This is a genomic window from Stenotrophomonas sp. YJH_SMC_82, from assembly GCF_059368875.1.
In genome coordinates this window covers 281,232-336,991 of record NZ_JCAFSE010000003.1, presented here as the reverse complement: position 1 = coordinate 336,991, position 55,760 = coordinate 281,232, and the positions used below count along the sequence as shown (strand labels likewise).

The window sequence follows — 55,760 nt, the reverse complement described above, 5'->3', positions numbered from 1 at the left end:
ACCACCACCCGCTCCATTTCCAGCAGATTGCCGGGCCAGTCGTGCGCGCACAGGGCTTCCAGCACATCGTCGCCCAGCACGCGGGGATTGAATCCATGCAGCTCCAGCGAACGCGCCGCCAGCGCGCCGATGTCCTCCACCCGTTCGCGCAGCGGTGGAATATCCACGGTCAGGAACTCCAGCCCAGCCAGCAGGGCGCGCGAGAACTGCTTCTCTCTCACCCGTTGTTCCAGGTCCGCGCTGGTCGACGCGATCACCCGTATCGGGCCGGCCGCCAGCGCGTCAGCTTGAGCGGCAGGCAGCCCACGCATGCGATGTGACAGCTGCCCCTGCAGCGGCACCGGCAGTTCGTCGACTTCGTGGAAGTACAGCGTCCCGCCCTGCGCGCGCGCGAACCAGTCGCTGGCTTCGCCCAGCGGGTGAACACAGTTCACTTCCACAAACGGGCCCTGCCGGGAAGGGCCGCCACTGTGCAGGGCGGCGGCCAGCTCCATCTTCTCGGTACCAAACTCGCCGCGCAGCAGGACCGGCAACGGGCTGGCCGCCGCGCGTTCCACGAATTCATCCATCTGCTTCAGCGCCTCGCCGGCGCCGACCAGCAACAGCGGCCGGCTCAATGCCTGTTCGGCCCAGGCCTTGGCTTCGTAGCGCTTGATCAGATGCGCGCAACGCTGGGCAAACTGCTCCCCCAGCGCCAGGGCACTACCATCCAGCCGGCCCTTCTCGCCCTCCAGGTGCAGCTCACCCAACACCTCGCCGCCATAGCGGATGGGAACCCGCTGCAAGGAAACCTCTTGCCCGGACGCAGCTGGCAACCCCGCAGCTGCCCCTGCCACCGCACCACGCAACCGCACTTGGCCACCCCGCATCACCTTGTGCTGGGACAGCTCCTTCACGAACGCGCCCAGCAGCTCGGGCAATGACGGATAGGGCCGATAAGCGCGCTGCAGCATCTCACTGACTTGCCTGTGCATCGAAACTCCCCTTTGGAATGGCGACCCGATGCATCTGCAACGGGCGATCTCGCGATGCAGGCCCTCCGGCATCATCGCGGGATGCTGCGACGTCCACGCCGCATGCCGTGCCCGCTGGTCGCACCGCTGGTGCCGTGCACGCTGTCCGCTCCCGCAGTGCCGGGAACTGCCATCGCTGCTGGAGGTCGGCAAGGCGGACGTCGTCCAGGCCGGGGTCGTGCGCCACAGGGCGGCACTGCCTGTGACGCGGCGCTCCCTGTGTTCCGGCCATCGCGTCCCTGGATTATGGGAAACGAGTTTCCAGAAAATAAGCATGATAATGACGTGAATATCCGCGCCGGATATTTGTCGCCCGCGTTTCCGTGCACCGCGCACCGCAAAGCAGGTGAAGGCAAGGCGCCGGGATTCCATCCACGCTGATGATCAACGCGTCTGAGCGAACCAGGGACGGGCACGTATTGCGCCGCCGCGACGGCTGCACCGCCTGCTCGCCCAGGCCCGCAGGCCACCGCGCCTGCCTGCCGCGGCGCCGCCCCCGATCAATGACCCATCGACCAGCAGAAGATTGCGCACCACGCACGGGTGGCATGCCTTCCGCTGCACCTGGCCTGTCGGCATACTCGCGCTCCCGACCGCGGCACGATCAAGGAGATCGACCGCATGGACCGCACCCCGCCACCCGTGCCCCCCAGGAACTACCTGATGTGGGCCATCCTGAGCATCATCGCCGGCTTCTGGCCGTTCGGCATCGTCGCCACCGTCTACGCCAACCGCAGCACGTCATTGGTCGCCAGCGGCCAGATCGGCGCGGCCACCGAGGCTTCGCGCAAGGCGCTGCGCTGGATGATCGCCTCCTTCCTCACCCTGCCACTGTGCCTGGCACTGATGATCGGCTATGCCCTGATCGCGCGCGGCATGGCCTGAAAGCCTGCCGTCGCCGTCGCGCCATGATGAATGGCAGGCGCGCGCGGCGGTGGCGGCGGCCCATCCCGCTCCTCTATAGTCAGTCCAGCTCGGCAGGCATGGTGCCTGCCCTCGAATCACAGGGAGTTGGACATGGGTCTGGTACAGGCGGTGAAGGGTGCGGTGGGTGGTGTGCTGGCCGACCAGTGGAAGGACTTCTACACCGTGCCCACGGGCCTGCCCTCGACGGCGGCCCTGTTCGCGGCGGTACCGCGCGGCACCAATGCCGGCCGCGGCTCCAATACCAGCGGCTCGTCCAACATCATCACCAACGGCTCGAAGATCATCGTGCCGGAGGGCTACGGCCTGCTGCTGTTCCAGGACGGCGCGATCACCGCGTTCGTCGCCGAACCGGGTGGCTACGAGTGGCGTTCGGACGATCTGAACTCGCAGTCGATCTTCGCCGGCGACGGCCTGGTCAGCACGTTCATCAAGCAGAGCTGGGAGCGCTTCAAGTTCGGCGGCCAGCCGGGTTCGCAGCAGGCGGCGTATTTCGTGTCGCTGAAGGAACTGCCGGACAACCGCTTCGGTACCCAGTCGGAAATCTACTGGGACGACGGCTTCCTCAACACCCAGGTGGGTGCGGTCACGCGCGGCTCCTACACGCTCAAGATCGTCGACCCGATCCTGTTCGTGAAGAACTTCGTGCCGGCCAGCTACCTGCAGCCGGGTCAGGTGTTCGACTTCACCGACCTGGACAACGCCGCCGCCAGCCAGCTGTTCAATGAAGTGGTCGGTTCGCTGGCCCCGGCCTTCAGCCTGTACACGAACGACCCGGGCAAGGGCAACCGCATCACCAAACTGCAGCAGGATTCGCTGGGCTTTGCACAGAGCCTGTCTGCCGCCGTCGAGCAGGGCTACCAGTGGAAGTCCGACCGCGGTCTGGCCATCGTCAAGACCGCCATCGTCTCGATCGAGTACGACGCCAACACCCGCGAACTGCTGAAGACCGTGCAGCGCGCCGATGCCCTGTCGGGTTCGCGCGGCAATTCCAACCTGCAGGCCAGCGTCGCCCAGGGCATCCAGTCGGCCGGCGAGAACGGCGGAGCGGCTGGCCTGGTCGGTGTCGGCATGGCCTCGGGCATGTTCGGTGTCGGCGGCATGCAGCAGCCGGTCGCCCCGGCTGCCGACGACCCGGTGGCCAAGCTGAAGAAGGCCAAGGAAATGCTGGATCTGGGCCTGATCACCCAGGGCGACTATGACGCCCTGAAGGCCAAGGCACTGGGCCTGTAACAGCAGGACGCACAACGAACATGTCCGATCCCCGAAACGGCCCGCCGCCGCTGCCCGGATCCGCGCCCGCGACGCCGCCGCCCTTGCCGGCGGCGTCGTTGGATGGGCCCGGTTCGCCGCAGGACGTCCCTCCCCTGCCCGGCAGCTTCCCGCTGGACACCTCGAAACTGCCACAGGCCATTCGTGATGAAGTGGAAGCGCCCGACCCGGTGGCCATCGATACGTCGGCCAGCGAGCTGAAGGACGGCCTCAACCGCTGCCCGAAGTGCGGCGCCACCGACATCCGGCCCAAGGCCGGCACCGACATCCTGGTCTGCCTGTACTGCCGTCACGAATGGCATGGCGCACGCGTCGAGGAAGAGTTCGGCCTGGGCGAGGCCATCGACCAGCTGCGCGGTACGGTCATTGCCTCTGGCGCACGTGACATCGACGCCGACACCTCGGCACTGATGACGTTCAAATGCACCGGGTGCGGCGCTGAAGTCACGGTCAATACCGAGAGTACGATGACGGCGCGCTGCCACTGGTGCCGCCATGTGTTCGGCGTCAACGAGCAGATCGCCAACGGCGCGGTGCCCGATGCAGTGCTGCCCTTCCATATCAGGAAGGACGATGCGGTCGCGCGCATCCGCCAGTTCGTCGACAAGCGCCGCATGTTCGCGCTGAAGGCATTCAAGGACCAGTTCACCCCGGAAAACGTGGTGGGCGTGTTCCTGCCCTACATGATCGTCGACAGCAATGTCAGCGCGGCCGTGGTCGGCAAGGGTGAGATCCAGACCCGGCAGTACACCGTGGGCAGCGAGAAGAACAAGCGCACCCTGTACGACGCCGATGTCTACCAGGTCGAGCGCCAGGTCGACTTCACGGTCGATGACCTGCCACTGGAATCCTCGGCCGAGCGCGGGAATCTCGATACCCGCGCCAACACCAACAACATCATCAACACCATCCTGCCGTTCGATACCAAGAACGCGGTGAAATGGAACGCCTCGTACCTGGCCGGCTTCACCTCCGAAAAGCGCAACCTGGATGTGGAAAAGCTGCGGCCGCGGCTGGAAGACCAGCTGCTGTCGATCGCCCGCGCACAGGTGGAAGGTTCGGTGAAGCGCTACAACCGTGGCGTGCGCTGGGAACAGGAGCAGCTGGAGGTGCATGGCACCCGCTGGGTGTCGATGTACCTGCCGGTGTGGTTGTACTCCTACCACCAGCCCGGCAAGAACGGCGGCATGCTGCACTACATCGCGGTGAACGGCCGTACCGGCGAAACCATGGGCAGCGTGCCCGTGCAGCAATGGAAGATGCTGCTGGCGGCACTGGCCACCGGCACCGTCATTGAAGCCCTCGCAATTGCCTTCCTGGTGGCATCGACATGAGCGACGACAGTGGCCTCTGGCTGTTGGCGGCAGGTCCGGCCGGCGCAACCGCGCTGTACTGGGCGCTGTACCGCTATTACCGCAACACCGACAAATCGCACTCCTTCGAGCACGAGACCGCCATCGAGGCCAAGCCGGTCACCGGCTCGGACCAGCAGGTAGGCCGGGTTACCGGTACCGAGGAAAAGCGTATCCGCGGTGACAATGTGTATGAGTACCGGAAACGGGTGGTGCGGGTAAAGCCCGACCCGTAGCGCCAGGCTCCGCCTGGCTGCGGGTAGTGCCGGCCGCTGGCCGGCATTCCTTCGGTTCCTGGGCGCCAAGAGGGAGCCGGCCAGCGGCCGGCACTACCCTTCGCTGGGCTGCCCCAGCGCACACCCTCACACCGTCTCCCGCCCCACCGGTTCGATACTCGCGCGGTCCGCCCTTCCGAGGATGCTGCAATGGCTGCCGTGCTCGCCCGTACCTGCCTGTCCGCGTTGTGCTGCCTGGCCCTGCCCGCCCTGGCCCAGGACGCCTCGTTCGGCTTCGGCGAACAGACCACCCACACCGACCAGACCACGCAATCCAGCAGCACCCGGATCCAGAGCAGTGGCGCGGTGACCACCCAGACCACCACCAGCGGCAGCTCGCAGTCCGGGTCACGCAGCGAAAGCAAAGAGATCGACGTGGGCTTCGGTTTCCACGACGACAACGACGACTGGGGCCGCGACCGCCACCGTGGCGGCCGCGATGTGCGCGACAGCGATCTGTTCGGCAGCTGGACGCTGGGCCAGGAGAACGGCAACACCTGCTCCATCGAGCTGAAGAACATCGAGTGGTTCGGCGGCTACAGTGCCTACGTGCCCGCCGGCTGCCCGGATGGCTTCTTCTCGGCCAACCGTTGGGTACTGTCGGGCAACCAGCTGCTGCTCACCGACACCAGCAACACCGTGTTCGGGCGCTTCCGCGCGTCAGGCGGTGGGCGCTGGACGGGCTACCGTGAATCGGATGGGGCGCGTTTGTACCTCAATCCCAAGGGGCACTGATCGCGCCGTGCACGCAATGGGCACGCGCTGATCGGGAAGATCAGGCGTCCGCCCCGCCCCGCCGCCGAAATGTCCGCTCCCACCGGTTCCCGTCTGGTCATCTATGCCGCCCTCGCGGGCAACCTGGCCATTGCCATCGCAAAGTTCATCGCTGCCGGCATCTCCGGCAGCTCGGCCATGCTCAGCGAGGGCGTGCATTCGCTGGTCGACACATTGAATGAACTCCTGCTGCTGTATGGGCTGCGCCGTGCCGGCAAGGCGCCAGACCCGGTACATCCATTCGGCTATGGCCGCGAGCTGTACTTCTGGAGCTTCATCGTCGCCCTGCTGGTGTTCGCCGCTGGCGCCGGCGTCTCGGCGTACGAGGGCATCCAGCACATCCGCCGGCCGGAGCCGGCCACCAACCACGCGTTGAGCTACAGCGTGCTGGGCATATCCATCCTGTTCGAGGGGGCCTCCTGGTGGGTGGCGCTGCGCGAGTTCCGGCGTACCAAAGGCAAACTTGGCTACTTCGAAGCCTTCCGCCGCAGCAAGGATCCGTCCACCTTCACCGTACTGCTGGAAGACAGCGCTGCGTTGCTCGGGCTGGGCTTCGCGTTGATCGGCCTGGTGGCCGCGCAGGTGCTGGATATGCCGGTGCTTGATGGTGTGGCGTCGCTGTGCATCGCCGGCGTGCTGGCCGCAACCGCCTTCCTCCTGGCCCGTGAAACCAAGGGCCTGCTGGTTGGAGAGCCTGCCCACCCTGCGGTGGCCGAGCGGATCATGGCGGTGGCCGAAACCGATCCGGATCTGCGTCGCGCGAACGGCGTGACCACCATGCAGATGGGACCGGAACAGGTCGTGGCCATGCTCAGCGCCGAGTTCGAGGACGATCGGCAGACCCCACAGATTGAAGCCTGCATCACCCGCATCGAAACGGCGGTAAAGCGCGAGTATCCGGAGCTGGTGGCACTGTTCATCAAGCCGCAGACGCCCGAGGTCTACGCCGCCCGGCGCGCCACGCTGGCGGCACCGCCCGCGCCGGAATGACGCTGCGTCTGCGCCCGTTTCACCAGTCCAATGCCACAGTGCCACCAACATCTGCCCGAACCTGCCTCTACCGTGCCGGATTGGTTGCCCGCCTCTCTCCAGATCCTCCCGCGCAGCTTCTACCGGCGCCCGCCCGTCGAGGTTGCGCCCGAGCTGCTCAACAAACTTCTGGTCCGTGACGATGGCCGAACGGGTCGCATCGTTGAAGTCGAAGCGTACGCAGGCAGCGTCGATCCGGCGGCGCACTCCTATCGCGGGCAGACGCCGCGCACGGCCAGCATGTTCGGTGAGGCCGGCCACCTGTATGTCTATTTCACCTACGGCATGCACTGGGGCAGCAACGTGGTCTGCGGAGAGGTCGGTGAAGGCGTGGCGGTGCTGCTGCGGGCCATCGAGCCGCTGGCGGGCCTTGAGCGCATGCACGAGCTGCGCCCCGCCGCGCGCCGGGATCACGATCTGGCCAGCGGCCCCGGCAAGCTCTCGCAGGCATTCGGGCTGGACCGCAGTTTCGACGGCGCCGACCTGGTGACTGGCAGCCATGGCATCGTGATCGCAAGCGATGGGACCCCGCCTCCGTCCGACCCGGTAATTGGTCCACGCATCGGTATCACCCGCGCGGTCGATTTCCCTTGGCGCTGGCACATCCGTGACAATCGTCACGTATCGATTCAGCCACGGCGTACTCCCGCCCCTGCGAGGAAACGATGATGACCCCGCTCGACAAACCACTGCGACGCGAACTGGACATCGATGGCCGGCCCCATACCCTCACCGTGGACCCCGAAGGCCTCAAGCTGGTCGAAAAGGGGCGACGCAAGGGCATCACGCTACGCTGGCAGGACCTGGTATCCGGCGATGCCGCACTGGCCACCGCCCTGCAGGCATCGCTCCAGCAACACTGAGCGGGCGCGGCCACCTCACATCGGCATCACTCTGCCATGGCGATACATAACGCCGTGCGCACTAGCGTAGCGCCAGCCAGCTGCCGCAACCGCCCTCGCCACCCAGCCCTGAAAAGCGCCATGGACGAAGCCGAACGTCTGCTCGAAATCGAACGACTGCACCTGCTGGATACGCCCCCCGAGCCGGTGTTCGATGCCATCGTCGCCGCCGCCCGCGCCGCGACCGGCATGACCATGGGGCTGATCACCGTGGTGGCCGAAGACCGGCAGTGGTTCAAGGCCAATATCGGGCTGGAGGCCGTCACCGGAACGGCCCGCGAGATCTCCTTCTGCACGCATGCGATCCGCCACGACGAGCTGTTCGAGATACCCGACGCGCGCCAGGACCCTCGCTTCTCGACCAATCCCCTGGTGACCGCCGGGCCGCGCATCCGGCATTACGCCGGCATCCCGCTGGGCTCGGCCCATGGTGCACGCATTGGCACGCTGTGCCTGCTCGACCCGATGCCCGGCGTGCTGTCCCCCTCCCAGCGCGAACTGATGGTGCATCTGGCGCGGGTCACCACCCAGGTGCTGGAACAGCGCAGTACCCTGATGGCGCAGGTTGGCCAGGCGAAAGCGCTGCATCGCGAGCTGAAACGCAGCGAAGACTTCCTGGAGCGGACCAACCGCGCCGCCCGGGTGGGCGGCTGGGAGATGGACCTGGTCACCAACGAAGTGCGCTGGACCCGCGAGACCAAGCAGCTGCACGGCGTGCGCAGCAACTTTGAACCGACGCTCGACACCGCGCTGTCGTTCTATCGCGAAGACAGCCGCAACATCATCCGCGCGGCAGTGCAGCGTTGCATCGACGAAGGCACGTCCTGGGAGGTGCAGCTGCCAATGACCACCGCCGACGGGCGCGCGATCTGGACCCGGGTGGTCGGCAGCCGGCAACAGGTCGACGGCCATCCACGCCTGGTCGGGGCGATCCAGGACATCACGGACGAGCGAGCCGCGCTCGACGCGCTGGAAGCGAGCGAGACCCGCTACCGGCGACTGTTCCACTACAGCCTGGGCCTGATCTGCACCCACACGCTGGACGGGACATTGACCTCGGTGAATCCCGCGGCGGTGCAGTCGCTGGGCTTCGAGGAAAGCCAGATGGTCGGGCGCAGCCTGTGCGACCTGATGCCACCGGAAAAACGCGAGGGCTTCAAGGCCTACCTCGCTCGGATCCAGGCAAACCACACCGACGCTGGCGTGATCGAGCTGATTGCCGCCGACGGTACGCGCCACTACTGGGCGTACCACAACGTGCTCGACAGCGAGGCCAGCCCGCCCTACGTGCTGGGGCATGCACAGGACGTCACCGCGCTGAGGATGCAGGAGCAGCAGCTGCGCGAAATGTCCTTCAAGGATCCCCTCACGCAGTGCTACAACCGGCGTTATCTGCACCGGCTGGATGAACTGATTGATGAGCGCTGGGCCTGCGTGATGTTCGATCTGGACCACTTCAAGCACATCAACGACACCCAGGGCCACCGCCGCGGCGACGCCGTCCTGGTCGAGTTCGCCACCTTCCTGCGCTCGCCGCTGGGCAAGGAGGAGACGGTGGTGCGGCTGGGCGGCGACGAATTCATGGTGGTACTGGTCGCGCCCGCGGATGGCCGGTTGAGCGAACTGGAGCACTGGTACCAGGACCACGCTGCGCTGTCGCCCAGCGCTTTCTCGATGGGTGCAGCCATCAATACGGCCGGTGAGCCTGTGGCCGACACCATCCAGAAGGCGGACAGCCGCCTCTACCGGACCCGCGCGCGCGTGCGCCGCGAGCGGCGCGAAGGCCCCGCCGTGCGTTGATCACGCCGCCCGCACCGTCACCCACGTCGGCGCGTGGTCGCTGGCCTTCTCCTGCAGACGCACCCAACGGTCGACGCCAGCGTCCTTCACTCGCTCCGCCAGTACGGGATTCAACAGCAGATGATCGATGCGCAGCCCACGGTCGCGCTCGGCATGTCGGCGGAAATAGTCCCAGAAGGTGTAGATCGTGGCGTCGCCGTGCACCTTCCGCAGCGCATCGGTCCAGCCCTGCGCGAGCAGCCGCTCGAAGGCATCGCGAACCTCGGGCTGGAACAGCGCATCGCGGCGCCAGGCCTTGGGGTCGTAGACGTCGGCTTCGGTGGGAATCACGTTGAAATCACCCAGCAGCAACGCCGGGTGCGGCAGTTCGACCAGGCTGCGCGCGTGCCGGATCAGGCGCTCCATCCAGCGCAGCTTGTAGTCGAACCTGGGCCCGGGCTGCGGGTTTCCGTTGGGCAGGTAGAGGGCACCCACGATGACCCCGTGCACCGCCGCCTCCAGGTAGCGGCTCTGCGTGTCGCTGGGCTCGCCGGGCAATCGGCGGCGGCTCTCGACCGGCGTGGTCCCCCGAGCCAGCAACGCCACGCCGTTCCAGCGCGCCTCACCTTGCCAGAGCGCACCGTACCCAGCCTCCTCCAATGACGCAGCAGGAAACGCGGCGTCGGTCGCCTTCAGTTCCTGCAGGGCAACCACGTCGGGCGATTCCCTGTGCAGCCAGTCCAGCAGCTGTGGCAGGCGCGTGCCGATGCCGTTGACGTTGAACGTGGCAATACGAAGCGTCTTGCGTCGGGCCATGCAGGAAGCCTCCTCGGTGCCGGGAATGAGCATTCACTCTGAGCGCCCGGGCATGCACGGGCCGTGGATGCCACGTCATGATGCGGTGCCATTCGTTTCACGAACCGCTGCCACGCGCGACAGCAGGCTGGTCACCCGTGAACAGTGCCGGAGAAGCCCATGGCGGTGCGTCCGCTGCGCGCCATCTACCAGATCGACCCCTACCTGTTCCGCGACAGCGACGGCCGCGGCTGGGGCACGCTGGATGGCATCACGGAAAAGCTGGACTACCTGCAGTGGCTTGGCATCAGCCATGTCTGGCTGCTGCCGTTCTACTGCAACGCCGGCCGCGATGGTGGCTACGATGTCAACGATCACTACCGTATCGATCCGCGCCTGGGCGACCAGGCCGCGTTCCAGCGCCTGGTCGATGCCGCCGACGCACGTGGCATCGGCATCATCGTCGAACTGGTGATGCAGCACACCGCCAGCGCGCACCCGTGGTTCGTCGCCGCGCAGCAGGGTGACCCGGCCTGGCGCCGCTGGTACCTGTGGAGCGACCACATGCCTGACGACGGCCTGCAGCCGATGTTCCCGCCGATCGAGGCCTCTGTCTGGACATGGGATGCCGAGGCCGGCGCGTTCAACCGGCACATGTTCTACCGGCACGAGCCGGACCTCGACCTGGCCCATGCGCCGGTACGCGAGGAACTGCTGCAGGTAATGACGTTCTGGCTGCAGCGCGGCGTGGCCGGCTTCCGCGTCGACGCGGTCCCGTACATGGTCGAGCGCGCCCGCCACGCGGACCCGCGCGACGACGGGCTGTGGCTGCTGGAGGCGATGCGCGCCACGGCAGACGCGCAGCAACCAGGGCTGCCGTTGATCGGCGAAGCGGATGTCCGCGCGTCCCGCTACGGTGACTTCCTGTGCCACGGGCGGCGGCTTTCGCACCTGCTGGATTTCCACCTCAACAATCACTTCTTCCTGGCACTGGCACGCGGCGATGCCAGCGAAGTGGCCCGGGTCATGGCCGAGTACGGCCCGCACGCGCCGCCGGACACACGCATTGCCTGGCTGCGCAACAATGATGAACTGGACCTGGAGCAGCTGGAGCCGGATGAGCGCGAAGCGGTGATGGAACGTTTCGCTCCTGAGCGTGGCATGCGCATCTATGGCCGTGGCGTCCGCCGCCGGCTGGCACCGATGCTGGACGGCGACATCGCATGGCAGGCAATGGCCTGGGCGGCGCTGCTGTCGCTGGGCCAGGTGCCGGTGATCCGCTATGGCGAAGAGATCGGCCTCGGTGATTGCCTGGAGCTGCCCGAACGCAATGCTGTGCGCATGCCGATGCACTGGCATGACGGCCCAGGGGCTGGGTTCACCGACCAATCGCGGCATGCCTGGCGCGCGCCACCGGCGGACGGCCCCTACGGTTACCGCACGGTGAATGTCGAGGCGCAACGCGCGATGCCGGACTCACTGCTGCTGCGGGTGCGCGAGCTGCTGCAGCAACGCAATGCCCATCCCGTGCTGCAGCAGGGGCCACACACGCTCGACCCACCCTCACCCGCGCTGCTGATGCTCCGCTTCGGTGAGGCACCCCATCAGGCACTGGCACTGATCAACTTCGGCGACAACCCGGTTGAGGTGGACGTACCCCTGCACGGCCCGCTGCACACGCTGGTGGGCCACGGCGCCAAACTGCAGGGTCGTCGCTGCTACCTGCAGGGCCATGGCTATACGTGGCTGGCTGCCGAGGGTGCCTGAGTGCGCAGCGCAGGCAGTACGTGTTCGGCGAAGTCGTCGATGAAGCGTTCCTGCTCGCGGTTCACGTTGTGCAGGTAGATGCGATCGAACCCCAGGGACTGCAGCTCCTGCAGCCAGGCCCGATGCTGGCCCAGGTCTGCCGAGACATGCACGTGCTCGCGCACCACCTCGGCGCTGACCGATCGGGCCTGTGCTTCGAACTGTTCGGGCTGGTCCAGGCCTTCGGCCAGTTCCGGCGGCAGCACGTTGGCGCTCCACTGCTCCATCGCGCCTTCCAGCGCCGCCTGTTCGGCGCGCGCGTAGGAGAGCTTGGCCTGCAGGTACATCGGCTTGCCCCTGCCGCCGCCGTCCTCGAACGCCGCCACCACACGCCGCAACTGCGCCAGTGGCTGGCTGATGGTGATCAGGCCATCGTCCCAGCCCCCCATCCAGCGTGCGGTTTCCTCGGTGACGGCCGCCCCCAGCAGCGGCAGGGGAAGCGCCGGGCGACTGTAGAGCCGTGCCTGGCGCACCCGGAAGCCACCGTCGTGGTCGACCTGCTCGCCGCCCCACAGCCGCCGCATCACCTCGGCCGCATCGCGCAATGCCTTCTGCCGCTCGCGCTTGGCTGGCCACGGCTGGCCGGTGATGCGCTCGTTCAGGGCCTCGCCGGTACCCAGCGCCAGCCAGATCCGGCCCGGCGCCAACTGCTCCAGCGTCGCCGCTGCCTGTGCCACCAATGCCGGGTGCTGGCGCAGCATCGGGCAGGTCACCATGCCCAAGGTCAATGCGCTCTGCACCGCCAGCGCGCCGGCCCATACCCAGCTGTGGCCGGACTGCCCTTGCGCAGTCGTCCACGGGTGGAAATGGTCCGAGCACATCAAAGCCTCGAATCCCGCCTGTTCGGCGCGCAGCGCCAGGCCCAGCAAGGTGGCGGGCGGGAACTGCTCATGCGATGCGTGGTAGCCGATGGTCATCACGGATTCCGTGCGGGGACTGGACACGATGGCAACACCCCTCCAGCTAAAACGGCGTCATGGAAACGAACACCTCCTGCATCGGGCATCGACGCTGGGCTATCGCCGAAGGCTACATTCCAGCCTGGAGCAACGGCCCGTCGCCGGAGATGCAGAGTCACGAAACCTGCTGCGTCCTCAATGCGGGCAACGAGGACGCGCATGTCACGCTGACCCTCTACTTCGAGGACCGCGATCCTGTCGGTCCCTACCGGATCACCGTGCCAGCACGACGCACCTGCCACCTGCGCTTCAACGACCTGCAGGATCCGGCGCAGGTACCACGCGGCACCGGCTTCGCCACCCTCATCGAATCCGACCAGCCGATCATCGTGCAGCACACGCGGCTGGATTCACGGCAGCCGGCCAACAGCATCATGACCACGATCGCCCATCCGTTGTGAAGCACCGTGCGCAGTCGTCCACGCTGCCACGACACCGCGCCCTCCGGCCTTTTACCCGCGCCGAGCGAGACTGCCGCCAGGTTCCCTTTCGGAGAGTGACGATGGCCCTGCCCGACTACCCACGTCCGCCCTTCCCGGCGCAGCAGCAATCCTTCCCCGGCAAGACCGCGCAGATGCAGCCCCGGCCGGACCACGGCGAGGACAGCTACCGCGGCCATGGCCTGCTGCAGGGCAAGAAGGCACTGATCACCGGCGGTGACAGCGGCATCGGCGCAGCGGTGGCCATCGCTTTCGCGCGCGAGGGTGCCGACGTCGCCATCGCCTTTCTTGATGGCGAGCAGGACGACGCCCGCCATGTGCAGCAGCAGATCGAACAGGCCGGGCGCAAGGCCGTGCTGGTACCGTGTGACATCAGCGACCCGGCGCAGGCGCGCTCGCTGGTCGACCGCGTGGCCAGCGAGCTGGACGGTCTCGACATCCTGGTCAACAACGCGGCCTACCAGCGCTACTACGAGCACTTCGACGACATCACCCTGGATGACTGGAAGCGGACGTTCGATACCAATGTCCATGCCGTGTTCAATCTGACGCGGTTGTGCGTGCCACACCTGCGCGGTGGCGGCGCGATCATCAACACCGCATCGGTCAATTCCAAGCGACCGACCCCGAACATCCTTCCGTACTCTGCGACCAAGGGCGCCGTCGCCAACCTGACGCTGGGGCTGGCGGGCCTGCTGGCCGAGCACCAGATACGCGTCAACGCCGTGCTGCCCGGCCCGATCTGGACACCGTTCATTCCGGCAGGCATGGCCTCCGAAGAGGTCGAGCAATTCGGCTCGCAGACGCCGTTCGGCCGCCCCGGGCAGCCCGCGGAACTGGCCTCGGCCTACGTGATGCTGGCTTCGGACAGCGCCAGTTATACCTCCGGTGCCTTGCTGACCATCTCCGGCGGCGCGGCAACGCTGTGACCGCCCATGGCCGGACTGCCTGCCTGGATCGCGGATTGGCTGCTGGTGGTGGTACCGGTGGCCGAGGTGCTGGTCATTCTCGGGGTGGCCTGGCTGATGGTGCGTGCACTGGCGTGGCTGCTCGTGCAGGCCCGGCAGCGCGGCAGGCTGGCTCCAGAGCTTCATGTGGGCCTGCGCCGCGGCGGTGCATTGCTGCTGTATCTGGCGGCCACGCTGCTGATACTGGAGCGGCTGGGCGTTTCGCGCTCGGTGCTGTGGACCGCGCTGACCGGGTTCATGGCGGTCGGTGCGGTGGCGTTCTTTGCCGCGTGGAGCGTGTTGTCCAACCTGTTCTGTTCGTTCCTGATCGTGGCTACGCGCCCGTTCCGCATCAACGACACGATCGAAGTGCTGGAAAGCGTGGACAAGCCGGGCCTGTGCGGCCAGGTGGTGGACATCAACCTGATCTACACCACGCTGAGTGACCGTGGCGAAGGCGCGCGCGGTTGCCTGCTGCGCGTGCCGAACTCGTTGTTCTTCCAGCGCATCACCCGGCACTGGGGTGACAGCGGCTATTCGCAGCTGCCGGGCAGCCTGCCGATAAAGGGCAAGGTGCGCTGAGTCGCTGTAGAGCCGAGCCCATGCTCGGCTCGCTGCGCGCAGCGCAGGGTGCGTCGCGGCCGAACGGAGCGCAGCCGAGCGTGGGCTCGGCTCAAGGTGCCACAGCGGGCGACCCTACTCCGCTGCCAACGCCTGGATCGGGTCCAGCCGTGCGGCGTTGCGTGCCGGGAAGTAGCCGAAACCGAGCCCGATCGCAGACGAACATGCCAGCGCGGCGAGCACCGGCCCTGGCGTGAACAGGAAGGGCACCCCCAGCGACAGCAGGCTGGACAGCGCACCCACGGCGAAGGCCAGCAGTACGCCCAGCACGCCACCGGACAGGCAGATCAGCACCGCCTCGATCAGGAACTGGCGCAGGATGTCGCCCTGCCTCGCCCCCACCGCCAGCCGCACGCCGATCTCGCGCACGCGCTCCTTCACCGACACCAGCATGATGTTCATCACGCCCACGCCGCCAACCACCAGCGCCACCGCCGCGATCGCTGAAACCAGCGCCGCCATGGTCTGGCTGGATTTCATCACCGCCTTGCGGATCTGGTCCGAGTTGTAGATGAAGAAATCGCGACGACCATGCAGGCGCTCCAGCTCGGCGCCCAGCGAGGCCTCGGCGGCATTGGTGGGTACGTTGTCGCGTACGCGCACGGTGATGCTCTCCAGGCGCTGGCTGCCCAGCAGCCGGGAGGCAGCCGACGTATAGGGAACGTAGACGGTTGGCGTGGCCCCACCGGCGAATGCATTGGCACCCACCACGCCGATCACCTCGACCGGCATGCCGCCCAGCAGCACCGTGCTGCCGATAGGGTTGCCAGCGAACAGTGCCTTCGCTGCCTTCTGGTCGACCACGCCCACTGCCCGATGCGCCTCCACCTCGGCATCGGTGAAGAACCGGCCGGCCCTCAGGCGCAGCCCGCGCACGCGCGGCAGATCCGCACCGGCGCCCAGTACCTGCGTATTGGCTCGTCGGCCGCCCTGCAGTGCTGCTACCGAACCGCTGAGGTTGGGGCTGACACTGTCCACGTAACTCAGGGCGGCCAGGTGATCGGCATCGCCTACCACCAGCGTCTCGATCTCCGCCGAGCGCGGGTCACCGAAATCGGCGCCCGGGAAGATCTCCAGCGTGCTGGCGCCCAGCGCGTTTATCTGCGCCTCGACCTGCGCCTGCGCGCCTTTGCCCAGCGCAACCACGGTCACCACCGCGGCCACGCCGATGATGATGCCGAGCATGGTCAGCAGGGTGCGCAGGCGATGGGCCAGCATCGAACGCACCGCCATGCGCGTCGCCTCGCGCACGGCATCGATGCGGGCGCGCCGCTCGGTAGCCGCCGTGGATGTGCGCGCCGGTGCGTCCGAACGCTGCCGCACCGAAGGGCCTCGCTCCTGGCGATCCGCCACCACACGCCCATCGGCGATCTCGATCACCCGTGACGCGTGGGCAGCAATCGCCGCATCATGGGTGACCAGGATCACGGTATGGCCCTGCGCATGCAGGCGCTCGAGCTCGGCCATCACCTGCCTGCCACTGGCATGATCCAGCGCGCCGGTCGGCTCATCGGCCAGCACGATCGCGCCGCCGTTCATCAGCGAGCGTGCGATGGAGACGCGCTGCTGCTGGCCGCCGGACAACTGGCTGGGCCGGTTCGCGGTCCGCTCGCCCAGGCCGAGCGTTTCCAGCAGCAGGCGGGCACGCGTGGTGCGCGCATCGGCCTCCACCCCGGCATAGACGGCGGGCAAGGCCACGTTCTCGGTGGCACTGAGGTTCTCCATCAGGTTGTAGCGCTGGAAGATGAAGCCGAAGTGCTCGCGGCGCAGGCGCGCCAGCTGGTCAGGCGACATCTGCTCGGTCGCAGCCCCCTCCACGCGGTAGCTGCCTTCGGTCGGCCGATCCAGGCAGCCCAGGATGTTCATCAGCGTGGACTTGCCCGAACCCGAGGGGCCGATGATGGCGATGAACTCGCCGGCATCGATGCGCAACGAGACCTCCTTCAGCACCACCACCTCGCCGGCGGCCGAGCGATAGGCGCGCGATACGCCCTTCAATTCCAGCAGTGCGTCGGCCATGCTCACATCCCCAGCAGGCTGGTGGGTTCGGCATCGCCACCGCTGGGCGCCTGGCCGACCACCACGTTCTCGCCCGCTTCCAGGCCAGAGATGATCTGCACGGCGGTGGCGGTGCGCAGGCCGGTAGTCACAGCGCGCTCGTGGGCGCGGCCTTTCGCATCGACTACCCGCACGGTTGCGCCGTTGCCGTTCTTGTCGTCGGACTCGCTCAGGGCGGTCAGCGGCACCTGCAGTGCATTGGCCACGCGTGCCAGCTGGATCGTCACTTTCACCGTCATCGAAGGCTTCAGCATCAAGCCCGGATTGGCCACGTCGAACAGCCCCGCGTAGTACACCGCTTTCGGCGTCTGCGCCGATCCGCCGCTGTTGCCGCTGGACGCGTCGGCAATCGACGACGGCGCTGGCTCAAGCTGCTGCAGGTGCGATTCATAGCGGCGCCCGCTCGGTCCCAGCGTCGAGAACCACAACGGTTGGCCGGGTGCGATCAGTTCCACGTCAGCCTCGGCGATCTCGGCGCGCACCGTCATCGTGTCCATCTGTGCCAGCATCACGATGGTCGGCGTGGTCTGCATCGAGTTCAGCGTCTGCCCCGCCTTGGTGACGATGGCCACGATGTAGCCCTCGGACGGCGACACGATACGCGTGTAGCCCAGGTTGATGCGGGCGGTTTCCACCTGGGTCACCGCCTGGTCGATCTGCGCCTGCAACGCAGCGGCATCCGCGCGCGCCGCATCGCGCGCCACACGTGCCGCTTCGAAGCCTTCCTGCGAGACCAGCCGCGACGCCACCAGCTGCGATTGGCGATCGTACGTGCGAAGGGCCTGGCGGTAGCGCGCCTGGCTGGCCGCATGTTGCGCACGCAGCGCGTTGGCGGCGGCTTCGGCACTGCGCAGGGCAATGCGCTGCGGTTGTGAATCCACTTCGGCAATCAGGTCGCCGGCCTGCACGTGCTGGCCCAGCACCACATGCAGGCGCGTGACCTGCCCGGAGACCTGCGCGCCCACGGCCACCAGTTCTTTCGGATTGACCCGGCCGACCGCCTGCACGGTCTTTTCCAGACCGGCGACCCTTGCCGGTGCGGTGATCAACGCGGCATCCTCGCCATCGGCAAACGCCCACCAGCAACCGCCGCCGGCAAGAACGGCCAGCGTTGCGGCAATGATCCAGGTCCTGCGGTTGTTCATCGAAACTTCCGGGGGTGCGTGCAGTCGCCCGGTGCGACCGCCAGGGCCGCAGTCTGGAAGCCCCAGGTGGATGTTTCTTGGAGCCGCTGTGGAGATTGGATGGAGACGCGACCGCCGTTCAGGGACCGCGTCGGCCGCTGAATCCATGGCGCGGCTCCACGCAATCTCGACACAATCTCGACCAAGTCTCCATCAACGGTCGCTAGCCTCGGCGGCCTCGCCGACTGCCAGCCTGCCGTGCCCCTTTCCTACCCGGACCTGCCACCCATCGATGTGCGCCGTGCCTACCTGGCGTGGTGTGCGCCTTCGCCGTGGCTGATCGCACTGGTGCTGGCATCGACCAGCACATGGATGTGGGTCGCACCGTATCCGCTACTGCCGTTGCTGGCCGGCTTCGGGGCCGCCGCCCTGCTGGGGTTCCGCAGTGACGGGCCCGGACGCACCCGCCGCTCCGGGTCGCTCGCATCGCTGGCCTTGATCGGCCTGGCGTTCTGGTCGGCAACACCTCCGGCCGCCAACGTCAACCTGCATCTGCTGCTTGCGCCCGCCACCGCCGTGGTCGCCGCCCTGCTGGCAGTGCGCCTGCGCGCCATCGTGGGCATGGCCTCGCGGCTGCAGGCCCGGGTGAACGCCACCCCCATGGCCTCGCGCTGGAACGCGCTGCCTGCCGCGGTGTCTACCCTGACGCTGCAGCAGCTGCGCGGCGCGGGTTCGGTGGACCCCAGCCTGCAGCGCTCGCTGGTGCTGGCCACGCTGGCCTGGGCGGCCAACGAAGAGGCGCAGGCCAGGGAACGCCGACGATGACCCTGCCCCTGATCCGGCCCCTGCCCGCCCTGGCCTCGAACCCGCCGTACGCCATGAAATACGAACCCCGTAACCGACAGCCCCCCTTGGTGCTGATTGCCGAAGATGAGAGCGAGATCGCCGACATCCTCGGTGCCTACCTGGCCCGTTCGGGCCTGCGCAGCGCACGCGCCGCCGACGGCGAGGCGGCGCTTGCCAGCCACCGCCAGCTGCGCCCGGACCTGGTACTGCTGGATGTGCAGATGCCCAAGCTGGATGGCTGGCAGGTGCTGAGCGAACTGCGGCGTCGCGGCAACACGCCGGTGATCATGCTCACCGCGCTCGACCAGGACGTGGACAAGCTGACCGGCCTGCGTGTGGGCGCTGACGACTACGTGGCCAAACCATTCAATCCCGCTGAGATCGTTGCACGCATCCAGGCCGTGCTGCGCCGCAGTGCCCGCAGCGTGGCCGAAGAACCCACCGGGCTGATCCGCCAGGGCCCGTTCGAGATCGACCTGCGCAGCCACGAAGTGACGGTCCGCAACGGCGAGCAGGCGCACGCACTGAACTTCACCCTCACCGAATTCCGGCTGCTGGTGCACATGGCGCGCGCGCCGCGCCAGGTGCATGCGCGGGTGGACCTGCTGCACGCCTGCCTGCCCGAGGGCGATGCGCAGGAGCGCACCGTCGACAGCCATGTCAGCAAGCTGCGGCGCAAGCTCGAGGATGTCGGCGTGATCGGCATTCCCGCCACCATCCGTGGCGTCGGCTACCGCTTCCTGGACTGAATGATGACTGCGAAAGGCAAGAGCATCGGCCGCCAGATCAGCCTGTCGATCACCGTGGCCTCGCTGTGTTCGACGGTGCTGTCGATCAGCGGCTTCTACCTGTTCTACTACCTGCTGGAGGTGTTCTATCCGCGCTGGTATGACGAGCCGAAGTCCATGATGCCCTCCGGGCTGGAGTGGCTGTGGATCGGCCTGACCGCCACCGTGGTGGTGGCGTTGGCCACCCTGATCGCGTCTCGCCTGACCCGGCGCATCATCACCCCGTTGAATTCGGTGGCCGCAAGCCTGCGTCGCGTGGCCAGCGGTGACCTGGAGGCGCGCGCGCGCGGCGGCGACACCTCGATGGCCGAGGCCGCCACGCTGGTCAACGACTTCAATTCCATGGCCGAGCGGCTCAGCCGGATGTCCGAGAACCGCGTGTTCTGGAACGCGGCCATCGCACACGAACTGCGCACGCCGATGACCATCCTGCGTGGCCGCCTGCAAGGCATCGCCGAAGGTGTATTCGAGCCGGGCCCCGAGCAGTTCAACAGCATGCTCACCCAGCTGGAGGGACTGACCCGCATCATCGAGGACCTGCGCGTGGTCAGCCTGGCCGAGAGTGGCCACCTGGATCTGCGCCTCCAACGCAGCGACGTCAGCGTGCAGGTGGCGGCGGTGGTGGAGGCGATGTCCGAGGCGCTGACCGAAAGCGGCTTCTCGGTGAGCCTGGACGCGCGGCCGTCGCTGGCGGACTGCGATCCGGCCCGCATCCGCCAGGCGGTGCTGGCATTGCTGGAGAACGCCCGTCGCCATGCCATCCCCTGCCCGCTGCGGGTGCGCGTCACCCTCGCTGAGGGGCACTGCGCGGTGGCCGTGGAAGATGGTGGCCCCGGCGTGCCGGACGACCTGCGCGACAGCATTTTCGAAGCCTTCCAGCGCACCGATGTGTCGCGCTCGCGGCAGAGCGGGGGCTCAGGCCTCGGCCTGGCGGTCGTGCGTGCGATTGCCGTGGCCCATCACGGAACGGCGCAGTGCCGAGCTACCGAGCGTGGCGGCAGTTCGTTCGAGATCCGCTGGCCGGTGCACGTGCGCCGTTGAGGCCGTAGACGCTGCCCTGGTAGCAGCCCACCTTGGTGGGCACCACGCGCGTGGCTGAACGCCGCCGATTTCTCCACGCAATCTCCATCATCCCTCCATGCCCGCTCCAAAGGGCTGCAGATACTGGGCGCGACCCGGCAGATGGCAGGCATCCGTCCCCTGCCCTGTCCCCGAACCCCCCAGGCATCCCATGCAACACCCCCACGATCCAGCGGCCGCCGCCGGCAGCATCGGCCAGCAGAATGCGGCCGCCACGCTCAAGGCCATCCTGCGCACCTACCCCTGGCAGCTCACCGGCACGTTCTCGCTGGTGGCGCTGGAGAACACCCTGCTGCTGGCCTATCCGTTGTTCGCCGGCTTCGCGGTAGACGCGATCATCAGCGGCAACATCGGCCATGCCATCTCCTATGCCGGCGTGGTACTGCTGTTCTGGCTGGTGGGTGCCGCCCGTCGGGCGGTGGATACGCGCACCTTCACCCGCATCTATGCCGATCTGGCAGTGAGCGTGGTGCAGGCGCAGCGCCGGTTGGGCCAGGCGACGTCCACTTCGGCGGCACGCGTGGTGCTGGCCCGCGAGTTCGTCGACTTCTTTGAAAAGCACGTGCCGATCATCGCCACCGCGCTGGCATCGATGTTCGGTGCAGTGGCCATGCTGCTGGCGATCGAGCCGATGGTCGGTGCCGCTGGCCTGGCCACCCTGCTCGGCGCCCTGCTGGTGCTGCCCTCGTTCGCACGCCGCAACGAGCAGTTGCACGGCCGACTGAACAACCGCCTGGAACACGAAATCCGGCTGGTCGACCGGGTCAGCCCCTCGGTGCTGCGCCGCCACTACACCACGCTGTCGCGCCTGCGCATCCTGCTGTCCGACCGCGAAGCCGGCGCCTATGTGGTGATCGGGCTGGCTGCCGCGGCATTGTTCGCGCTGACCATCGGCCGCCTTGCCACCAGTGAAGGCGTTACACCGGGCCACGTCTACGCGGTGATGACCTACCTGTGGACCTTCGTCGGCAGCCTGGACGATGCGCCGTCAATGGTGGATCAGCTTGCGCGGCTGAAGGATATCGGCCGCCGTGTCAGCCCCGGCATGGACGATGCGGACCACAAGGGCGCCGCTTGACCGGTCGCTGCCCACCTTGGTGGGCACCGACGAGAGCAGCGCCAACCAAGGTTGGCGGCTACCGGGCCTGAGCAGTGTTGCTCTGGTAGCTGCCCACCTTGGCGCGCACCGACGGGAGCCAGCGCCAACCAGGGTTGGCGGCTACCAGGCCTGAGCGGTGTTGCTCTGGTAGCTGCCCACCCTGGTGGGCACCGATGGAAGCCAGCGCCAACCAAGGTTGGCGGCTACCGGGCCTGAGCAGCGTTGCTCTGGTAGTTGCCCACCTTGGTGGGCACCGATGGAAGCCAGCGCCAACCACGGTTGGCGGCTACCAAACCTGAGCGGTGCTGCTCTGGTAGCTGCCCACCTTGGTGGGCACCGACGGAAGCCAGCGCCAACCAAGGTTGGCGGCTACCGGGCCTGAGCGGTTTTGCTCTGGTAGCTGCCCACCCTGGTGGGCACCGACGGAAGCCAGCGCCAACCAAGGCTGGCGGCTACCGGGCCTGAGCGGTCTTGCTCTGGTAGCTGCCCACCTTGGTGGGCACCGATGGAAGCCAGCGCCAACCGAGGTTGGCGGCTACCGGGATCGATAGATACCCATGCGCCGCTTGGCGCTACAGGAACTCCGCCATGCGCTGCAGCTCGTCGTCCAGCGCGCCACGAAATACCTTGTCGCGGGCCAGCGACTTGCCGGCATAGCCCACGCTCGACACCAACTCACCCTCGCGCACGCTCAAGTTGGCCCAGCCCACCACCTGCTCATGCCACAACACCGGCAGTGCGTAGTAGCCGTACTGGCGTTTCGGTGCAGGCGTGTAGGCCTCGAACTTGTACACCCAATCCCACAACAGCTCGAAGCGGCGGCGGTCCCACACCACCGGGTCGAACGGCGCCAGCAGGCGCACCTGCTCATCCGGTGCATGGCGGCGCGAGCGCGGATTCTCGTCCGCCGGCCAGTACCAGGTGGTGCCTTCCAGCGTACAGCTGGCCAGTTGCTGCTTGGCCAGCGCCAATGCCTTGCGGGTCTGCTCGGCCAGGTGCGGCGCGCCATAGCCCAGCAGGCGCACCAGATAGGTCAGGCTGGCCGAGGGCAGCGGCGCGTACTTGCGCACCACCAGGTCGATCAGGGCGGCGGCCCGTTCGACCTGCGCCTGTTCGCTGGAATCGGGCTCGGCATGATCGGCCACCGCGTAGATGCGCGTGCCGCTATCGCGCCGTTGCACCCGCAGCAGGCCGCGGTAGTGCATGCCATCCAGCAGATGCGTGCTGGCGTTGCTGGTGCCGCCCCAGTAGTTGGTCACCCGCCCATGCGCGAATGCCTGGTCGACCTCGCGCGGGTGCACGCTGCCACGCTCGCGCACAAAGGCCAGCACGTTGGCCGCACGGCGATGGGTCTCGGCATCCCACGCGCGCTTGGAAACCCGTGGGTGCATCAGCGCCAGATGCTCGCGCGGCAGGAAGCCGTAGTTCACCAGGCAATCCTCTTCCACCGGCAGACGCGTGTAGCGGCGCTCAAGATCGCCCGCGCGGTAGTCCTTCACCCGGTGGCGCAGGGTCAGGTCCTGCGCGCGTGCCGGTGCGCGGATCGGGTCGGCCTGCACGAAGCCCAACCGCCGGATCGCGGTCAGCAGCGTGGTCGGCTTGAACAAGGTGCGCGCCACCGCGTAGCGGCGAAGGTCATCGAGAGTGGGCGTGGCAGGCATGGCCGCATTGTATTCTCGACACTACGCGATCCGTCCAGTAGAGCCAGGCCACGCCTGGCTGGCGTCATGGTGAACGGCCGCGATCATCCACGCATGGCGTGCATCTACCGAAGCCGCGATACCTCCAGCGAACCGATCACCAGTGCCCGCATGCCCTGCTTGAACTCGGTGATCACCTGCCCTTCTTCGTCATCCGCAATCGCGTAGATGGTGTCGGCGCCGGCGATGCAGTAGAACGCGATCGTGGCCAGCAGCCAGCGCGCCTTGTCCACCGGCAGGCCGAACACCTCGGCCACGTGCGCCTGGTGCGAGGCGATCTTTTCCAGCATCGGCGCGGTCGCCACCGTGCGCCGCAGCAGGTAGGGCGGTAGCCCGGGATGCGCCTTCACCACTTCGCACAGCGACTCCACGAACCCCATCAGATAGGCCTCCAGCCCACCCGGTGCGTCGACCGACGCGCGCGGAATCTGCCAGCGCTGGAACACCGCCTCCGCCACCAGGCGCTTCAACGCCTCCAGGTTGGCCACGCGCTTGTACAGCGCTGCCTGGGTCACCGCCAGTTCGGCGGCCACGTTGGCCATGGTCAGGTTGGGCAGGCCCAGGCGGATGCCGATGTCGGCCAGACGCTCCGGGGTGATGGTGGGCGGGCGGCCACGGGTCGGCGCCGTTGGATCGGGGTGCGTGCTCATACGGTGCCTGCTCTTACGGTGCGCGTCCATACCCTGCTGAGGGTGCCAGCAAAGGGACCCTCTTGTCCGCTTCGACTGATTTAGTTTACTTTACTCAACTAATTCGGAATGCGTCCGCCGCGCACCCGTAACCGAGCCCATGGCTCACCTCCCGCCAGGTCCCCACCCAGCCAACAACCCTGCGCTGCGCCCTTTCCCCGTGCTTGCCGTCGGCAGCGCGCCAGGCGCGCTCGCGCCTGCGATTCACAGGACTCTGGCATGACCGTTTTCAACTTCACTTCTGCACAGCATCGCGCTGCCGCCGCATCCTCCGGCCTGATGTATTCGCCGGGCATGGTCCGGCGCTACCGGGTGTCCGCCCTCGCGCTGGGGCTGCTGGCCTCGTTCGCCGCGCTGGCCGACGCCGCGCCGTCCACCCTTCCGTCGGTACAGGTGCAGGAACAACGCCGGGTCACTGCAGACTATGCGGGCGGGCAAGTGGCTGCCGGCAGCCGCGTCGGCCTGCTCGGCGACAAGGATTTCATGGACACGCCGTTCAATACGGTCAGCTACACCGAGTCCTTCATCCGCGATCGCCAGGCCAAGGACCTGACCGACGTCATTGCCGCCACCGACCCCACGGTGTTCAGCAACGGCGTCACCGGTGCCTGGAGTGAGAACTACGCGATCCGCGGCTTTGCCTCCAACACCAGCGACACCACCTTCAATGGCCTCAGCGGCATGGCGCCCTACTACCGCACCTCGCCGGAAATGTTCGAGCGCATCGAGGTGCTGAAGGGACCGTCTGCGCTGCTCAACGGCATGCCGCCGGGCGGCTCGGTCGGTGGCAGCGTCAACCTGGTGCCCAAGCGCGCAAGCGAGCAACCGCTGCTGCGGGTCAGTGCCAACTTCGCCTCCGATGCGCAGTTCGGCACTCACGTGGATATGGGCCGTCGCCTCGGCGCCGACAGGCAGTTCGGCATCCGCTTCAACGGTGCCTACCGTGATGGTGACGGCGCCGTCGGCAAGCAGCGCAAGAAGGTACAGCTCGGTTCGCTGGCACTGGACTGGCGCGGCGAACGTATGCGGCTGTCGGCCGATCTGTACAGCGCCGACGACCGCGTTGACGGCCCGGCACGTGGCGTCGGCCTGGCACCGGGCGTGGCCATTCCGCGCCCGCCACGCGGCGGTACGCTGATCAACCCGGATTGGGCCTACGTGGACAGCCAGGACAAGGGCGCGATGGTGCGCGGAGAACTGGATGTCAACGATAGCCTGATGGCCTACCTCGCGTACGGCACCAGCAGGACCGACTACCGCTACAACGGTTCGATCAGCGCGCAGATCCTCAATCCAGCCGGCAACTTCACCACGGTGATCGGCCAGCTCGCCTTCGACATCAGGAAGCAGTCCGCAGATGCCGGCCTGCGCGGTTCCTTCCACACCGGCAACGTCGGCCACCAGTGGGCCGCCAACGTGACCCACTACCAGCACACCCAGAACGACTACGGCCGGCGCAGCGTACCCGGCTGGGACTGGACCACCAATCTGTACAACCCAGTGTGGGGCCCGGCGGCGCCGTTCGTGGCACCGCACATCTCGCATACCGAGCTGACGCTGGACAGCCTCGGCTTCGCCGACACCCTCGCCTTCGCCGATGACCGCGTGCAGCTGACGCTGGGCGTGCGCCGCCAGCAGGTGGTCAGCGAGACCTTCAACGTGTCCACGGGTGCACGCACCTCGCGCTACGACGAGAGCGCCACCACGCCGGCAGCGGCCCTGCTGGTGAAAGCCACCGACGCGATCTCCCTCTACACCAACTACATCGAAGGCCTCAGCCAGGGCGCCACCGCGCCGATGACCGCCGCCAATGCCGGCGATGTGTTCGCACCGTTCCGCACCAGGCAGAAGGAGCTGGGCCTGAAGCTGGACCTGGGCAGCTTCGCGCACACCTTCAGCGTGTACGAGATCAAGCGACCGAACAGCTACACCGACCCGGTCACGAATATCTTCTCGTTTGGCGGCGAGCAACGTAACCGGGGCGTGGAATGGGGCTTCTTCGGCGCACCAATGGACGGCGTGCGCCTGCTCGGTGGAGCGGCCTATGTGCAGCCGAAGCTGACCCGCACGGCCGGTGGCGTGAATGAAGGACGCATCGCCACCGCCGTGGCGCAGCGGCAGGCCAAGCTGGGCGTGGAATGGGATGTGCCGACCTTGCAGGGCCTGACCCTGACAGGCAATGCCACGGCGATGTCGAGGCAGTACATCAGTGCCGACAATAGCCTGTCGGTGCCGGGGCGTACGTTGTTCGACGTGGGGGCGCGCTACAGCACCACCGTGGCGGGTCGACCGTTTGCGCTGCGGGCCAGCGTGAACAACGTGACCAACAAGGCGTACTGGGGCATGCCGTTGTTGTCGAGCCTGGCGCTGGGTGCACCGAGGACGGTGCTGGTGTCGGCAACGATGGATTTCTAAGCTGGCGTGGAACCCCTGTAGAGCCGAGCCATGCTCGGCTCCGTTTCGTCCGCTGAGCCGAGCATAGGATCGGCTCTACAGGTCGTCAGGCATTCTGCGAACGGCATCCACGCATGGCGTGGATCTACGTGTCATTCCGGATGCAGGCGATAGATGGCGTGGCTGGTCAACGCCAATGCCGCCAGCTTCAGCCCTTCCATTACGCGATCGCCCACGTACTGTTCCGGGCCGCCATTCTGGCGGGCGCGTTCGGCCGCCAGCAGGATCTCCTGCACGATACGCAGCCCGGCCAGTGCACCGTCGGCGTCGGCCAACGCCAGGCACCGGCCCGGCAGCTGATGGCGCTCGGGCCAGGGCTGGCCGTCGGCAGCCGCGCCCAACCCGATGCGATGCAGCAGGGCCGTCAGGTTGTTGGGATCGGGCGGGATGTCGTGCCCCTCATCGGCATTGGCCGGGGCGCGCTGATGGGGAAACTCCGATGCGTTCATGGCAGGTCTCCGTGCAAGGCATGCGGGACCATCACCCTTAAAAATCAAGGCGGCGGACGGTGCGTGGCTGGAAATCCCGTGAGTCAGTGCTATACCCGGGCGGTGGGCTTGCGCCCACCTCCACGCACCGCCCGCCATGGAACGCGAACGGAATGCCAGCCGACGCCGCGCAAGGCGACGCCGGCTGGCAAGCGTAAACAGCACTTACTCAACGGGGTTTCCAGGCCCCGGCCACCCTTTTTCGGTGGCACCCCATCATGTGCACAACGGGGTGGCAGGCGCCAACAACCCAAGTGCAAAGACAGCAACGTTCACGCAGTGGCCGCATTGTCGCATATCGACAATCGAGCCGAAGATTCAACAACTTGCGCCACGCCAACGGCGGCGTTCCCCACCCGCATCGGCACCACGCGTTCCTTGACCGCATCCGGCTTTCAAGACGCGCGACACGCCAGTTCCGACATTACACAAGCAGATGGGCAATCAACGCCAGCACCGCCAGATGTCCCACGTAGTACCCATAGAACACCCAGCGCCAGCGCGGCAGTTGCCACGGCACCCGCGTCGCCAGCACGACCACCGGAACGGCCAGCAGTGCCCAGCCGTTGTGGTTGGCCCAGCACGCCGCCGCAAGCGCGACCAGCAGCGGCCACCACGCCCGATGCCGGAACGCGATCCAGGCCAGCAGCACGGCGCCAACGCCGGCCCACTGGTAGTCCACGAACATCGGCAGCACACCGGCAGCCAGCAACAGCAGCACAGGCCGATGGCTCGCAAGCGCATGCACGGCCACCGCCGCCAAGGTGAAGGTGAGCAGGATGTTGAGCGGCAGCCAGGAACCGAACGCGAAGGCGTGCAACGGCTGCGCGATCAGCCCCCATAGCGCGAGCCGGCGCATCGATTTGCGCAGGTCGGCGCCCGGCTGGGCCAGGTTGCAGGCCATCACCAGCGCGAACAGCGGGAAGGCGATACGCCCCAGTTCGCTGACCACCGGCACGTAGCCCCCGAACACCACCTTGGCCACGTGGTCGCCGGTCATGGCCAGCAACGCGATCCACTTCAACAGCTCGCGCGCGCCGCTGCCGAGGCTGAGTTTGAACGTGGACGTCCCGGTCGTGGTCGCTTGCATCGCGGAAGCTTATGCGCATCGGCCAGCGCATTTCCAGCGCCGCGCAGGAGCTCGCCACTGCAAGCCGTAGATGGCGGCGCTATGCTGGCCGCCCCTGCTTGTGAGACACCCGCCATGCGCACCCTGTACCCGGCCATCGAGCCCTACCGCGAATTCGCCCTGCCGGTGAGCGATCTGCACACGCTGCATATCGAAGAGTGCGGCACGCCGGAGGGCATTCCGGTGGTGTACCTGCACGGTGGCCCGGGCGCCGGTATCTCGCCGACCCATCGGCGCTTCTTCGACCCGGCGCGCTACCGCATCGTGCTGATCGACCAGCGCGGCAGCGGCCGTTCCACGCCGTTCGGCGAGCTGCGCGACAACACCACGCAGGACCTGGTGGCGGACATCGAAAAGGTGCGTGAGCACCTGGGCATCGAGCGCTGGCTGGTCTATGGCGGCTCCTGGGGCTCCACGCTGTCGCTGGCCTACGCGCAGGCGCATCCGGAACGCGCCACCGGCCTGATCGTGCGTGGCGTGTTCCTCGGTCGTGAGATCGAGAACCGCTGGTTCGCCGAGGCCGATGGCGGTGCGCGCTGGATCTTCCCGGAGCGCTGGGACCGCTACGAGGCTTATATCCCGGAAGCCGAGCGTGGCGACATGATCGCGGCCTACTGGGCGCGCATGGATGGCCCGGATCAATCAACCCGCATCGAAGCCGCGCAGGCCTGGTTGGGCTGGGAAGACAATGCGGCCACCCTGCAGCACGACGTGGATGCCGAATCCACCGATGATCCGCTGGATACCCTGGCGAAGGCCCGCATCGAAGCGCACTACTTCCGCAACGGCATCTTCCTGGAGCCGGACCAGCTGCTGCGCAACATCGATCGCATCCGCCACCTGCCCGGCGTGATCGTGCAGGGGCGCTACGACATCATCTGCCCGCCGCGCAGCGCGTGGGACCTGGCCAAGGCTTGGCCGGAAGCGCGCCTGGAGATGGTGACCTCCGGCCACAGCGCCAACGAGCCGGCCACGGTCGATGCGCTGGTGCGGGCGACGGATGCCTTTGCCGACCGGTTCTGAACGCCTGGGATAGTGCCGGCCGCTGGCCGGCACCCCGCAACACACTCCCGCGTGCGACTACGGGTTGGCGTCAAACACCACGGTCATGTTGCCCTCCCAATGCGAGCCTGGCGCCTTCAGCATCTCTGTTACGGCGTCCCGTCCTGCGGTGAACCGCAAGGTCGACCGCCGCTGCATCAGATAGCCATCCGGTGTGAAGCGCGGCGCCTGTTCGTCGTCGGGCGACAGCGGTGTGTCCTGCGCCGGGCGCCCGTCGCGCAGATTGCGCATGCCGGGCAGGGTGACGTCCACATCCACCGGTACAACCTCCCCAAGCGTCTGATTGCGAATGCCGCAGCGATTGCCTGCGTCGTGCTCACAGCGCAGCTTCATGCTGAAGTCCATCGAGCTGGTCAGATGGAATGGCAGCTCCTGATAGAGGCGTATCGGGGCACGGCCCTGATCGGTCCACTGCGCCCAACCTGCCTCCGGCGCCAGGTGCACCTGCGGATTGTCGCTGGGGAACCGTACCTGGAACTGGTGCGACACCGTGAAGCGGAACTTCAACGTGATCGGCTCGGTCGTGACGTCATCACCAAAGTCGATGTCGCTGCCCGCGCCTCCCGCAGTGTAGGTCAACTCGCCTTCATAGATTCCGTCGGTCAGAGACAGGGGCGAAGGTGCCGTGATGAGAAGACCCAGACCGAACCAGGACATCGCATAGTCGGCCGGCTGGGGCAGACCACCGGTCCCCCGCGACCAGCACGGTGTCGGCGCCTCAGGGTTTTTGACAGTCCATCCGAACATGACGAACGACCCGTTTCCGCCGGTACGAACGTAGCTGCACCCCCCCAACACCTCCACTGTGTTTACAGGGTTGCTTGTACCTCCTGGCGTCAGATGACCACTGACAGTCGCGATCGCAATCCGGACTTCCGCTTCGATGCCCGTAGTGGTGTTCCGCAACATGACAGCCCGAGGAGCGGGCAATCCAAGATAGAAGCGCTTGCGGATATCACTGTCGTACTCGTGGGTTTTGCTCCACTGCAATGGAACGTCGATGGAGTAGGCGCCATCCGCCGTGCAGAAGTCTGGGCGCCACGAGCAGTAGGTTCCGCGCGGCGTCGTGTTCCGGAAGACCATCCGGCCCGGGTCCAGGGCTGACGGGGCAAACTCTGCCGTGACCAGCACTTCTGCCGCACATGCACTTGCGGCCGCGCCAAGCCCAATCACGACCAGCCCTGCGCCTCGCAGCGCCGCCATCAGCGAGCGGATTCTCATTTCGTATGCTCCTCGGTTCTCGCGATCGACGGCGGGCATCCCGTCGCCCCCACCATCAACACATCTCCTTCCCTGGGGTAGCGCCCCTCCTCCATCGTCAGCGTGCAGCTGACCAGGTTGGGGTAGCGCAACTCCACCACCGGCGCACGGGCGCTCAGTTCAAGGGTAAAGAATCCATCTTCCTGGCTGACGCTGCGGCCGGCGTGGTTGATCACCTGCACGCCGCGCACACCGTTGCCGTCTGCATCCAGTACCTGGCCCATGACGGTGAAGGTGCGCAGCACGTCCAGCGTGGCATGCATCACGCCCCCCTTGTTGAGGTGATAGCTGACGACCGAGGGCTGCAGCGTTGCCGACGGCGCATGCCGCCCCTGGAAGTCGAACTGCACGTGGCCTGCGCGATACGCGGCCACCGGGACGAAGTTGCGGCCCGGGCGCAGCGCAACGCCGCCGCCGTGGCTGTCGTCCGCACGCAGGGCAAGATCGGGATAATCGCTGCGGACATCGACAATCAGCCCGGTGTCGGCGCTTCTGCCGCGCCCCTGCCCCAGCACGGCGGCGCGCCCACCGCCAATGACCACGGTGCTGTCGAGGTTGGCGGTGCCGCTGATGCGGCCCGACGCCGCGCCGCGGTAGACCTGCATGTCACCCTCCACAAACGCGCTCTGCAGCGAGGCACCCGCGCCTGCGCCCAGCCCGCCCCGTTCGGCGGTGACCGTGCCATTCACGCTCTGCAGTACGGCGCCGTCCACGCGCTGTGTGGAGGAGGCGGTCACATAGGTATCGCGGCGACCGGCATCGCCGGTGCGGCTGCCCAGACTGCCGCTATAGCTGCGTTGATCGCTGCCCAGCGAGACGCTCACCGTCAGGTCGATCCCGCGTTGCCGCCGATAGCCCGTGTAGCGGGCGCCGGGGCGGTCATAGGCGGAAACGCGCCAGTTGACATCGTGCTTGCCGAACACCGTCTCCCGGCGCCCGTAAGAGACATCGATGCCGGTCCCGCGGGTGAAGCCCGAACTGCGGGCCACGCGCAGGCTGGCAGTATCACGGTGCCCGAAACGATGCGTGATCGAGACGGCCGTCGTGTCCTGCCAGCCGCCGCGGGTCTCCCAGCGTGGGGCGCCGCTGTCGTCTGCCACGACGCGCTCGCGCTGCTCCACCCAACCGCGCGCATGGTTGGCCACCACCGAGCCGGCACGATAGCGGTACAGGCCCTGCAGGTCCACGCCGCGCCCGGCGTCGCTGGAGGTATAGACATTGGTGTACGTGCTGAAGCGGTCACTGGCCTGCCAGTCCATCGACACACCCGCCGCATGCCGCGCGCCGATCCGCTGCACGGTGGCCCCGGCCACCGCACGGGAATGCAACAGGTAATTGACCACGGCACCGGCCGCGGCGCCGCCCTCGCGGGCGCTTCCGGCGCTGGCCAGCAACCCGCGCTGCTGCCCTGCGAACGCGCTGTAGCGCCACCGCCGGCTGGGATCCTGCCAGCGGCTGGGCTTGTGGATGGAGGCGCTTTCGCGGGACACTTCGCGGCCGTCCTGGACCACCCGCAGTTCCACATCGTAGATCCCGCCGGGTAGCCGGCGCGTATCGATTTCCTGGATGCCGGGCTTGACGGCCTGCGTGGACAGCAGGTTCCCGTCACGATAGATCTCCACCACGCCTTCGCCACTGGCGGTGACATAGACGGGATAGACACTGGGGCTTCGCGTATCGGCCAGCAGTACGTCCGAGGATCCGAACATCAGGCCCAGCGCCGTATCGTTCTGCGTACCCGGTGCCCGGGGCTGGCGCACAATGCCCTCGAAGGTGGGCAGGAAGTAGCCGGCGCGAACGAAATGATCGCCCAGTTCGCGCTGGGCATACAGGGCACTGAGGTAGTGCTCGCTGCTGCCGGGCTGGGCGTAGTACTGGTAGCTGCCAACCGTGCTCCAGTGGCCGGCACTGCCGCGCAGTTCAGCGCTGTAGCGCACGGTGGCCTGCTGTTCCTGGCCGCCGTGCACGGCAAGACTGTTGCGCACGATCAGCCCCCGGCTGCCCGCGTCCGGCAAGGCGATGTGGCGCCCCTCCTTCTGCGCGCCGGCAGGCGTCAGTACACTCAGCAGCGAGTTGGACAGACTGTAGTGCAGCGCTGCCATGCCCCGGCACTGATGCCTGCATACGCCCAGCGCCATCGGTTCAGCGAGTTGCTCGCCCCAACGGGCACGCTCGGTCTGTGCCAACCGGCTTTCGTGGCTGTCGCCAAAGCCGATCACCTGCACCCGGTTGTCTTCGTGCAGCAGAACCTCGGCGTCACCCAGATACTGCCCATCCAGCTCCACGCGCACGGTGAGCGGGTTGCCAAACAGGTGCTCGCGGAATTCGGCCGGCATGCGTTCGCGCTGCTGCAGCAGGCTGGGCAGCTCGCCCGGCGCGAGGCCGGCCGCCTGCGTTGACGTGGCAAGGACCACGGCACCGATCGCGGTCGCGAGCTGGGCCAGGCGGAATCGACGGTGGTTGGAGGACGAGAGCATGGGCGCTGTTCCGGCGTCCCCGCCGCGTCATTGGATGCGACGGGGCGCCTGAAAGGACTCAGGGAGTGATGTCGCTTTCGAAGATCATGTGGAACTGGCCACCGTAGCTGCCCTGCTTGTAGCCACCCGACGGCGCGGTCGGCGCGATGGCGAAGGCCAGCGACTTGCCCGCGGCGGCCTGGGCCGCGTTGGCAACGGTGATCTTGGCGGCGGCGGTTGCCGGAACCTCCACGTTGTCCAGCTTCACCACCAGGTCCACGACGTCTGCGGCCGACGCCATCTGTGCCGGCGACGTCAGGTAGGCGGTGATGGCAGCCGGCGACTTGATGTTGATGACGCGCCCGGTCAGTTCGCCCAGCGTTTCGCGCGCGGTGTCCCACGGCAGGTTCTGCGGCAGGCCTTCCCAGCCGTCAGGCGTGGACACCTGCAGGCCCGCGGTGTTCGGGACGTCGGCGGTCACGTTGACGGTGATCGACTTGGATTCGGTGGCTGCCAGGCTGACAGCCGGTGCGATGAGGGCTGCAGCGGCTGCAGCCAGGGCGTACTTCTTCAGGGACATGGAAATGCTCCGGGATCGGTGGATGGATACGATGGGATACGACGCCAGGACGAAGACACAGCCTCCCCGCCGGGCGCCTGGCGAACCCGGTGGGGACGTTGCAGAAAGGGGAGATGGGCGGACGATCAGCGGCGCGAGTCGATGCTGCGGTGGTCGTCGCCCTCCCTCAGGTCGTAGCGGGCGAACCGGCTGTCGTCGGCCTGCAGCGCATAGGTTCGCCCGGGCCGGACATGGACGATGATGCCGGGCGTGCAGGCATCCGGACTGCTTCGCTCGCAGTACCGCAGGTTGTCCAGCACCACCGTGGCGTTGCCACCGTTGTGCACGTGACCGTCCTGCACACGGGTGTCATAGCGCGTGTTCCGCGGTGCCACGAACAGGATGGTGCCGTAGCCGGTGAACACGCGAACTGCCGAGGTCAGCCCGGTGATCTCCTGCACCTGCGCATCGCTGAGTGAGAATTCCTCGGCGCTGGGCACCACCGGAATGAAGCGGAGCCGGTAGTAGCGCTCCTCATCACGGTCACCGCGATAGACCAGGCGCGTCGCCTGTTGGCCGTTGGCGGCAATGATCAGGCGGCTGGGGCTGGCGATCACCCCGTGCGCGCCAGGTGCATTGCGTACCAGCGCCACGGTGTCCACTGGCGTTTCGACAACCTTGCCGTCTGCATCGAAGTGCATCTGGGTGACCTCAACGCGCACGTATGCGGTCACATCACCGGTATTGCGTATGCGCTTGAGCAGGTTGCTGTGCGCGGGCGCAAGATGATCGAACAGGAGACCCACATTGATCTGTGGTGTCGTGGCATGAGCGCTGCTGGCGAACAGGGCCAGCAGGAGGAGAAGGAGTGCGCGTTGCATGACGAACCCGCGGGGAGAGGCGAGCGGCTAGTTTCACGGCAGATTTGCAATCAGGCCATGCAACAACTTGCAAAAAGGTCAGATATTTCCGACCTCGCAAAGTGGCTCCGCCCAGGTCAACCCGGAAATCCTGTCCGCGCACTCGGCCGCGGCGGTCTGGCCCGTTGCACATCGCGGCGGCACGCCCTGGAACAGCATCGACGGCCGGTACACGCATGGGGCGTGCGGGTGAACGGTGGCCCACCGCCATCTGGCGACCCGGTCGGTTCTTCGCAGCTCGCTTACAGATCCGGGCCGAATATCCGGCCGTGGCCATCCAGACCCATGGCCCGCGTCCCCACTTCTGGAGCCTGTCATGACCGGTATTCGCTACGTTCCTGCTGTCCTCGTCATCACCATCGGCCTGCTGCTGGGCGCCTGTTCCAGAACCCAGGAGGCGAGCAAGGCCACCGCCGCCGAGGACGTCACCGAAGTGAAGCTGATACCGCCGTATGAGTCGCTGGACAAGAACAAGGACGGCATCGTCACGCTGGCCGAAGTGGATGCCGTGGCACCCGACTGGGCCGAGCGCCTGCATGCCTGCGATACCGACCGTGACAAGACGTTGACCCGTGGCGAGTACGACGTCTGCAAGCAGACCAGCGGCGCGCATTGACCCACCACAGAACCCTCGATCGGCACCGCATACGCCCGGCTATACCAAGGTATAGCCGGGCTAACCCACGGGCCTCTAGGACTACCCCATTCAGGGGCGGACAATAGCGCCACTGGCCAGGGCAACCCTGGCTGGCACCCTCCCCTCATGGAGACGCAGATGGACCCCGACCCTGCCGGGCGCACCGCGCCCCGGATGACCGCTTGTTGCCTGTTCCTGGCGCCTGCCCGCCGGTCCCTGCCTGCCTGAGTGACGGGGGATCGCCAGGCGCCGCCTGCCTGGAGATCACCCCCATGTCCTACAAGATCCTCTACATCACCCTGCGCCGCCTGATTGGCGAGCGCGATGTTGCCGCCCTGCGCAGCCAGCTGCTGCAGCACGGCCCGGTCATGTTCGCCCGTTCGCTGTCGCTCGGTTCGCCGCGCGTGGTGGCTGACGCGCTGTCGCTGCTGCCGATCAGCGAGCGCATCACCGTGCTGCGCCATCTGCCCTACCCGCTGCGCGATGCGATGAAGCCGCTATGCATCGGCGGCAGCCAGCGCCTGCACATGCAGCCGTGGTCGCCGGCGGTGCTGGCCATGCGCCACGCCTGATCTGTCTCACCCATTCCGTTCGTGTTCCGGCTGCGGCCGGCTCTGACATTCGAGGAGCGTCCCATGAGCCTGCTCAACGCCTGGTTCAACGCCTTCCTGCGCAGCCGTCGCGCAGGCAACCTGTTCCGCCGTCGTGCGATGCCCGAAGCCGGCTTTGGCCCGGGCAGCGCCGAAGCGGCGCCGTTCGCGCTTACCACCGGCCTGGTCACCCTTGCCCAGCAGGAAGAAGCCGAGCTGCTGGCCACGCTGGAATCGCATGCCGATGGCCTGAGCCCGCATGAAGCCGAGGAGCGGCTGGCCACGCTCGGCCCCAACGAGGTGGATCACGAAAAGCCGCTGCCGTGGTGGCGGCACCTGTGGCAGTGCTACCGCAATCCGTTCAACCTGCTGCTGACCGTACTGGCGGCGGTGTCCTGGCTGACCGAGGACATCAAGGCCACGATCGTGATTGGTGCGATGGTACTGCTGTCCACGCTGATCCGCTTCGTGCAGGAAGGCCGCTCCAACCGTGCCGCCGAGCGGCTGAAGGCGCTGGTCGGCAACACCGCGCGCGTGCTGCGCCGCAATCCGGGCACCGAGGCCGCCGATGTGGCCGACCAGTACTTCGGCGCGCACCTGCACAGCCGTCGCCCGGCTCGCCTGCTGGACCTGCCGATCCGTGAGCTGGTGCCCGGTGACCACATCGTGCTGTCGGCCGGCGACATGATTCCGGCCGATTGCCGCGTACTGACCGCCAAGGACCTGTTCGTGGCGCAGGCCGCAATGACCGGCGAGTCGCTGCCGGTGGAAAAGTTCGCGCACCCCGGCGACGGCCTGGCTGGCCTGCTGGAGCAGCACAACCTGCTGTTCATGGGCACCAACGTGGTGTCAGGCACCGCCACCGCCGTGGTGCTGGCCACCGGCAACCGCACCTACTTCGGCACGCTGGCCCAGCGCAGCACCGCCACCGACCGTGCGCCCACCGCGTTCCAGGCCGGCGTCAACAGTGTCAGCTGGCTGCTGATCCGCTTCGCGCTGGTGATGGTGCCGTTCGTCCTGCTGATCAACGGCTGGACCAAGGGCGACTGGACCGAGGCGTTCCTGTTCGCGCTGTCGGTGGCGGTGGGCTTGACGCCGGAAATGCTGCCGATGATCGTCACCTCCACCCTGGCCAAGGGCGCGGTGCTGCTGTCGCGGCGCAAGGTGATCGTCAAACGCCTGGATGCGATCCAGAACTTCGGCGCGATGGAAGTGCTGTGCACCGACAAGACCGGCACGCTCACCCAGGACAGGATCGCGCTGGAGCGCCACACCGATGTGTTCGGTCACGATTCGGAAGACGTGCTGAAGTTCGCTTACCTCAACAGCCACTTCCAGACCGGGCTGATCAACCTGCTGGACCGCGCGGTGCTGGAGCACGTGGAGCTGCAGAGTTCGCTGCGGCTGTCGCAGGACTACCACAAGGTGGACGAGATTCCGTTCGACTTCGAGCGCCGCCGCATGTCGGTGGTGGTGTCCGAGCGCGAGGACCACCATGAGCTGATCTGCAAGGGCGCGGTGGAAGAGATGCTGGCGGTGTGCAGCACCGTGCGCGAGAACGGCCAGGACATGCCACTGGACGAGCGCCGCCTGGCGCGGGTGCGGCAGACCACCGAGGAACTGAACGAACAGGGCCTGCGCGTGGTGGCGGTGGCGATGAAGGAGACCGCGGCCAGTCAGAGCGCCTACTCGCAAGCGGACGAGTGCGGTTTGACGCTGGTCGGCTACGTGGCCTTCCTGGACCCGCCGAAGGAGTCGGCTGCGCAGGCGCTGCAGGCGCTGGCCGCACACGGTGTCGAGGTCAAGGTCTTCACTGGCGACAACGAACTGGTGACCGCCCGTGTCTGCGCACAGGTGGGGCTGGACGCGGACACCATCCTGACCGGCCCGCAGATCGAGCGCATGGACGACGGCGCGCTGTCGCGGGCGCTGCACCACCATCGCGTGTTTGCCCGGCTGACGCCGCTGCACAAGGAGCGGCTGGTACGCGAGCTGCGGGCGCAGGGCAAGGTGGTCGGCTTCCTCGGTGACGGCATCAACGATGCGCCGGCGCTGCGCGCAGCCGATATCGGCATCAGCGTGGACAGCGCGGTGGACATCGCCAAGGAGGCGGCCGACATCATCCTGCTGGAAAAGAACCTGATGGTGCTGGAGGAAGGCGTCATCCAGGGCCGGCGCACGTTCAACAACATGCTGAAGTACATCCGCATGACCGCCAGCTCCAACTTCGGCAATGTGTTCTCGGTGCTGGTGGCCTCGGCCTTCCTGCCGTTCCTGCCGATGCTGCCGCTGCAGCTGCTGGTGCAGAACCTGCTGTATGACATCTCGCAGATCGCCATTCCGTTCGACAACGTGGATGAGGAACTGGTACGCAAGCCGCTGAAGTGGAACCCGGCGGACATCGGCCGCTTCATGGTGTTCTTCGGGCCGATCAGCTCGCTCTTCGACCTGAGCTGCTTCGCGCTGATGTGGTACGTGTTCGATGCACGCACGCCGGCCGACCAGGGCCTGTTCCAGTCCGGCTGGTTCGTGGTCGGCCTGCTGACCCAGACCCTGATCGTGCACATGATCCGCACGCCGAAGGTGCCGTTCCTGCAGAGCATCGCCGCGCCGCCACTGCTGCTGATGACCGGCCTGATCATGGCCATCGGCGTGGCCCTGCCGATGAGCCCGCTGGCCGGCTACTTCAAGCTTCAGGCCCTGCCGGCCGGCTACTGGCCGTTCCTGGTGGCGATCCTGTTCGGCTATGCGGTGCTGACCACCGCGCTGAAGAAGTTCTACATCCGTCGTTACGGCTGGCAGTAAGCGCCCGCCGCTTGTCCAGGGAGAAACACAATGGACATCAATCCGAACCTGCCGGCGTTCAACGCCGGCGCCACGCTCAGCTCGCTGATCAGCCTGTCGGTGGCGTTCGTGCTGGGCACGGTCATCGGCCTGGAGCGGCAGCTGCGGCAACGCACCGCCGGCCTGCGTACCAATACGCTGGTGGCGGTGGGCGCGGCAGTGTTCGTCGATCTGGCGGTGCGCTTCCATGACCTGTACGGCGGACCACCCTCGCCGCTGCATGTGGTGGCTTATGTGATCTCCGGCGTCGGCTTCCTCGGCGCCGGCGCGATCATGAAGGACGGCGCGCAGGTGTCCGGCCTGAACACCGCCGCCACCCTGTGGGGATCGGCGGCGGTGGGAGCATGTGCAGGTATCAAGCTGCTGCCGGAAGCGGTGCTGGCCGCCGTCTTCGTGCTGGCCGCCAATACCCTGCTGCGGCCGGTGGTGAACCGCATCCAGCGGCAGCCGCTGCCGGAAGCGTTCAGCGAGGCGACCTATGCGATCAACGTGGTCTGCCAGCGCGAGCAGCAGGCCGAGGTGCTGGACCAGCTGTTGCTGCTGCTTGAGCAGGCGCATTACCCGGTGCGCGCGGTGGACCAGCGCCCGTTCGGTGAGCGCGATGTGGAGATCGAAGCGGTGCTGTATGCCACCACGGTGGATGCCGGCGAACTGGACGCTGTACTTGCGACGCTGGCGACCATGCCCGGTGTGCTGCAGGGATTCTGGAACGCCAGCCTGGAGGAGTAGTGCCGGCCGCTGGCCGGCAACACCGTGCACCGCTTTGGTAGGTGCCGACCTTGGTCGGCAGAGAACCTTCAGAGACCGTGTCCATCCCTGCGCTAGTGCCGGCCGCTGGCCGGCAACCTCATGAGCTCCGGCAACACCGTGCAGTTGCCGGCCAGCGGCCGGCACTACCAGGCATCGTTCTGGCTTGTGCCGACCAACGGTCGGCACCCACAGCAAAAGAGCCTGCCGACCAAGATCGGCATCTGCCTATGGCGGCTTTGCTATCCTTTCACCCCACGCCAGGGAGCCGTCCCGATGCCATCGCTGTCGCCCCGCCGCCCGCTGGTGCTGCTGGCCCTGATCGTCGTGATGGCCGCGATCTTCCTGATCGACACCGTCACCGATTACGCGGTTGCTGCTGCCTGCTTCTACGCAGCGGTCATCCTCGCGGCATCGCGCGTGCTGGGTGCGCGCGGGCTGATCTCCCTGGCCATCGCCTGCATCGCGCTGACCGGGCTGAGTTTCTTCCTGACCCGCTTCGGCACCTACCGCATCGGCCTGGTCAATTCGGTGATCGGCATGCTGGTGATCGGCATCACCACCTACCTCGCCCTGAACATGGAAGCGGCCAAGGCCGCCGTGCAGGAAGCGCAGGGTCGCCTGCTGCGGGTAGCGCGCGCCTCCACCGTGGGCGAACTCACCACCTCCATCGCCCATGAAGTGAACCAGCCGCTAGCGGCCATCGCCAGCAGCGCCGAAGCCTGCCAACGCTGGCTGGCGCAGGACCCGCCGAACGTGGACAAGGCCCGGCAGACCGTAGCCCGCATCCTGGCAGACGCGCACCGCGCCGGTGACGTGATCGCCCGCATCCGCGGCCTGACCCAGGGCGCGGCACCGGAACGGCGCGCCTTCGACCTGAACCAGGCGGTGGAGGAAATGCTGGCGTTGTCGCGCAGCGAACTGGACCAGCATGGCGTGGCCGTGGCCCTGCTGCTGGACGCCGACCTGCCGCCGGTGCAGGCCGATCGCGTACAGGTGCAGCAGGTGATCGGCAACCTGATCCTCAATGCGGTGGATGCAATGGAAGCCGTACCCGCAGGCGACCGGCGTCTGTCGCTGCTGACCCGGCGTGAGGGCCAACGGGTCAGCCTCAGCGTACGCGATCGTGGCGTCGGCCTGCCCGCCGACCATCCCGAGCGCGTGTTCGACGCGTTCTGGACCACCAAGTCGCACGGGTTGGGGCTGGGCCTCAGCCTGAGCCGCTCGATGATCGAGGCCAACGACGGCCAGATCCGCGCCGAACGACCGGCAGGCGGCGGTGCCTGCTTCGTCTTCGACCTGCCCGTCGCCACGGATGTCCACCATGCGTAAGCCCACTGCACCCATCGCCGATCCGGCGCCCATTGTCTATGTGGTCGACGACGATCCGTCGGTGCGCGCGGCGCTGGAAGACCTGCTGGCCTCGATGGGCCTGCAGGTGCGGGCCTTCGCCTCCACCCAGGCCTTCCTCGAGCACGACCTGGAAGACGCGCCGGCCTGCCTGGTGCTGGACGTGCGCATGCCCGGCCAGAGCGGTCTTGAATTCCATCGCACGATGGGCAGCCATGGCCTGCAGCTCCCCGTGGTGTTCATCACCGGCCACGGCGACATCGCGATGGGTGTCAACGCGATCAAGGACGGTGCCATCGAATTCCTGACCAAGCCCTTTCGCGACCAGGAACTGCTGGATGCGATCCACAAGGGCATCGAGATCGACCGCCAGCGCCGCCGCGAGGGCGAGGCGCTCGATGCCCTGCAGCAGCGCTGGAACACGCTCAACGCGGGTGAGCGCGAGGTGGTCGATGGCGTGGTGCGTGGCCGCCTCAACAAGCAGATCGCCGGCGACCTCGGCGTCAGCGAGATCACGGTGAAGGTGCGCCGCGCGCAGGTGATGCGCAAGATGGGCGCGCGCACCCTGGTCGACCTGGTGCGCATGTACGACCGCCTGCAGGCGGGGACGCCATGAACGTCCACGTCGCCTTGCTGCGCGCGGTCAACGTCGGCGGCACCGGCAGGCTGCCGATGCGCGAACTGGTGGCGATGTGCGAGGACGCAGGCTTCGCCGATGTCCGCACGTACATCGCCAGCGGCAATGTGGTGTTGCGCAGCTCGCTCGACGAGGCGGGCGTGCGCCAGGCCCTCGGCCAGCGGCTCCAGGAATATGCCGGCAAGCCGGTAGGCGTACTGGTGCGTTCGGCCAGCGAGATCGCAGGCGTGGTGGCACGCAATCCGTTTCCGGATGCCGCCGGCAACCGTGTGGTCGCCCTGTTCCTCGACGGCAGCCTGCCTGCCGACCCGCTTGATGGCGTGACCGGCCGGCGCGACGAACAGCTTGCACTCGGCACGCGCGAGATCTTCATCCACTACGGCGCCGGCATGGCCGACTCGCGCCTGCGCATTCCCGGCTCGGCACAGGGCACGGCGCGCAATCTCAATACCGTCGCCCGGCTCGCGGCGATGGCAGCGGAACTCCGCTAGATCTCGTCCGGCAGGCTGTAGACCAGCCGGTAGTCATGGCGGCCCTCGCTGATGGTGATCTCCAGCGTGCCGCTCAGGCCGAGCAGTCCTTCACTGCCCGAATCGGGCACCACCACAACGCTCAGCTCCGGCCTGCCCCGGGTCATCAGTCCGTTGTGCTGCAGGGTGAACCCACCCTGGCGCCCGGCCAGCGTGGCCGTTACCCGCTCCATCGCCACGTAGCCGGCCGAGCCCTGCACCGGCGTGCGGAAGGCCAGCATCTGGCCGACGCTGCTGCCGTGCAGGTCGCCGGCGAAGGTCTTGTTGATCGACATCACCGCAATCGGGCCGTCATTGCCACCGATCGGCCGCAGATCCACTTCAAACGTACCGTGTGCTTCGCCCTGCATCCTGCTCTCCCCTCTGGTCGGTTCAACGCTGCTACTTCTTCGTGGCCAGCACGATCACCCCGGCCAGCACCAGGCCGATGCCGCTCCACTCCCGCAGGCTGGGCCGCTCGCCCAGCAGAAGATAGGCCAGCACGATCACCAGCGCCACGCTGAACTTGTCCACCACGGCCACCTTGGCCAGCTCACCGCTCTGTAGTGCGCGGAAGTAGAACAGCCACGACGCACCGGTGGCCAGCGCCGACAGCACCAGGAACAGCTGGGTGCGCCCCGGCAGCAGCAACGGGTTGAACCATTTGCCGGTGACCACCACCAGCGGCAGGATCACCGCCGCCACCACCAGGGTACGGATGGCCATGGCCAGGTCCGGGTCGACACCCTTGACGCCGACCTTGGCGAACAGCGCGGTCAGCGCTGCGAACACGGCGGACAGTCCCGCCCAGAGCAACCATTGCGGTACGTTCTGCACGAAGCCCTCGCTTGCCGCAACCGATGAGCGTGCGCCAACGCTACTCCACCCTGCCATCGGTGGGGCTTCACCTGCCCATCACCGCCGCTACAATGGGACGGAATCGCCAGGGGGGCGATCTGCAGGGAATGCGCCATGCTTGAACAGGACACCACCCTCGCCCAAACCGGGCCGTCGGCCCTTGACCGGGCCCACCTGTCGTGCGCCGCACGGCTGCCGCTCCCCTTCCCCTTCGTTTCGCAGCAACCTGCCCGTTCCGCGCGGCAGGTTCCTCATTGCCTGCCCTGACCGGAGCCGTCGAAATGTCCGAGAACACCCTCCTTGCCACGCCGGCCGCTACCGCGCCGATCAAGTACCTCGACCGCGCCATGGCCACGCTGCGCAGCCTGGGCCTGGCCGCTCCCCAGGACAACAACGCACCGGCCATCGCGCTGGTCTCGCAGCTGTCCACCCTTGACCAGGGCCGCGTGGTGGCCATTGCCCGCGTGCTGCAGCAGTCCGGGCATTTCAATGCCGTGATGCGTGATGAAATCAGCTCGGCCAAGGTGTCCGACCGCTATACCGAGATCATCCGCGCGTTCGACAGCATCCGTGACGATGCCAGCACCATGGTCGAGCAGGTGCGCGACGGCAGGATCGACATGGGCGAGCGCCTGCAGAACCTGTGGATGAAGGTCACCCGCGGCGACATCCCGAGCCGGTTCGAGAAGATCCGCCGCACATTCCTGGAAGTCAGCCGCGATTCGGCCGAGCAGCTGCAGCGCGAGTCACGCGTGCTGGAGATGTACGGCGACTTCCGCCTGTCGATCAAGGATGCCGAGATCCAGGCCCATGAGCTGTTGAAGCTGCAGGAGCAGGCGCTGGCCGATGCCCGCGAGGCGCTGAAGCAGGCGCAGCAGCGCGTGGAGTCGACCGATCCGGCCGCCGATGCCGCCGACACCGGCCGCCTGGTCATGGCCCGCGACGAGGCCCTGCGCAACAACCAGGCCGAGGAGTCGCGCTACCAGCTGGCCAAGGACCTGGCCGAGAACCTGCAGGTGAACTACGCCACCTCCGAGGCGATCATGCTGCGCGTGCACCAGTCGCACGAGATCAAGCGCCGCGTCAACGAGCGCTCGGTGGTGTTCTTCTCCACCAATGAAACCAGCTTCACCGCCTTGAACCTGGCCTTCACCACGCAGATGGGCCTGCATGAGTCCACGCAGGCGCTCAATGCGATGACCGAGGGCACCTCCAAGGGCCTGGAAGCGGTGGCCAACATTGGCGATGACGTGCTGCACGAGGGCCTGAAGGCCGGCTACGGCGCCACCATCGGCGTCGATTCGGTGCGCAAGCTGGTCGATGCGGTGGTGCGCTTCCAGGAGACCTCGCTGCAGGAGATCGAGCAGCTGCGCGGCCAGGCGACCCGCGACTCGGCCGAGATCGCCGAGTATGTCGAACAGGGCAAGCAGCGCTTCGCCGCCCTGCTGCAGGCGCCGCCGAGCCCGGAGCCGCGCTGAGGTGAGTGCGACGATGGCCCCTGCCGAGCTGCAGGATGCGCTGCTGACCATGGATGTGGTCGACCAGCTGCGCTACCGCAACGCCGAAATGAAGGCGCTGGCCGACAGCGGCCACGACAAGGCGACGCTGAAGCAGCGCCTGCTTGAGCTGTACCGCTCGCAGGGTATCGAGGTCTCCGACGAGATCCTCGAGGCCGGCATCCAGGCCCAGCGCGAGCAGCGCTACCTCTACACCGCGCCGCGTGGCTGGAAGGCGTGGCTGGCGCGGCGCTGGATCGATCGGGCCCGCCTGTTGAAGTGGGCGCTGCTGGCAGCCTTCCTGCTGCTGGTGCTCGGCATGCTGCTGGTCATGGCGCGCAGCTTCGGAGCGTTCGTGCACGAGAGCAACGTGCAGAAGAACGTGCAGGTGCTGAACGACAAGGTGGCCGCGCAGCAACAGGAGGCTGCTGCAGCGCGCGCCCTGCTGGCCGCACAGGAACAGGCCCTGCAGGGGCTGCTGCCACGTGCCACCGCCAGCGGTGGGCGCCTGCAGCCACTGGCCGAAGGCGCACAGGCCGCGCTGGCCGAAGCACAGCGGCACTTCGCCGGGGTTCCCGCCGCACTGGCCGCACAGCCGACCCTTGTGCGCAAGGACAAGCTCACCCGGCTCAGCAGTGGTGGCAGTGCCACCGGCGAGCAGGCGGCCGCGCAGGTTGAGCAGCATCGGCAGGCCGCCGCGCAGCTGCTGGCGAATGCCAGGGAAACCCTGCCGCCGCTGACCGAGCGGGTGAACATGCTCGGCCAGGCGATCGAGGCCAGCGAGCTGCTGGATACCACCAACGCCGCTGCAAAGGCGGCACGCCTCGCGCCGGATGCAGAGCAGGCGCGCGCACGCGCCTACACCGGCGGCGACGTGGCACTGCGCGCGGGCGACATCGCCGCGGCCGGCCAGGCGGTAGCGACCCTGAAGGAGCTGATCGGCAGCGCCGACACGCTGGCCGCGCTCAACGAGCGGTTGGCCCAGCTCAAGGCCGACGGCCTCGCCACCGGTGTCGCCGGCGAAGACCGCAAGCGCTTCGAACGTGCGCTGGAGCAGGCCGCCCGCCTGATCCGGGTCGAGACGCTGGCCGAAGCCGGGCCGGCCCTGGACGAGGTCAGCCAGCTGGTGGGGCTGCTGTCGCAGACCCTGGTCTACCGCATCGTCAACCGTGACGATGAACGCACCGGCGTCTGGCGCTACAACGAGAAGGCCAATGGTGGCCGCAACTACTATCTGGTGACCGAAGCGCTGGACGAGGCCGGCAATGCTGCCGAACTGCCGATCCGCAACGAGGAAACCGGCAAGGAGGAACGGGTCTCGGTGTTTGCCGTACGCGTGCCCGAGGCCACCTACAACCGGGTTGCCGCCGACAAGCAGGACAACGGCATCATCGAAGACGACCAGATCGGCAGCAAGCCGCGCGGCAGCCTGTCGCCGCGGTTCCGCATGCCCGCCACCGGTGGCTACATCACCCAATGGTGATGGGTAAGGAACTGACATGAGAGACCTGAACGACGCGATTGCCGATGTCGAAACCGATATCGGCCAGGTGCAGGCACAACTGGCCGCGCGTGGCGACCAGTGCCGGGAGCTGATCAAGGAACAGGAAGCGCTGCACGGGCGGGTCCGCGACGACTTCAACGCCCTGGCGCGCCTGCAGGCCGAGGCCGCAAACGATGCGCCGCCGATGCTGGCCCGGGACCTGCTGCAGCAGTCCAGCGCCGATCTGCAGCGCCGTGACCGCAAAGCGGCGGTGCTGGACGACGAACTGCAGGCGCTGCTGGACATCGAGCAGTCGTTGCAGCAGCGGTCGCAGGAGGCCGTTGCCGCACGCGACGCCGCCGGCGGACGCTGGCAGGCCCTGCAGGACCAGGTGGACACCACGCTGGAAGCGGAACCTACCTACAGGGCGCTGCAGGACGACCTGCAGCTGGCCGTGGCGCGTGCCGACACGGTCGAGCGCATGGCTTCCTCTGCCCAATCGGAGCATGACGCCAAGGCCGGCGCCTATCAGGCCGACCCGATCTTCATGTACCTGCACCGGCGCAGCTACGGCAGCACGGCCTACCGCGGCTGGCCACTGGTGCGCACCGTCGACGGCTGGCTGGCCGAACTGTGCGGCTTTGAGCGTGCCCGTCGCGAGTACGCCACGCTGGTCGAGCTTCCGCCCTATCTGCAGGAACATGCCCGACGCGCCCGCGACGACGTGGAGGCGGCCCGCCAACCGGTACAGCAGGCCCGCGATGCCGCCCTCGCCCGCGCCGGTGGCGACCCGCTGCGCCAGCAGCTGCAGACGGCACAGGGCGCAGTAGCGCAGGCGCTGCTGGCCGAGCAGCTGCATCGTCAGACCGTGGATGCCAAGCAGGCACAGATCGACGGCTTCCGCAGTTGGACCGATGCCGAAGGCAGCGCCCTGCTCACCGCGCTGGCGCGCACGCTGTCGGCCAAGAGCATGGACGACCTGTACCGGCGCGTGGCCGCCACCGCCTCCGGCGAGGACGATGCCGTGCTCGAGCGCATCCATCGCAGTCGCCTGCGCCTGGGCGAGATCGATGGGATGGTAGGCGAGCACACCCGCGAAATGGCCGTGCTGAAAAAGCGCCTGGACAGCCTGCAGGCGGCGCGGAGGAGCTACCAGGCGGCAGCAGACATCGAGCGCCAGGCCTACGAGGCGCCGAGCTACCGGGCCGTCGCGCCGGCCACCGTCGCCGCATCCTTCTTCAGCACCACCAGCAGCCGAAGCACCACCCGCTCCTCTGGCGGCCTGTTCGACCTGCTTTCGGGCGGTTCCAGCAGTTCCGGCTCGGGTTCGAGCTCCAGTTCCAGCTCCAGCTCCAGTTCCAGCGGCAGCAGCTTCCACAGCGGCGGTGGTATCAGCGGCGGCGGTGACTTCAAGACCGGCGGCGGGTTCTAGCCCGGCAACGGCCGGGTGCGCCGCTTCAGCCGCGCATCCAGCAACCCCACGCCCAGCAGCACCAGGCTGGTCAGCCATCCGGCGGCCAGCAGGTGCATCCAGGGCAACACCAGGCCCAGCATCAGTAGTGCGGCGGCGCCCAGCAGGTGCGAGCGCGGCGCGCGCCCATAGACCACGTGCTTGTACAGGGCACTGCCCAGCAGATAGATCAGCGGGCCCGCCACCATCACCGTGGCGTACACCGTGGTGACGGCCGCCGCCGGATGGTCCATGACCAGATCGTTGCCCACCGCGGTGGCGATGATGCCGGCGATCAGCAGGGCATGCACGTAATGGAAATTGGCGCCCATCCGGCCCGGGTCTTCGGCGTGGGTGATGGCCTCTGTGGCATCGCGGCTGGAGATGCCGAAGTACAGCCACCACATGGCAATCGTGCCAGCGAAGGTGGCCAGCACCGCCGAGATCACCTGCAGGCTCCAGTGCTCGACATCGCTTAGCACGCCCCCGGTGGCCAGCAACGTCTCGCCCAGTGCGACGATGACGAACAGCTGGCAGCGTTCGGCCAGGTGACCGCCCTCGATGGTCCAGTCGCGGGTGTGCGACCGGCCCATGCCCGGGAACGCGAAGCCGAACATCGGCGAGATGTATTCGCAGGCCGCCGCCATCGCCCACAGTGCCAGCCGCAGGTGGCCCTCGGCCGCCGCGCCGGCCAGCCAGAAGCAGGCCGACACGCTGACCCAGGCCAGCATGCGGCGGAAGTTCGGCGCCAACGTATGGTTGCGGCCGACTTCCAGCAGCACGAACGCGGTGCGTCCGACCTGCATCGTGGCGTACGCCCCGGCGAAGATCCACGCACGATCGGCGAACGCCTCGGGAATGGACGAGGACATCAACAACGCCAGCAGCATGGTGGCGAACATCAGGCCCCGGATGCGCGGCGCCTCCGGGTCGAACCAGTTGCTGACCCAGCACGCGTACTGCCAGCCGAGCCAGACCGCGAACCACAGCACCAGGGTCTGCAGCACGCCGGCCAGGTCCATATGGTGCAGCAGATGGTGGCTGAGCTGGGTGACCGCGAACACATAGACCAGGTCGAAGAACAGTTCTTCGTAGGTCACGCGGGCATGATGGCCATCGCGGTGGCGGAGCGCGGGCAGGCGCAGTCGGGTACTCATGGAACTCCTTCAGCGCGCCAGGCGCCAGTACAGGAAACCGGCCAGCAGCGCCGGCACGGCGAATACCAGCAACAGGATCGGCAGCTCCTCGCGTACCGCGTAGCCGGCCTTGCTGACCCCTACCCACATGTTGGCCACGGCCACCAGCAGCCAGGTGGCGATGAAGGCGATCAGTGCCGTGGGCAGCTGCGAGGTGCCCGTGCTCCAGAGATGGCCAAACAGCACGAATACCCCCAGCAGCAGTACGCCACCCAGCATCACCATGAGCACGTGCATGGTCCACCTCCTTGAGCCTGGTAGCAGGCTAGCCCCGGCCGATTCTGCGCTCCAGCCCGTGGAGGTGGATTCACAATCCATGGCCAGCGAACAATCCCTGGGCAGGCTGCGGCGCACCTTATCGCAGCCATGAATTATTCGCGAAACGGTCCGCCCCGCCCGCGTGCTAGTTTCATTCGACCCTGCCCAGACACCTCTCCGCCATGCGCCTTTGCCTGACGACCCTTGCCCTGACTGCCACACTTGCCTTTGATGTGACTGCCGCCGACGCACCGCTGCCGCAGCTGCAGGCCTACACCGTGGACGCCTCGTGGCTGCAGCCGATGGCACCGCTGCAGATTGCCGACCACACCTGGCAGATCGCCACCGAGGACCTGACCGCGCTGCTGGTGCAGACCGCCGACGGTGCGGTACTGCTCGACGGCGGCATGCCGCAGATGGCCGGTCACCTGCTGGACAACATGAAGGCACGCGGGGTGGCAGCACAGGATCTACGGCTGATCCTGCTCAGCCACGCACACGCCGACCATGCCGGGCCAGTGGCGGAGCTGAAGCGCCGTACCGGCGCCAGCGTAGCGGCCAACGCCGAATCGGCCGTGCTGCTGGCGCGCGGTGGCAGCAACGACCTGCACTTTGGCGACAGCATCACCTTTCCGCCGGCCAGCGCCGACCGCATCATCATGGATGGCGAAGGGGTCACCGTAGGCGGCATCGCGTTCACCGCGCACTTCATGCCGGGGCACACCCCAGGCAGCACCGCCTGGACCTGGACCGATACCCGCGATGGCCAGCCGGTGCGCATCGCCTACGCCGACAGCCTGAGTGCGCCGGGCTACCAGCTGCAGGGCAACGCCCGTTATCCCCGCCTAGTCGAGGACTACCGGCGCAGCTTCGCTACGGTGCGCGGCCTGCCCTGCGACCTGCTGCTGACGCCGCATCCGGGCGCCAGCAACTGGAACTATGCCGAGGGTGCAGAGGCCGGAGCCAACGCCCTGACCTGCAAGGCCTACGCGGATGCGGCCGAGAAGAAGTTCGACGCACAGCTGGCCAAGGAAACAGCCACGGCACGCTGATCCTGTAGAGCCGAGCCCATGCTCGGCTTGCCGGCCAAACACAGCCGAGCATAGGCTCAGCCCTACACAGGACGCGTCGAAGGGTGCCGGTCAGGACGACCGGCACCCGCCTTCCATCAGCCACCCTGCCCGTGCTGGGCAAACGGCTCGGTGCTGCCGTCGGTCCGCACCAGCTCGACGGTGTACGGCTGCACGTAACCATCCGGCATTTCCATGCCCGGCGAACCGGCCGGCATGCCGGGCAGCACCAGCCCGCGTGCGGCCGGGCGTTCGGCCAGCAGGCGCTTGATGTCCTCGGCCGGGATGTGGCCTTCGACCACATAACCGCCGATCTCGGCGGTATGGCAGGAGGCCTTGCCGACCGGCACGCCCAGGCGGACCTTGATCGGATTCATGTCATCGGTATCGCGCACGTCCACCTGGAAGCCCGCGGCCTTCAGATGGTCGACCCAGATACCACAACAGCCACAGCTGGCGGTCTTGTGCACGATGGCCACCGGCAGGGCCGGATCGACCTTGGCCGGGCTGGCCTGGATCGGTGCCACCGGAGCCTTGCTGGCGACCGGTGCGGCGGCGGATTCTTCGGCGGCACGTGCACAGGCGGTGGTGGCCAGCACGGTGCCCAGCAGCAGGCCGAGGGAGAGAGAACGGTTCATTGAGTGATTCCTTTGCTGAGGCGGGCAACGCGGCCCGCCGCCCGCGCATCGAAGGCGCAGGCAGAGGCGAGAAAGAGCCGAACAGTCATGGCAGGCGCTTGAGCGCCTGCAGGACATCACACGATGGGGGGACGCAACGGGTCCGGCATCGGCGGCGATGCGCGTTGCTGGGAACGAGCAGCTACAGGCGCCTCACGCCACGGCGAGGCGGGCGTTCCACTCAACGTGGCCAGCATGCCAAGGCAGGCTGGCGGGCATTCGCACTCACCGCTCTGGCAGGCCGCCCGGGCCGCATCATCGCAGCAGCCGGCTGCCGCCAGCGCAGCCGCGTGCGGTGCAGCGCAGTGATCCTGGTTGGCCGACCCGCCGTACGAAGACGAGCCAAGCGCCAGCGCCGGTGCATTCAGCACCAGGGCAACGAGCAGCATCCATCGCAGCAGCAGGCCAGGCAGGTTCACCCGCCGATGATAGCCGATGCGCGTCACGCAATCGCCGCCGCCATCGCCCGCATCCGCACCGGGATCGACTTCGCTGCGGGTGTGCCGCTGATCCGGTCGTAGTAGTCCAGCGGCAGCAACGGGTTCAGTTCCGGGTAGTAACCGGCCAGCGCGCCGCGCGGCATCGGGTAGTCCAGCACCGTCAGGCCCTCGATGCGGCGCTGCACGCCATCGCCGCTGATCGTCTCCAGGCTGACCAGCGCTTCCTTCTCCAGCCCGCGCGCCAGCCGGTCCTCGATATTCATGAACAGCACCATGCGATCGTTGTACACGCCGCGATAGCGATCGTTGTAGCTGTAGATGGTGGTGTTGTACTGATCATGCGAGCGCACGGTGGCCAACCGCAACATGTCCGGATCGTGCACCGGATCGTCCACGTCCAGGCCGGGCATCACCAGGATGTTGGCCTTGCCATTGGGCGTGGGCCACACCCGGCGGCGCGGCGGAATGTCCAGATGGAAACCGTGTGGCTGCTGGATGCGCTCGTTGAAGCCGGTGTAGATCTCCGGATACACCGCGGCAATCAGCTCGCGGATGGGCGCGTAGTCGTGCATGCAGCCGGCCCAGTCAACCCTGCTGTCGGGCAGCGTGGCCAGTGCCATCCGGCAGACGATCTCGACCTCGGGCAACACCTCGGCACTGACCGGCTCCAGTACCCCGCGCGACGCGGTTACATTCGACATCGCGTCTTCGATGGTGACGAACTGCTCGCCGGCGGGCGTAACGATGCGCTCCGAGCGCGCCACCACCGGCAGGATCAGTGCATCGCGGCCATGGACCAGGTGCCCGCGGTTGAGCTTGGTGGCAATGCCCACGGTGAGCTCCAGGCCACGCATTGCCTCATACGCACGCGGGGTATCGGGCACGGCATGGATGAAGTTGCCACCCAGGCCGATGAACACCTTGGCGCTGCCGTCCAGCATCGCCTCGATGGATTCGACCACATGGTGGCCATGCTCGCGCGGCGGGTCGAAGCCGAACACCTGCTGCACGCGGTCCAGATAGGCCGGCTTGGGCTTCTCGTCGATGCCGACGGTGCGGTCGCCCTGCACATTGGAATGCCCACGGATCGGTCCGATGCCGGCGCCGGGCTTGCCGAAGTTGCCACGCAGCAACAGCAGGTTGGCGACCTGCTGCAGCAGGCGCGAGCCGTACTGGTGCTGGGTCAGCCCCATGCCGTAGCAGATCACGGTGGCCTTGGAACGGATGTAGATCTCCGCACAGCGGCGGATCTGCGCCTGCGAAATGCCGGACACCTGCACGATCTGGTCCCAGTCCTGCGCCATCACGTCTTCGCGCAGCGCCTCCAGGCCCACCGTGTGTTCCGACAGGAAATCATGGTCGAGCACGCGCTCGCCCTGTGCCTCACGCTCGAACATCACCTTCATCATGCCCTTGATCAGGGCCAGGTCGCCGCCGATGCGGATATGCACGAACTCGCTGGTGATCTCGGTCGAACCGAACGTGGCCATCTGCACCACGTCCTGCGGCTCGGCGAAGCGGATCAGCGCACGCTCGGGCATCGGATTGACCGCCACGATCGGGATGCCGCGTTTACGCGCCTCGACCAGGTTGCTCATCATCCGCGGTGAATTGGTACCGGTGTTCTGGCCGATCACGAAGATCGCCTCGGCATGCTCGAAGTCCTGCAGCACGATGGTGCCCTTGCCCACCCCGATGGCCGGCGGCAGGCCACGGCTGGTCGGCTCGTGGCACATGTTCGAGCAGTCCGGGAAATTATTGGTGCCGAACTCGCGCACGAAGATCGAATACAGGAACGCGGCTTCATTGGGCGTGCGGCCGGAGGTGTAGAACTCGGCCTGGTGCGGGCTGTCCAGCGCCTGCAGGTGGCGGCCGATCAGCGCGAAGGCATCGTCCCAGCTGCACGGCACGTAGTGGTCGGTGGCTGCGTCGTAGCGCATCGGCTCGGTCAGCCGGCCCTGCATCTCCAGCCAGTAGTCGGTCTGCGCCATCAGTTCGGTCACGGTGTACCGGGCGAACAGTTCGCGGCCGGCGAGGAACTGGGTGGCTTCCCAGGCCAGTGCCTTCGCGCCGTTCTCGCAGAACTCCAGCTTCTTGCGTTCGTCGGCATCGGGGAACGCGCAGCTGGGGCACTTGAAGCCACCGGGCTGGTTCATCGCCAGCAATGCCTTCGATCCCTTGCCGATCACACTCTGCTGCAGCAGCACCTTGGCCGTGGCGCCGGCGGCACCCCAGCCTCCGGCGGGCTGGTTGTAGGGCTTGTAACGCGGCGGTTTCTGCTCGGACATGTTCGGGAACCTGGCAGTAGGAACGCAACAACGAACGGCACAACGCGGTCCGGCGGTGCATTCAGTGGCACGACCAGCCGCACAGTCAAGCACGGCCCACGGCGCTTCGCCAGAGGGCACAGGCTGATTTCAGCACAACCTGCCATGGCAACGGTTACAGCCGCGTCTGCGCGCGACCACTGCGCTATCCTCGAAACCGCAGGCGGTGGCCCGCCCGCGTTTCTCCCTTGTCCGGACGCGCTGCATGCCTGATTCGATCCCGCCGCACACCCCGCCTGCCGGCACCGCCCAACGCCCGTTGCAGCGCTGGCGCGGCGGCACGCAACAGCAGCAGGTCGACGTGGTGGCCGAGGAAGTGCCGATGGCGCTGCGCTACAACGATGCCGCCTTTGCCGTGATGATGGCCACGCCCTGTGATCTGGAGGACTTCGCACTCGGATTTTCGCTCAGCGAAGGCCTGATCAGCGCGCCCTCGCAGCTGCTGTCGATCGATATCCACCCACAGCTGGAAGGCATCGAGCTGCAGATGACCGTGGACGAGGCTGCGCCCGGCGCAAACCTCGACCCCGACAAGGGACGCCTGCTGCCCGGCCGTGGTGGCTGTGGCCTGTGCGGCACGCGCCAGCTGGAAGAAGTGCTGCGCCCACTGCCGCAGATCCGCGAACGCCGCAGCTATTCCGCCACCGCCCTGCAGCGGGCGTTGGCCAGCCTGGCGCAGCACCAGCCGATGAATGCGGCAAGCGGTTCGATCCATGCCGCGGCCTGGGCCGACGCCAATGGGCGCATCGGCTGGGTACGCGAGGACGTCGGCCGCCACAATGCACTGGACAAGCTGATCGGCGCCCTGCACCACAACGAACACGCCATCGAAGGCGGCCTGCTGGTGATTTCCAGCCGGGCCAGCTACGAGATGGTGAGCAAGGCAGTGCGCGCCGGCGCCAGCGTGCTGGCGGCAGTGTCCGCGCCGACCGCGCTGGCGATCGATCTGGCCCGCAGCGCCGGCCTGTGCCTGGTCGGGTTCGCGCGGGAAAGCGGGTTCAATGTGTATACCCATCCGGAGCGGCTGCAGGCGCACGACGGCCACGCCCGCTGAGGATGGCCGGGAGCACTGCGTCCCCCGGCCCGGTACGCCTCAGCGCAGCGCGACCTTCGGGAAGTCCACCGGCACGTCGAACGCCACGTTGACGTAGTTGGTGAACAGGTTGAGCGCCACATGCGCGAGGATCTCGACGACCTGCTCATCATCGAAGCCGGCCGCGCGCAGCGCCTGCACGTCGCCGTCGGCGATCTGCGCACGCTGCTCGACCACCTTCAACGCGAAGTCGAGCGCCGCCGCAGTGGCCGGGTCGCTGGACTGGCCGATCTGCGCGGCAGCCATCTGCTCACCGCTGGCGCCGGCCTTGCGGCCCAATGCCGTGTGCGCGGCCAGGCAGTACTCGCAGGCGTTGCGGTTGGCGATGGCCACGGCGATCTGCTCGCCCAGCAGCGGCGACAGGCGACCGCCGCCCAGCGCGCCGAACGAACCCCACATGCTCTGCAGGGCAGCCGGCGAGTTGGCCACGGCGCGGAACATGGCCGGGGTGGCGCCGAAGGCAGCGTGGACCTGGCCCAGCAGGGCCTGGCGGTCGGCGGTGGTGTTGGCGGCATCGATCAGGGGGACACGGGACATGGTGGATCTCCTTGGGAAAGCGCCCGGGATTGGACGACCCGCTCATCCTAGGTAGACTCCCTGGACGGAACGTCCTCAATTCGCCACATATGTTGTCCATACGTCCATGCGCATGCGCACCGCCACCCCTGCGCCAGATCGACTCTCCTCGCTGCTGGAACGCTTCCGGGTGCAGGCGGCGCTGTTCCACAGTGGCCTGCTGTGCGGGCAGCATGTCTTCGAGCCGCAGCCCGGTCGTGCGTTCCTGCACATCCTGCGCCAGGGTGAGATGGAAGTCCGTCATCCTGGGGGCGATAGCGCGCTGCCCCGCTTGAAGATCGATACACCCAGCCTCCTGCTGTATCCGCAGCCGCTGCACCATGTGTTCTTCAACGCTCCGCTGGACGGCCCGGATTTCACCTGTGCCACGCTGGATTTCGATGGTGGCGCGCGCAATCCGATCGTGCAGTCGCTGCCACCGGTGATGGTGGTGCCGCTGGCCGCGATCACCGAACTGGATGACACCCTGCAGCTGCTGTTCGCCGAAGCCGATCGCCAGCGCTGCGGGTCACGGCTGCTGACCAACCGCCTGTTCGAGGTAGCGCTGATCCAGATCCTGCGCTGGGTGGTCGACCACCCGGATGCAGCCGGCGTCAGCCACGGGTTGATGCGGGGGCTGTCCGATGCGCGGCTGGCACGCACGCTGGTGGCGATGCACCAGGCACCGCAGGACGAATGGACGCTGCCGCGCATGGCCGCGACCGCCGGCATGTCGCGCAGCGCGTTCGCGGCCGTGTTCAAGGACGTGATGCAGGCAACGCCAGCCAGCTACCTGCTGGACTGGCGGCTGAGCCTGGCCTGCGCGCAGCTGCGGGCCGGCGTGGCGGTCAAGCAGGTGGCGATCGAGGTGGGGTTTGCCGATACCGCATCGTTGTCGAAGGCGTTCCGCAAGCGGTTGGGGGCTTCGCCGAGGGCGTGGCTG

Annotated in this window: 52 protein-coding genes (2 of these 52 cut by a window edge); 32 read left to right on the top strand and 20 right to left on the bottom strand. The window is 67.3% G+C overall.

What is annotated here, in order from left to right; all coding sequences use genetic code 11:
- Positions 1-974, bottom strand: the 5' portion of a protein-coding gene (locus AC5P53_RS14235; protein ID WP_423179250.1) for a helix-turn-helix domain-containing protein. It extends 514 nt beyond the left edge of the window; only the first 974 of its 1,488 coding nucleotides appear in the window; the start codon lies at positions 972-974; the stop codon falls past the left edge of the window.
- A gap of 660 nt (positions 975-1,634) precedes the next feature.
- Between AC5P53_RS14235 and AC5P53_RS14230 the strand changes: the two genes are divergently transcribed.
- From AC5P53_RS14230 to AC5P53_RS14190, 9 genes are all read left to right on the top strand, one after another.
- Entirely contained in the window at positions 1,635-1,898 is a 264-nt protein-coding gene (locus AC5P53_RS14230; RefSeq protein ID WP_041863485.1) for a CD225/dispanin family protein, read from the top strand.
- A gap of 132 nt (positions 1,899-2,030) precedes the next feature.
- Positions 2,031-3,170: an SPFH domain-containing protein gene (locus AC5P53_RS14225; protein WP_014647262.1), complete on the top strand. Its 1,140-nt coding sequence runs from the start codon at positions 2,031-2,033 to the stop codon at positions 3,168-3,170.
- Between the two features lie 20 nt (positions 3,171-3,190).
- Entirely contained in the window at positions 3,191-4,543 is a 1,353-nt protein-coding gene (locus AC5P53_RS14220; RefSeq protein ID WP_241886875.1) for a TFIIB-type zinc ribbon-containing protein, read from the top strand.
- Complete coding sequence (locus AC5P53_RS14215) at positions 4,540-4,797, top strand: hypothetical protein (protein WP_014647264.1); 258 nt, start codon at positions 4,540-4,542, stop codon at positions 4,795-4,797. Before AC5P53_RS14220 ends, AC5P53_RS14215 begins: the two co-directional genes overlap by 4 nt.
- A 189-nt stretch (positions 4,798-4,986) precedes the next feature.
- Positions 4,987-5,571: an AprI/Inh family metalloprotease inhibitor gene (locus tag AC5P53_RS14210; protein WP_126412302.1), complete on the top strand. Its 585-nt coding sequence runs from the start codon at positions 4,987-4,989 to the stop codon at positions 5,569-5,571.
- 69 nt (positions 5,572-5,640) lie between these two features.
- A complete protein-coding gene (locus AC5P53_RS14205) occupies positions 5,641-6,600 on the top strand; it encodes a cation diffusion facilitator family transporter (RefSeq protein WP_049439609.1) in 960 nt (319 codons plus the stop codon).
- A 72-nt stretch (positions 6,601-6,672) separates the two neighbouring features.
- On the top strand, positions 6,673-7,308 hold the full coding sequence (locus tag AC5P53_RS14200) for a DNA-3-methyladenine glycosylase (protein WP_126412306.1): 636 nt from the start codon (positions 6,673-6,675) through the stop codon (positions 7,306-7,308).
- A complete protein-coding gene (locus AC5P53_RS14195) occupies positions 7,308-7,502 on the top strand; it encodes a hypothetical protein (protein ID WP_014647268.1) in 195 nt (64 codons plus the stop codon). Before AC5P53_RS14200 ends, AC5P53_RS14195 begins: the two co-directional genes overlap by 1 nt.
- Positions 7,503-7,622: 120 nt before the next feature.
- The gene (locus AC5P53_RS14190) at positions 7,623-9,341 is read left to right on the top strand and encodes a sensor domain-containing diguanylate cyclase (protein ID WP_126412308.1); all 1,719 of its coding nucleotides are present in this window, start codon (positions 7,623-7,625) and stop codon (positions 9,339-9,341) included.
- Here the strand turns inward: AC5P53_RS14190 and xth are convergent, their stop codons facing one another.
- Positions 9,342-10,136: an exodeoxyribonuclease III gene (gene xth, locus AC5P53_RS14185; protein ID WP_241886876.1), complete on the bottom strand. Its 795-nt coding sequence runs from the start codon at positions 10,134-10,136 to the stop codon at positions 9,342-9,344.
- Positions 10,137-10,295: 159 nt separating this feature from the next.
- Between xth and AC5P53_RS14180 the strand changes: the two genes are divergently transcribed.
- Entirely contained in the window at positions 10,296-11,882 is a 1,587-nt protein-coding gene (locus AC5P53_RS14180) for an alpha-amylase family protein (protein WP_241886877.1), read from the top strand.
- Here AC5P53_RS14180 and AC5P53_RS14175 read toward each other — a convergent pair.
- Positions 11,852-12,838 (bottom strand): TIGR03885 family FMN-dependent LLM class oxidoreductase, encoded by a 987-nt coding sequence (locus tag AC5P53_RS14175; protein ID WP_495227424.1) that lies wholly within the window; start codon positions 12,836-12,838, stop codon positions 11,852-11,854. The genes AC5P53_RS14180 and AC5P53_RS14175 overlap by 31 nt on opposite strands.
- A gap of 59 nt (positions 12,839-12,897) precedes the next feature.
- Here AC5P53_RS14175 and AC5P53_RS14170 point away from each other — a divergent pair, with 59 nt between their 5' ends.
- The 3 genes from AC5P53_RS14170 to AC5P53_RS14160 all read left to right on the top strand — a co-directional run bounded on the left by AC5P53_RS14170 (position 12,898) and on the right by AC5P53_RS14160 (position 14,849).
- Positions 12,898-13,281, top strand: coding sequence for a sensory rhodopsin transducer (locus AC5P53_RS14170; protein WP_111206933.1), 384 nt, complete (start codon positions 12,898-12,900; stop codon positions 13,279-13,281).
- A gap of 101 nt (positions 13,282-13,382) precedes the next feature.
- On the top strand, positions 13,383-14,249 hold the full coding sequence (locus AC5P53_RS14165; RefSeq protein WP_032962699.1) for a glucose 1-dehydrogenase: 867 nt from the start codon (positions 13,383-13,385) through the stop codon (positions 14,247-14,249).
- A 6-nt stretch (positions 14,250-14,255) separates the two neighbouring features.
- Complete coding sequence (locus tag AC5P53_RS14160) at positions 14,256-14,849, top strand: mechanosensitive ion channel domain-containing protein (protein WP_241886878.1); 594 nt, start codon at positions 14,256-14,258, stop codon at positions 14,847-14,849.
- A gap of 114 nt (positions 14,850-14,963) precedes the next feature.
- Here AC5P53_RS14160 and AC5P53_RS14155 read toward each other — a convergent pair whose 3' ends face one another.
- The gene (locus AC5P53_RS14155; RefSeq protein WP_126412316.1) at positions 14,964-16,907 is read right to left on the bottom strand and encodes a MacB family efflux pump subunit; all 1,944 of its coding nucleotides are present in this window, start codon (positions 16,905-16,907) and stop codon (positions 14,964-14,966) included.
- A gap of 2 nt (positions 16,908-16,909) precedes the next feature.
- Positions 16,910-18,091 (bottom strand): efflux RND transporter periplasmic adaptor subunit, encoded by a 1,182-nt coding sequence (locus AC5P53_RS14150; protein WP_241886879.1) that lies wholly within the window; start codon positions 18,089-18,091, stop codon positions 16,910-16,912.
- Between the two features lie 237 nt (positions 18,092-18,328).
- On the opposite strand from AC5P53_RS14150, the gene AC5P53_RS14145 reads away from it, so the two are divergent.
- From AC5P53_RS14145 to AC5P53_RS14130, 4 genes are all read left to right on the top strand, one after another.
- Entirely contained in the window at positions 18,329-18,895 is a 567-nt protein-coding gene (locus tag AC5P53_RS14145) for a hypothetical protein (protein ID WP_172601393.1), read from the top strand.
- A gap of 53 nt (positions 18,896-18,948) precedes the next feature.
- Positions 18,949-19,665, top strand: coding sequence for a response regulator (locus tag AC5P53_RS14140; RefSeq protein WP_041864192.1), 717 nt, complete (start codon positions 18,949-18,951; stop codon positions 19,663-19,665).
- 3 nt (positions 19,666-19,668) lie between these two features.
- Positions 19,669-20,745 (top strand): ATP-binding protein, encoded by a 1,077-nt coding sequence (locus AC5P53_RS14135; protein ID WP_049406889.1) that lies wholly within the window; start codon positions 19,669-19,671, stop codon positions 20,743-20,745.
- 190 nt (positions 20,746-20,935) lie between these two features.
- Positions 20,936-21,862: an ABC transporter six-transmembrane domain-containing protein gene (locus AC5P53_RS14130; RefSeq protein WP_169411074.1), complete on the top strand. Its 927-nt coding sequence runs from the start codon at positions 20,936-20,938 to the stop codon at positions 21,860-21,862.
- A 593-nt stretch (positions 21,863-22,455) separates the two neighbouring features.
- On the opposite strand, the gene AC5P53_RS14125 is transcribed toward AC5P53_RS14130, so the two are convergent.
- Both AC5P53_RS14125 and AC5P53_RS14120 read right to left on the bottom strand, forming a co-directional pair.
- On the bottom strand, positions 22,456-23,544 hold the full coding sequence (locus AC5P53_RS14125) for a DNA glycosylase AlkZ-like family protein (protein ID WP_241886880.1): 1,089 nt from the start codon (positions 23,542-23,544) through the stop codon (positions 22,456-22,458).
- Between the two features lie 104 nt (positions 23,545-23,648).
- Positions 23,649-24,233: a TetR/AcrR family transcriptional regulator gene (locus AC5P53_RS14120; RefSeq protein ID WP_014647283.1), complete on the bottom strand. Its 585-nt coding sequence runs from the start codon at positions 24,231-24,233 to the stop codon at positions 23,649-23,651.
- A gap of 258 nt (positions 24,234-24,491) precedes the next feature.
- On the opposite strand from AC5P53_RS14120, the gene AC5P53_RS14115 reads away from it, so the two are divergent.
- A complete protein-coding gene (locus tag AC5P53_RS14115; RefSeq protein WP_241886881.1) occupies positions 24,492-26,687 on the top strand; it encodes a TonB-dependent siderophore receptor in 2,196 nt (731 codons plus the stop codon).
- A gap of 131 nt (positions 26,688-26,818) precedes the next feature.
- Here the strand turns inward: AC5P53_RS14115 and AC5P53_RS14110 are convergent, their stop codons facing one another.
- Both AC5P53_RS14110 and AC5P53_RS14105 read right to left on the bottom strand, forming a co-directional pair.
- Positions 26,819-27,175 (bottom strand): hypothetical protein, encoded by a 357-nt coding sequence (locus AC5P53_RS14110; protein ID WP_032962681.1) that lies wholly within the window; start codon positions 27,173-27,175, stop codon positions 26,819-26,821.
- Positions 27,176-27,638: 463 nt separating this feature from the next.
- Positions 27,639-28,304 (bottom strand): TraX family protein, encoded by a 666-nt coding sequence (locus AC5P53_RS14105; protein ID WP_241886882.1) that lies wholly within the window; start codon positions 28,302-28,304, stop codon positions 27,639-27,641.
- Positions 28,305-28,418: 114 nt separating this feature from the next.
- Between AC5P53_RS14105 and pip the strand changes: the two genes are divergently transcribed.
- A complete protein-coding gene (gene pip / locus AC5P53_RS14100) occupies positions 28,419-29,366 on the top strand; it encodes a prolyl aminopeptidase (protein WP_111206274.1) in 948 nt (315 codons plus the stop codon).
- Positions 29,367-29,423: 57 nt separating this feature from the next.
- Here pip and AC5P53_RS14095 read toward each other — a convergent pair whose 3' ends face one another.
- The 4 genes from AC5P53_RS14095 to AC5P53_RS14080 all read right to left on the bottom strand — a co-directional run bounded on the left by AC5P53_RS14095 (position 29,424) and on the right by AC5P53_RS14080 (position 34,561).
- Positions 29,424-30,626, bottom strand: a complete 1,203-nt coding sequence (locus AC5P53_RS14095) for a hypothetical protein (protein WP_241886883.1) — start codon at positions 30,624-30,626, stop codon at positions 29,424-29,426.
- Positions 30,623-33,142, bottom strand: coding sequence for a TcfC E-set like domain-containing protein (locus tag AC5P53_RS14090; RefSeq protein ID WP_241886884.1), 2,520 nt, complete (start codon positions 33,140-33,142; stop codon positions 30,623-30,625). The genes AC5P53_RS14095 and AC5P53_RS14090 overlap by 4 nt, the downstream gene beginning before the upstream one ends.
- A gap of 58 nt (positions 33,143-33,200) precedes the next feature.
- Positions 33,201-33,701 carry a CS1 type fimbrial major subunit gene (locus tag AC5P53_RS14085; RefSeq protein ID WP_046430838.1) on the bottom strand — a complete coding sequence of 167 codons (501 nt, stop codon included), beginning with the start codon at positions 33,699-33,701 and terminating at the stop codon, positions 33,201-33,203.
- 125 nt (positions 33,702-33,826) lie between these two features.
- Positions 33,827-34,561 (bottom strand): CS1 fimbrial subunit B flags: Precursor, encoded by a 735-nt coding sequence (locus AC5P53_RS14080; RefSeq protein ID WP_241886885.1) that lies wholly within the window; start codon positions 34,559-34,561, stop codon positions 33,827-33,829.
- Positions 34,562-34,916: 355 nt separating this feature from the next.
- Here AC5P53_RS14080 and AC5P53_RS14075 point away from each other — a divergent pair, with 355 nt between their 5' ends.
- From AC5P53_RS14075 to AC5P53_RS14045, 7 genes are all read left to right on the top strand, one after another.
- A complete protein-coding gene (locus AC5P53_RS14075) occupies positions 34,917-35,216 on the top strand; it encodes an EF-hand domain-containing protein (protein ID WP_049439579.1) in 300 nt (99 codons plus the stop codon).
- 293 nt (positions 35,217-35,509) lie between these two features.
- Positions 35,510-35,809, top strand: a complete 300-nt coding sequence (locus tag AC5P53_RS14070; protein ID WP_005413574.1) for a hypothetical protein — start codon at positions 35,510-35,512, stop codon at positions 35,807-35,809.
- Between the two features lie 63 nt (positions 35,810-35,872).
- On the top strand, positions 35,873-38,632 hold the full coding sequence (gene mgtA, locus AC5P53_RS14065) for a magnesium-translocating P-type ATPase (protein WP_049439576.1): 2,760 nt from the start codon (positions 35,873-35,875) through the stop codon (positions 38,630-38,632).
- 30 nt (positions 38,633-38,662) lie between these two features.
- Positions 38,663-39,400, top strand: coding sequence for an MgtC/SapB family protein (locus AC5P53_RS14060; RefSeq protein WP_241886886.1), 738 nt, complete (start codon positions 38,663-38,665; stop codon positions 39,398-39,400).
- Between the two features lie 294 nt (positions 39,401-39,694).
- Positions 39,695-40,750, top strand: coding sequence for a sensor histidine kinase (locus AC5P53_RS14055; protein ID WP_241886887.1), 1,056 nt, complete (start codon positions 39,695-39,697; stop codon positions 40,748-40,750).
- Positions 40,743-41,384 (top strand): response regulator transcription factor, encoded by a 642-nt coding sequence (locus AC5P53_RS14050; RefSeq protein WP_014647295.1) that lies wholly within the window; start codon positions 40,743-40,745, stop codon positions 41,382-41,384. Before AC5P53_RS14055 ends, AC5P53_RS14050 begins: the two co-directional genes overlap by 8 nt.
- On the top strand, positions 41,381-41,896 hold the full coding sequence (locus AC5P53_RS14045) for a DUF1697 domain-containing protein (RefSeq protein ID WP_014647296.1): 516 nt from the start codon (positions 41,381-41,383) through the stop codon (positions 41,894-41,896). The genes AC5P53_RS14050 and AC5P53_RS14045 overlap by 4 nt, the downstream gene beginning before the upstream one ends.
- On the opposite strand, the gene AC5P53_RS14040 is transcribed toward AC5P53_RS14045, so the two are convergent.
- A complete protein-coding gene (locus tag AC5P53_RS14040; protein WP_126412339.1) occupies positions 41,893-42,285 on the bottom strand; it encodes a DUF3224 domain-containing protein in 393 nt (130 codons plus the stop codon). The genes AC5P53_RS14045 and AC5P53_RS14040 overlap by 4 nt on opposite strands.
- Positions 42,286-42,316: 31 nt before the next feature.
- Entirely contained in the window at positions 42,317-42,751 is a 435-nt protein-coding gene (locus tag AC5P53_RS14035) for an EamA family transporter (RefSeq protein ID WP_241887024.1), read from the bottom strand.
- A gap of 302 nt (positions 42,752-43,053) precedes the next feature.
- On the opposite strand from AC5P53_RS14035, the gene AC5P53_RS14030 reads away from it, so the two are divergent.
- From AC5P53_RS14030 to AC5P53_RS14020, 3 genes are read left to right on the top strand one after another with little or no spacing between them, the layout of a single operon-like run.
- Complete coding sequence (locus AC5P53_RS14030) at positions 43,054-44,250, top strand: cell surface protein (protein ID WP_241886888.1); 1,197 nt, start codon at positions 43,054-43,056, stop codon at positions 44,248-44,250.
- A gap of 13 nt (positions 44,251-44,263) precedes the next feature.
- Entirely contained in the window at positions 44,264-45,751 is a 1,488-nt protein-coding gene (locus AC5P53_RS14025; protein ID WP_495227423.1) for a DUF6384 family protein, read from the top strand.
- A gap of 16 nt (positions 45,752-45,767) precedes the next feature.
- A complete protein-coding gene (locus AC5P53_RS14020) occupies positions 45,768-47,183 on the top strand; it encodes a coiled-coil domain-containing protein (RefSeq protein ID WP_241886890.1) in 1,416 nt (471 codons plus the stop codon).
- On the opposite strand, the gene AC5P53_RS14015 is transcribed toward AC5P53_RS14020, so the two are convergent.
- Together AC5P53_RS14015 and AC5P53_RS14010 are read right to left on the bottom strand one after the other, a co-directional pair.
- Entirely contained in the window at positions 47,180-48,358 is a 1,179-nt protein-coding gene (locus tag AC5P53_RS14015) for a low temperature requirement protein A (RefSeq protein ID WP_164232916.1), read from the bottom strand. The two genes, AC5P53_RS14020 and AC5P53_RS14015, sit on opposite strands and share 4 nt — an antisense overlap.
- A 9-nt stretch (positions 48,359-48,367) precedes the next feature.
- Positions 48,368-48,634: a hypothetical protein gene (locus AC5P53_RS14010; protein ID WP_014647303.1), complete on the bottom strand. Its 267-nt coding sequence runs from the start codon at positions 48,632-48,634 to the stop codon at positions 48,368-48,370.
- A 203-nt stretch (positions 48,635-48,837) separates the two neighbouring features.
- Between AC5P53_RS14010 and blaL1 the strand changes: the two genes are divergently transcribed.
- On the top strand, positions 48,838-49,707 hold the full coding sequence (gene blaL1, locus AC5P53_RS14005) for a L1 family subclass B3 metallo-beta-lactamase (protein WP_241886891.1): 870 nt from the start codon (positions 48,838-48,840) through the stop codon (positions 49,705-49,707).
- A gap of 116 nt (positions 49,708-49,823) precedes the next feature.
- Here the strand turns inward: blaL1 and AC5P53_RS14000 are convergent, their stop codons facing one another.
- Positions 49,824-50,363: a DUF411 domain-containing protein gene (locus AC5P53_RS14000; protein ID WP_080281925.1), complete on the bottom strand. Its 540-nt coding sequence runs from the start codon at positions 50,361-50,363 to the stop codon at positions 49,824-49,826.
- A gap of 481 nt (positions 50,364-50,844) precedes the next feature.
- The gene (locus AC5P53_RS13995) at positions 50,845-53,130 is read right to left on the bottom strand and encodes an FdhF/YdeP family oxidoreductase (RefSeq protein ID WP_241886892.1); all 2,286 of its coding nucleotides are present in this window, start codon (positions 53,128-53,130) and stop codon (positions 50,845-50,847) included.
- Between the two features lie 244 nt (positions 53,131-53,374).
- On the opposite strand from AC5P53_RS13995, the gene fdhD reads away from it, so the two are divergent.
- Positions 53,375-54,223 (top strand): formate dehydrogenase accessory sulfurtransferase FdhD, encoded by an 849-nt coding sequence (fdhD, locus tag AC5P53_RS13990; protein ID WP_241886893.1) that lies wholly within the window; start codon positions 53,375-53,377, stop codon positions 54,221-54,223.
- 39 nt (positions 54,224-54,262) lie between these two features.
- Here the strand turns inward: fdhD and AC5P53_RS13985 are convergent, their stop codons facing one another.
- Positions 54,263-54,799: a carboxymuconolactone decarboxylase family protein gene (locus tag AC5P53_RS13985; protein ID WP_046430864.1), complete on the bottom strand. Its 537-nt coding sequence runs from the start codon at positions 54,797-54,799 to the stop codon at positions 54,263-54,265.
- Positions 54,800-54,905: 106 nt separating this feature from the next.
- On the opposite strand from AC5P53_RS13985, the gene AC5P53_RS13980 reads away from it, so the two are divergent.
- Positions 54,906-55,760 carry the 5' portion of an AraC family transcriptional regulator gene (locus AC5P53_RS13980; protein ID WP_241886894.1) on the top strand. 27 nt of this gene lie beyond the right edge of the window, so the window shows 855 of its 882 coding nt (coding positions 1-855); its start codon is at positions 54,906-54,908; its stop codon lies off the right edge, out of view.

What these genes read in the sequence shown, in the direction of transcription:
- AC5P53_RS13985 (WP_046430864.1), bottom strand. Translation starts at nt 54,799, where the DNA reads ATGTCCCGTGTCCCCCTGATCGATGCCGCCAACACCACCGCCGACCGC.
- AC5P53_RS14030 (WP_241886888.1), top strand. Translation starts at nt 43,054, where the DNA reads ATGTCCGAGAACACCCTCCTTGCCACGCCGGCCGCTACCGCGCCGATC.
- AC5P53_RS14140 (WP_041864192.1), top strand. Translation starts at nt 18,949, where the DNA reads ATGAAATACGAACCCCGTAACCGACAGCCCCCCTTGGTGCTGATTGCC.
- AC5P53_RS14070 (WP_005413574.1), top strand. Translation starts at nt 35,510, where the DNA reads ATGTCCTACAAGATCCTCTACATCACCCTGCGCCGCCTGATTGGCGAG.
- AC5P53_RS14225 (WP_014647262.1), top strand. Translation starts at nt 2,031, where the DNA reads ATGGGTCTGGTACAGGCGGTGAAGGGTGCGGTGGGTGGTGTGCTGGCC.
- AC5P53_RS14160 (WP_241886878.1), top strand. Translation starts at nt 14,256, where the DNA reads ATGGCCGGACTGCCTGCCTGGATCGCGGATTGGCTGCTGGTGGTGGTA.
- AC5P53_RS14055 (WP_241886887.1), top strand. Translation starts at nt 39,695, where the DNA reads ATGCCATCGCTGTCGCCCCGCCGCCCGCTGGTGCTGCTGGCCCTGATC.
- AC5P53_RS14010 (WP_014647303.1), bottom strand. Translation starts at nt 48,634, where the DNA reads ATGCACGTGCTCATGGTGATGCTGGGTGGCGTACTGCTGCTGGGGGTA.
- AC5P53_RS14190 (WP_126412308.1), top strand. Translation starts at nt 7,623, where the DNA reads ATGGACGAAGCCGAACGTCTGCTCGAAATCGAACGACTGCACCTGCTG.
- AC5P53_RS14125 (WP_241886880.1), bottom strand. Translation starts at nt 23,544, where the DNA reads ATGCCTGCCACGCCCACTCTCGATGACCTTCGCCGCTACGCGGTGGCG.
- AC5P53_RS14175 (WP_495227424.1), bottom strand. Translation starts at nt 12,838, where the DNA reads ATGACCATCGGCTACCACGCATCGCATGAGCAGTTCCCGCCCGCCACC.
- AC5P53_RS14165 (WP_032962699.1), top strand. Translation starts at nt 13,383, where the DNA reads ATGGCCCTGCCCGACTACCCACGTCCGCCCTTCCCGGCGCAGCAGCAA.
- fdhD (WP_241886893.1), top strand. Translation starts at nt 53,375, where the DNA reads ATGCCTGATTCGATCCCGCCGCACACCCCGCCTGCCGGCACCGCCCAA.
- AC5P53_RS14060 (WP_241886886.1), top strand. Translation starts at nt 38,663, where the DNA reads ATGGACATCAATCCGAACCTGCCGGCGTTCAACGCCGGCGCCACGCTC.
- AC5P53_RS14080 (WP_241886885.1), bottom strand. Translation starts at nt 34,561, where the DNA reads ATGCAACGCGCACTCCTTCTCCTCCTGCTGGCCCTGTTCGCCAGCAGC.
- AC5P53_RS14150 (WP_241886879.1), bottom strand. Translation starts at nt 18,091, where the DNA reads ATGAACAACCGCAGGACCTGGATCATTGCCGCAACGCTGGCCGTTCTT.
- AC5P53_RS14205 (WP_049439609.1), top strand. Translation starts at nt 5,641, where the DNA reads ATGTCCGCTCCCACCGGTTCCCGTCTGGTCATCTATGCCGCCCTCGCG.
- AC5P53_RS14040 (WP_126412339.1), bottom strand. Translation starts at nt 42,285, where the DNA reads ATGCAGGGCGAAGCACACGGTACGTTTGAAGTGGATCTGCGGCCGATC.
- AC5P53_RS14025 (WP_495227423.1), top strand. Translation starts at nt 44,264, where the DNA reads ATGGCCCCTGCCGAGCTGCAGGATGCGCTGCTGACCATGGATGTGGTC.
- AC5P53_RS14000 (WP_080281925.1), bottom strand. Translation starts at nt 50,363, where the DNA reads ATGAACCGTTCTCTCTCCCTCGGCCTGCTGCTGGGCACCGTGCTGGCC.
- mgtA (WP_049439576.1), top strand. Translation starts at nt 35,873, where the DNA reads ATGAGCCTGCTCAACGCCTGGTTCAACGCCTTCCTGCGCAGCCGTCGC.
- AC5P53_RS14015 (WP_164232916.1), bottom strand. Translation starts at nt 48,358, where the DNA reads ATGAGTACCCGACTGCGCCTGCCCGCGCTCCGCCACCGCGATGGCCAT.
- AC5P53_RS14230 (WP_041863485.1), top strand. Translation starts at nt 1,635, where the DNA reads ATGGACCGCACCCCGCCACCCGTGCCCCCCAGGAACTACCTGATGTGG.
- AC5P53_RS14195 (WP_014647268.1), top strand. Translation starts at nt 7,308, where the DNA reads ATGACCCCGCTCGACAAACCACTGCGACGCGAACTGGACATCGATGGC.
- AC5P53_RS14045 (WP_014647296.1), top strand. Translation starts at nt 41,381, where the DNA reads ATGAACGTCCACGTCGCCTTGCTGCGCGCGGTCAACGTCGGCGGCACC.
- AC5P53_RS14170 (WP_111206933.1), top strand. Translation starts at nt 12,898, where the DNA reads ATGGAAACGAACACCTCCTGCATCGGGCATCGACGCTGGGCTATCGCC.
- AC5P53_RS14090 (WP_241886884.1), bottom strand. Translation starts at nt 33,142, where the DNA reads ATGCTCTCGTCCTCCAACCACCGTCGATTCCGCCTGGCCCAGCTCGCG.
- AC5P53_RS14215 (WP_014647264.1), top strand. Translation starts at nt 4,540, where the DNA reads ATGAGCGACGACAGTGGCCTCTGGCTGTTGGCGGCAGGTCCGGCCGGC.
- AC5P53_RS13995 (WP_241886892.1), bottom strand. Translation starts at nt 53,130, where the DNA reads ATGTCCGAGCAGAAACCGCCGCGTTACAAGCCCTACAACCAGCCCGCC.
- AC5P53_RS14210 (WP_126412302.1), top strand. Translation starts at nt 4,987, where the DNA reads ATGGCTGCCGTGCTCGCCCGTACCTGCCTGTCCGCGTTGTGCTGCCTG.
- AC5P53_RS14050 (WP_014647295.1), top strand. Translation starts at nt 40,743, where the DNA reads ATGCGTAAGCCCACTGCACCCATCGCCGATCCGGCGCCCATTGTCTAT.
- xth (WP_241886876.1), bottom strand. Translation starts at nt 10,136, where the DNA reads ATGGCCCGACGCAAGACGCTTCGTATTGCCACGTTCAACGTCAACGGC.
- AC5P53_RS14130 (WP_169411074.1), top strand. Translation starts at nt 20,936, where the DNA reads ATGCAACACCCCCACGATCCAGCGGCCGCCGCCGGCAGCATCGGCCAG.
- AC5P53_RS14075 (WP_049439579.1), top strand. Translation starts at nt 34,917, where the DNA reads ATGACCGGTATTCGCTACGTTCCTGCTGTCCTCGTCATCACCATCGGC.
- AC5P53_RS14120 (WP_014647283.1), bottom strand. Translation starts at nt 24,233, where the DNA reads ATGAGCACGCACCCCGATCCAACGGCGCCGACCCGTGGCCGCCCGCCC.
- AC5P53_RS14220 (WP_241886875.1), top strand. Translation starts at nt 3,191, where the DNA reads ATGTCCGATCCCCGAAACGGCCCGCCGCCGCTGCCCGGATCCGCGCCC.
- AC5P53_RS14135 (WP_049406889.1), top strand. Translation starts at nt 19,669, where the DNA reads ATGACTGCGAAAGGCAAGAGCATCGGCCGCCAGATCAGCCTGTCGATC.
- AC5P53_RS14110 (WP_032962681.1), bottom strand. Translation starts at nt 27,175, where the DNA reads ATGAACGCATCGGAGTTTCCCCATCAGCGCGCCCCGGCCAATGCCGAT.
- AC5P53_RS14085 (WP_046430838.1), bottom strand. Translation starts at nt 33,701, where the DNA reads ATGTCCCTGAAGAAGTACGCCCTGGCTGCAGCCGCTGCAGCCCTCATC.
- AC5P53_RS14020 (WP_241886890.1), top strand. Translation starts at nt 45,768, where the DNA reads ATGAGAGACCTGAACGACGCGATTGCCGATGTCGAAACCGATATCGGC.
- AC5P53_RS14095 (WP_241886883.1), bottom strand. Translation starts at nt 30,626, where the DNA reads ATGAGAATCCGCTCGCTGATGGCGGCGCTGCGAGGCGCAGGGCTGGTC.
- AC5P53_RS14180 (WP_241886877.1), top strand. Translation starts at nt 10,296, where the DNA reads ATGGCGGTGCGTCCGCTGCGCGCCATCTACCAGATCGACCCCTACCTG.
- pip (WP_111206274.1), top strand. Translation starts at nt 28,419, where the DNA reads ATGCGCACCCTGTACCCGGCCATCGAGCCCTACCGCGAATTCGCCCTG.
- AC5P53_RS14155 (WP_126412316.1), bottom strand. Translation starts at nt 16,907, where the DNA reads ATGGCCGACGCACTGCTGGAATTGAAGGGCGTATCGCGCGCCTATCGC.
- AC5P53_RS14105 (WP_241886882.1), bottom strand. Translation starts at nt 28,304, where the DNA reads ATGCAAGCGACCACGACCGGGACGTCCACGTTCAAACTCAGCCTCGGC.
- AC5P53_RS14115 (WP_241886881.1), top strand. Translation starts at nt 24,492, where the DNA reads ATGACCGTTTTCAACTTCACTTCTGCACAGCATCGCGCTGCCGCCGCA.
- blaL1 (WP_241886891.1), top strand. Translation starts at nt 48,838, where the DNA reads ATGCGCCTTTGCCTGACGACCCTTGCCCTGACTGCCACACTTGCCTTT.